The sequence below is a fragment of the Mesorhizobium sp. CA13 genome (genome assembly GCF_020165235.1).
GTDB lineage: Bacteria > Pseudomonadota > Alphaproteobacteria > Rhizobiales > Rhizobiaceae > Mesorhizobium.
In genome coordinates this window covers 1-57,671 of sequence record NZ_JAIUHS010000016.1, presented here as the reverse complement: position 1 = coordinate 57,671, position 57,671 = coordinate 1, and the positions used below count along the sequence as shown (strand labels likewise).

The following is a 57,671-nucleotide window of genomic DNA, read 5'->3' as shown; positions in this document are numbered from 1 at the left end:
GACCTCGTCGGTGTCGCTGCTCTACCACGACTATGTCCATTTCCTCGCCGAAGCCTGGGAGAAGGCCGACAGCTTCGACCCGGACAAGACGGTCGAGGCGCTGCTGGCGCTCCACCACCAGGGCGTCGTCTCGGACGACCTGACGTTCAATCCGACTCACCAGGTCACCCATGCCACCGAGGTCTGCGCGGCGGCACCTGGTGGCGCCATCTCCTGTTCCATGCAGCAGCCGCCGGCTGAAGCGCCCAAGAGCTGACTTGCCAACCGTTGGCGGCGCGCAAGCGCCGTCGACCGCCCAGTTCGTTGAACGCCAGCTTCTAATCAAGGCAGGACCTGATCACCGGCCTCACATCGACAGTGGACGCCAGCCGTGGACATTTTCATACAGCAGATCCTCAACGGTCTCTCGATCGCCAGCGTGATCACGCTCATCGCCATCGGCGTGACGCTGATCTTCGGCCTGACCGGCATCATCAACTTCGCCCATGGCGAATTCCTGATGATCGGCGGCATCGTCACCTGGCTCGCCGTCAGCGCTGGCCTCGGCTTTCCGGTGGCGGTCGTGCTGGCGATCCTGGCGGTTGGAGCGATGGGCTACATCCTCGAGCGTGGCCTGTTCCGCTTCACTCTGGAGCGGCCGACCAACGGCTTCATCGTCTCGCTTGGCCTCATCGTCGTGCTGCAGCATGTCGTCGTGCTGCTGTGGAACCCCAATCAGAAGAGCATTCCGCGCCCGCTGACCACTGTGTGGGATGTTGGCGGCGTGCGCATTGCCTCCGTTCGCGTCATGGTGATCCTGATCGCTATTGCCGTGGTGGCCCTGAGCTTCAGGATGGTTACGGCAAGCCGTTACGGCCGGGCGCTGCGTGCCAGCGTCGAGGACCGCGATACCGCGGCCTTGATGGGCATTCCGGTGCGTCGCTACATTACCGGCGTGTTCGTGCTGGGCAGCGCGCTTGCCGGACTTGGCGGCGCGCTGCTGATCGCGCTGTTTCCGATCACGCCTTTCACCGGCGGCACGATGGTCATGAAGGGCTTCGCCGTCGCGTTGATTGGCGGTCTCGGCAACATCTATGGCGCCGTAGCCGCTGGTCTCATCCTCGGCGTCGTCGAAGGCTTCAGTGCCGGCTACGGCTTCTCGCAATGGACCGATGCCTATTCCTTTGCCCTGATGATCCTGGTCCTGATCGTTCGCCCACATGGTCTGTTCGGCGGCACCAGCGGACCCAGGATCGCATCATGACCGCAGAGCAGGAGCTTCACGCTGATCGCACGAATTCCACCTTCAAGTCCTTGCGCTCGCTGCTACCGGTTGTGGTTGTCCTCGCGCTGATCGCGCTCGTGCCCTTGTTCTCGCCCAGCAACCGCTTCCTGTCGCTGGCAATCTCTGCCGGGATCAACGTGATCGCGCTCTACGGGCTGTCCGTGCTGTTCGGTCAGACCGGCATCCTGTCGATGGGGCACGCAGCACTGGTCGGCGTTGGCGCCTATGCGGCGGCGATCCTGGCGCGCGATTTCGGCATCGGCTTCTGGCTGGCGCTGCCGGTGGCAGCGCTTGCCAGCGCAGTGTTTGCAGCGATCGTCGGCATTCCCTCGCTTCGGGTTGGCGGCCACCACTTCGTCATCATGACCTTCGCCTTCGGCCAGTTGCTTACAATCGTGCTCACCAATGGCGGCGACTACACAGGCGCTGCCACCGGGCTTGATCTGGTCGGGCATGTCACCCTGTTCGGGGCCGACATGGGTGACCTGACGCGCTACTATCTGATGGTGGTGGCGTTCGTCGCTGCCGCGGCAGTGGCGAGCTGGGCGATTATCAACTCGTCCTATGGCCGTACGTTGCGCGCGATCAGAGAGAACGAGAAACTTGCCGCCTCGCTCGGCATCAATGTCGGCCGGCACAAGATCGGCGCCTTCGTGGTCAGCGGCATCTTTGCCGGCATCTCCGGCGTGCTGCTCGCCTATTTTCTCGGCCACATCTCGCCTACGCAGTTCTCTTCCTTCCCGAGCATCTATCTGGCGCTCATGGTCATGATCGGCGGCGCCCGCCTGATCGAGGGACCGCTTGCCGGCGGCGTGCTGGTCGCCTTCCTGCCGGAAGTGCTCAATCTCGACCCGGTCCAATCGCGCATCGTCTATGGCGTCTGCCTGATTGCAGTCATCATGCTGCTGCCCGATGGCCTGATCGGCGGCATCGTGCGGGCGCTTCGCGGGGTCTTCGCGGCCAAGCCGGGACAGGAAACCCAAGAGCGCCATGCACGGCCATCGGAGGCGCGCCGATGAGCCCTGTGCTGGCGATCAGCGGCCTCAGCAAGCAGTTCGGCGGCGTCACCGCGCTGGCGGGCGTCGATCTGACCATTGAAGAAAGCGAAATCCTCGGCGTCGTCGGTCCGAACGGCTCCGGCAAGACGACGCTGTTCAACGTGGTGACCGGCGTCCACAGGGCGAGCGGCGGCAAGGTGCTGTTCCACGGACAGGACATCACCGGCCTGGCGCCGCACGCCGTGTCGCGGGCCGGCATTGGCTATACCTTCCAGCAGGCAATGGCGTTTGCCGGCCTTGGCGTGCTGGAGAACGTCCAGATCGCCGGCGAGCATGCGAGGGCGGCTGGCACAACCAGTCCGTGGCCGGCACCGCAGGCACTGCTCGACTTCGTCGGATTGAGCGCGCTAGCAGATGAAAAGGCCGGCGTGTTGCCGTTCGGGAGCTTGCGCCTTCTTGGCCTCGCGCTCGCACTCGCCACGCGGCCGTCGCTGCTGCTGCTCGACGAGCCGGCTGCCGGCCTGAACGATCGCGAAACCACGGCGCTGGTGGGGCTTGTCCGCCAGCTGCCCGGCCATGGCATCACTGTCTGCGTCATCGACCATGACATGAAGCTGATGAAGATGTTGTGCCGACGGCTTGCCGTGCTCGATTTCGGCTCCAAGATCGCAGACGGACCGACCGAGGCGGTGCTTGCCGATCCCAAGGTGCTGGAAGTTTACCTGGGGGGCGATCTGTGAGCCTGCTCGCTGTTTCCGAAGTCGTCACCGGCTACGGGCCGACGGTCGTCAATCGCAGCGTCTCACTGACGTTGACCGAGGGCGAGATCGTCACCATCCTCGGGCCCAACGGTGCAGGCAAGTCGACGCTGCTCAAGGCGATCGCCGGGCTGGTCCGGCCGCGCGCCGGCACCATCTCCTTCGATGGCGCGGAGGTGACCGGGCTAGCCGCAGATGTCATGGCCCGACGCGGTGTCGTCCTGGTGCCGGAAGGGCGAAAGATCTTCGTCGACATGACAGTCGAGGAGAACCTTCGGCTCGGCGCCTATTCGCGCCGTGACGGTGTCGCCGTCGAAGCCGATTTCGAAACCATGCTGGGCTTCTTCCCGATCCTCGCTACCAAGCGGCGCGACAAGGGCGGTTCGCTCAGTGGTGGCCAGCAACAGATGCTGGCGATAGCGCGCGGGCTGATGACGAGGCCGCGCGTGCTGTTGCTCGATGAGCCGTCGCTTGGCCTGTCACCGTTGCTGGTCAAGGAGATCAAGGCGATCATTCTCAGCATCGGCGAGCGATTCGGGGCTTCGGTGCTGCTGGTCGAGCAGAATGCCGGCCTCGCCCTCGCCGTCGCCTCGCGCGGCTATCTCATGCAGAACGGCCGCATCGTCGTCTCGGGGCCGATCGCGGAATTGCGCGACATGTCGCTGATGCGGGAACTCTATCTCGGTGGCATGGCGGAAGCGGTGGTATGAGCGAGCACTCAGTCATGGCTCGCGCCGTCACGCAGCTTTTCAAAGCGGGCGTAGCTCTTGGTCAGGTGGCTGCGCATGGCGCGGCGGGCGGCGTTGACGTCCTTGGCCTCGATGGCGGCGAGGATGGCGCGATGCTCATGCTGCATCCTGGCCAGATATGTCTCCCGTTCGGGAATGGTCATCTGGTCGAGGCGGGTCCACTGGCGCGGGATCATGGCGCTGCCGAACGCGTCGAACAGCCGGGTGAAATTGGCGTTCTGCGTCGCCGCGAGAATGGCGCGGTGAAACGCGAAATCCTCTTCCGACCCAGACCCTCCGGCACGCACCGCCACCTCCAGCGCGTCAAGCCCCGAGCTCATTTGCTCGAGCGCACTGTCGCTTCGCCGTTTCGCCGCGAGGCCGGTCGCCTCGACTTCGATACCCATGCGCAATTCCAGCACGCGCAGCACCTCGTCGATCGATTCGAGATCGTCAGGCAGAATGGAAAAGGTCCGCGGCGGCGGGTCCTTGGCAACGAAAGCGCCGAGGCCCTGACGCGTGGTGATAAGGCCCCGGGCGCGCAACGCGGCAAGCGCTTCGCGTACCACGGTGCGGCTCACACCCGTGGCGGCGACGATCTCCTGTTCGGTTGGCAGTTGCTGGCCCGGCGCAAGATCACCGGATTCAATCTGCGCGATCAGCGTGTTTACCAGTCCGGTCCGCAGGTTCGGCGCCTGCGGTATGGCGTCGAAAAGCATGCTCTCATTATCGGCCATCGCGGCAAACAGCCCCTGTTCGATTCTTCGGTGAAGGATTGCATCGACGGGTGTTCGCCGCAAGGTGAGGAAATACGGCCCACAGGCGCGGGCCGTGGTTGGAGGATTGCATGAAAGAACGCATTGGTTTCATCGGACTGGGGAGCATGGGCTCGGGCATGGCCGCGAATTTGTTGCAAAAGGGCTGGCCCCTGACGGTCTGCGTCCATCGCAGCCGCGATGCCGCCGACCGGTTGATTGCTTCGGGTGCCGTCGAAGCGGCAAGTCCGCGCGATCTCGCCGCCGCCTGCGACATCGTCATTCTGTGCGTCACCGGCTCGCGAGAGGTCGAAATGCTGGTGAAAAAGCCGGATGGCTTGGCCGCTGCCGGCAAGCCGCTGCTGGTCATCGACTGCTCGACGTCCAACCCGTCGTCGACGACAGCACTTGCCGGCAAACTCGCCGCGCAAGGTGTGATGCTGATCGACGCGCCATTGGCGCGCACACCCAAGGAGGCGGCCGAAGCAAAGCTCGACGTCATGGTCGGAGGGTCGGCCGAGGCCGTTGCCCGGGCTCGGCCGGTGCTCGAGGCCTTTGCCGCGCGCATCGTGCACACCGGCCCGATCGGCAGCGGCCACACAATGAAGCTGCTCAACAATTTCGTCTCGATGGGTTACTCCGCCATCTATTCGGAAGCGCTGACGCTTGGCGTCAAGGCCGGACTGACGCCGCAGGTCTTCAACAGCGTCATCTCGGGCAGCCGCATGGATTGCGGCTTCTACCAGGCCTTCTTCGATTTCGTGCTGAACCGCAACGAGAACGCGCAGCGTTTTGCCATCGTCAATGCGCTCAAGGACATGACCTATCTGGCCTCTTTCGCCCAGGCGGCGGGCGTTGCCAACCCGATCGGCGCCTCAGTGCGCAATGGCTTCGCCACCGCTGTTGCAACCGGCCATGGCGAGAAATTCGTGCCGGCTTTGTCCGATATCATCGCCGGCCTGAACGGCGTCTCGCTGGTCGAACCGCCGGAGGCGTGAACCGGCCAGAGCGGTTCAGCGTTTGACGGAATCGCCGACCCGCTCTAACTGTTTGTGCTACGCACTCCGGACGGAAAACTGCACTTTCCTGGAATTGCTCAAGGCGCGGGCGGTGCGCAGCGTTATCCGGCGGCTTGCTTGCGGATAGCCTTCCTCAGTCTCTTGTGCCGCAAGGAAGGTGCTGGCTCTGCAACTGCCTCATCATGCAGTCCAACACGCAGGGCCGCACCTGCGAGATGATCGCGCATCGCCGTTTCTGCCGCCTGAACATCCCCGGCGCGGATAGCGGCCAGGATTCGCTCGTGCTCGCCGAGTGTGATGCGTGCCATGTCGTCGGATTTCTGCCGGTTGCCGGCGGCAAGAATGCTTTCGCGGACACGCTCGGAAACGAAAACCAGGAACTGGCCCATATAGGCGTTGCGCGTCGCCTCCGCGACGGTGCGGTGGAACTCGAGATCGCTGCGCAGCCAGGCGACACTGCCATAGGGCGCCGCGCGCATACCGGCGAGCGCATCGCCCATGGCGGTGAGATCGGCTTCGCTGCGGCGCTTCGCGGCAAGGGCGGCCGCCTGCACCTCGAGTATGCCGCGCAGTTCGAACAGGTTGCGGAACGAGTCGGCCCGCTGCAGGGCTTCGTAGTCGATGGTCAGCACCGTCGGGTTGTTGCTTTCCACCACGAAGGCGCCGCGCCCCTGTTGCGACCAGATGCGGCCTTCCGAGCGCAGCCGCGCGATCGCCTCACGCACGACGTTGCGGCTGACACCGAACGTGGTCGCCAGCGCCTGCTCGGTCGGCAGTTGATCGCCGGGCTTGAGGCGCCCCTGCGCGATCTCGCGCGAGATCGAACTCGCAACCAGGGTGGAGAGATGCGGACCGCGATTGACCTTGTCGAGTTTCAGCGTCATCGCTCACCTATAGACCATGATCGGCGTTGGCTGCCAGGATGCGGCCGTTGCTGAGAATGTGACGCGGATCAAACGCCTCCTTGATGCCCGCCGCCAGGTCGAGGGTCACCGGATCGATCCGCTCGAGGAACGCCTTTTGCTTGACCCTGCCGATGCCATGCTCGGCGCTGATCGAGCCGCCATAGCGGTCGACGACGGCAAAGATCACCGCCTCCGCCTCTTCGAACAAATGCTCCACCGCTTCGGGGGCCATGCCTTCCGGCGGCACGACATTGAGATGGATGTTGCCGTCGCCGACATGGCCGTAGGTCACGGCAAGCGCGTCCGGGCGCACTTCCTCCAGGGCTGCCAGTGCATCGGTGACGAAATCGGCGAGTTCCGAGATCGGCACCGAAACGTCGGTGCGCAGATAGCGGCCGCCGCGGCCCTGGCGCTCGACCATGATCTCGCGATAAAGCCACAACCGCTCTGCCTGCGCCCGCGTCGATGCCACGATGCCGTCTTCGACAATATCGGTAACGCCACCGAGAAAGCCCGTAAGCATGTCGGACAGGTCGATCAGCCCGCCGGAAGAAACCTCGATCAGCACATAGGCCGGGTACGCCTTGCTCAGCGGATCGGGAAAGTCCACGCCCTCGCGCATCGTGATTTCGATACCGCCGCGCAGGATCAGTTCGAAGGCAGTCAGAAGGTCGCTGCAGTCGCGCCGCGCCCGCGCATAGAGTGCCATCGCATCCTCGACCGATCGCAGTCCGACCAGCGCGGTTTCGATCTGCGTCGGCTTGGGGAAGAGTTTCAGCGCGGCTGCGGTGACGATGCCGAGCGTGCCTTCCGAGCCAATGAAGATCTGCTTGAGATCGTAACCGCGATTATCCTTGCGCAGCACCTTCAGCCCGTTCCAGATCCGGCCGTCGGCCAGAACCACTTCCAGGCCAAGCACCAGGTCGCGCGTCATGCCGTAGCGCAGCACGTTGAAGCCGCCGGCATTGGTGGCGACATTGCCGCCGATGCGGCAGCTTCCTTGTGCCCCGAAGGTGATCGGCAGCAAGCAATCGCTCTGCTCGGCGGCGCGCTTGGCGACCTCGAGAATGCAGCCGGCTTCGACCACCATGGCGAAGTCGATCGGGCTGATCGAGCGGATCCTGTTCATGCGCTCCAGTGAGATGACGATTTCACCGCCATCCGCTGCCACTGCCGCGCCGACAAGACCGGTCAAGCCGCCTTGCGGCACGACTGGAATGCGCTGCGCGTGGCAATGGCGCATGAGAGCCGACATCTCCTCGACCGAGGCCGGTCGTGCGACCGCCAGCGGGCGGCCGAAATGGTCACCCGACCAGTCGCGGCTGTAGCGCGCCAGATCCTGGCTTGCGGTCACCAGCCCGCCATTCGGCAGCACGCCGGCAAGTGCCGCGATCAGCGATTTGGAGATGGGTGGCACGACATTCATGAATTGACTCTGACCCTTCCGGGAAAACGACTGGACAATCACCATTCTTGTCGTGTTATCATACAACCCTGATTTAGAACATCAAGCGAGGCCGTGGTCCCGCCGACCGTTCGATGTGGATGATCAGGCCAGCGAACCACTGAATTCGGAGGACTTTTCCAATGAGCGACGCCCCGGGCTTTCGCTATATGCACACCATGATCAGGGTTCTCGACCTCGACAAGTCGATTGCCTTCTACACCGAGGTTCTCGGCATGACCTTGCTGCGCCGGGACGACTATCCCGGCGGCAAGTTCACCAACGCCTTTGTTGGCTATGGGCCGGAAGAGACCGAGGCCGTCGTCGAGCTGACGCTGAACTGGGGTCGCGAGGAGCCTTACGAAATCGGCACTGGCTTCGGCCATTTGGCGCTTGGCGTCAATGACATCTATGCCGTCTGCGCCGAGATCGAGAAGCGCGGTGCCAAGATCGCGCGCAAGCCCGGGCCGATGCAGCATGGCACCACCCATATCGCTTTCGTCGAGGACCCGGATGGCTACAAGATCGAACTGATCGGCCTCGATACCATGTAGTGACCTGATCGGGCGGGGTCGCATCGGGCTTGTGATGCGACCCCGTCCGGTCCGCGCTTGCTTGGGAGGCGGTGCGGATCGAGCTGTCACTTGATGACCGCGATCTTGCTGCGGTCGATGGTGATGGCGACGGCGGCGATGAGCACCGATCCGAACACCATGTTTTCCAGAAAGATGTTGACACCGATGAAAGTCATGCCGATGCGCACGATCGAGATGATCAGCGCGCCGACCGCCGTGCGGGCAACGCCGCCCAGCCCGCCGGTGATGGCGCTGCCGCCGACGATGACGGCGGCAATGGCCGGCAGCAGCAACTGGTTGGCCAGAACCGGCGAGCCGCTCGACAGTCTCGCTGCCAGCACCACGCCGGCGACCGCGGCCAGCATACCGGAGGCGGCGAAGGCGATGATCTTGGTGCGGTCGACATTGATGCCCGCCGCCCAGGCGGCCGGCTCGCCAGCACCGACGGCAATCGCCTGGCGGCCAAAGCGCGTGTAGCGCAGCGCGAGAAAGCTGGCGATGCCGATGACCGCCGAAATCAGAACGACCACCGGCAGTCCCCCGACCGTGGCGTTGATCCAGGCGGTGTTTTCGCGACCGCCTTCCTCGATGGTGATGGCACGGCCGTCGGAAACCCATAGCGCGATGCCGGTGACCACGCCACCGGTGGCCAGCGTCGCCACGAAAGACGGCACGCGCAGCTTGACATGGACGATGCCGCTCAGCGCTCCGAAGGCGAGACCGGACAGGATTGCCAACGGAAAGGCGGCGAGGCCGAGCGAGGGCAGCAACTGCGCCAGGATCACACTCGCCAGCGAAGCGACCGCCTGGATCGACAGGTCGATGCCACCGAGCAGGATGGCGAAGGTGACGCCCGTCGCCAGGATGAACAGCACGGCGGTGTTGGCGAACAGCAGGGACACGGTCTCGCCGGTGAGAAAGCCGGGCGCTGCGACCTCTATGATCAGCAGCAGGCCGACAAGCAGGACCAGCGGAATAGCACCTTGCGTCCACTTGCCGTCCAACAGCCTCTTGGGGGAAAAAGCTCTATTCATCGGCCTGCCTCACACCATCGCCCGCAAAAGTTCGACCTGGTTCGGCTTGTGTCCCGGGCTGGCGTCGAAACGTGCGGTGATCTCACCGTCGCGCATCACCAGCACCTGGTGCGACAGGCCGATGGTTTCCTCCAGCGTGTCGGAAATCAGCAGGATCGCCACGCCCTGCGCGGAGAGATCGCGGACCAGTTCGTAGACCTCCTCCTTGGCGCCGACGTCGAGGCCACGCGTTGGGTGGTCGAGCACGAGGATGCGCGAGCCCGCCGTCATCCAGCGCGCCAGCACCACTTTCTGCTGGTTGCCGCCGCTGAGCTTGCGGCAGGCGGCATCGGGACTAGGCGCCTTGATGCGCAGTCGCCTGATCCAGTCGGCGGCAAGCCGGCGCTCCTTGGCATAGTCGATGGCGCCATGGCGCATGACACTTGAGAGATCGGCGAGTGAAATATTTTCGGCGATCGACAGGAACATCACCAGCCCCTCAAGCCGCCGCTCGCGCGGCACATAGCCGATGCCCTTTCGCACGGCCGGTTCCGGCGAGCCGAAGCGCACGGAATCGCCGGCGATTTTCATTTCGCCGGCATCATGCTGGAGGAAACCCCCGATGGTGCGCGTGACTTCCTCGCGGCCGGAGCCGAAGACGCCGGCAATGCCGACGATCTCGCCGGCCCTGATCTTGAGATCGACGCCATGATAGGCGCCGCCCGCCCCCAACCCTTTTGCCTCGACCATGACCGTCTCGCGCGGCGCCTGCTGGCGGGCCTCGCGGTAATATTCGGCCTGCAGCCCGCGCCCGACCATGATCTCGTGCAGCTCCGGCACGGTGACGTCAGCCGCGCGATGCTCGGCGACGACCGCACCGTCCTTCATGGTGTACACGCGGTCGGAGATCGCCAGCACCTCGTCGAGGCGATGCGAGACGAAGACGAAGCTGGCGCGGGACTTGAGCGAACGCACGCGTGCGAACAGCACCTCGATGTCGGCGGCGTTGAGCACGGAGGTCGGCTCGTCGAGCAGGATGAGCAACGGTCGTTCGACCATCTCTTCCAGGGTCAACGCCTTGGCGAGTTCCACCATCTGGCGCGCGGCAAAGGTGAGCTCGGAGATGCGTTGGGTAACATCGATATCGATGCCGATCTTGCCGAGCTGGCGGCGCGCCGCCGCGTTCATGGCGCGCCATTTGACGATGCCAAGACGGGTGAAGCGGTCTTCCTCGCCGAGATAGATGTTTTCGGCTACCGTCAAATTGAGCACCAGCGATTGTTCCTGGAACACCATGCCGATGCCATGCCGTGCCGCCTCGCGCGGATTGCGCATGCGAAGCTGCTCGCCGTCGAGGGTGAGACTGCCGCCATCCGGCCGATAGCTGCCGGCGAGCACCCGCATCAGCGTCGACTTGCCGGCGCCGTTCTCGCCGATCAGCCCGACCACTTCGTTCGGCCGGACCTCGATGCTGACGTCACGCAACGCCTGGACGCCGGGAAAGTTCTTGATGATGCCCGATGCGCTCAGCATGGCGTTCACTTGACGATCTTGAGGCGGACGCGGTCGAGCGACAGCGCAACCGCGGCGATGATCATCAGGCCCTGCACAGTCTGCTGAATGTAGGGCGAAATGCCGAGCAGGATCATGCCATTGGCAAGCACGGTGACGATCAGAACGCCAATCAGCGTGTTGACGACGCCACCCTCGCCGCCGGTTAACGCCGTGCCGCCGACAACCACGGCGGTGACCGCGGCAAACAGCCTTCCATCGCCAATGACCGCATGCGACTGGCCGAGCTGGGCCGCGGCAAGGACGCCGGCGATGCCGAAGAAAAAACCGGCCAGCGCGAAGGCGGTGATGCGCACCCGTACCACGTTGACACCGGAGAGCTTGACGACGTCCTCGTCGCCGCCGATGGCCAGGATGTGGCGCCCGAGCTTGGTGTGATACTGGATGACAGCGGCAAGCAGGAACGCTCCGGTCGCGACCCACACCGCCAGCGGCAGGCCGAGGAAGCGGGTGAGTGCCAGGTCGCGGATCGAGGCGTCGTTGAGCCGGATCGCCGAGCCGCCGAGCATGTAAACCGACAGGCCAAGGCCGATGAACCACATGCCCAGTGTCGCCATGAACGAGGGGATGCGCAACATGGTCTGGACGAGACCGCTGATGAAACCCATGGCGGTACCGGCGGCGACCGCGGCCAGCACCGCCCACCAGCCATAGTCGTTGCCATTGCTGTCATTGGCGGCAAGCAGCACGACCACCATCGCCGCCACCGACAGCGTGCCTTCGACCGAAAGGTCGATGCTGCCCATGAGGATGATGAAGGTAAGCCCCATCGCCAGCGTCAGCGGCACGGCGGCCGAGTTGGCGAGACGCACCAGATTGCGCAATTCGATGAAATTGGGATTGGCAATGGCGATCAGCACGCACAGCACAATCAGCACCGCCAGCGGCGCCAGGCTGCGCCAGCGCCTGCCACCGAACACAGTGGCGATGCGGCCGGAGAGGAATGTCATAAGCGTCGTCCGCTCGATGTCCGAAACGGACTTCAGGGGTTCTGTATGGATTGTCAAGAAACCGCTTACCCTCTGCTTGTAACAGTCGCCGACCCACATAGGACGCACGACGCCTGTAAAAGGAAGCGGGCCGCCAGGGAGCAGCGGCCCGCAATCGCGGTCAGGTCCGGATGGCTCCAGTCACCCGACCCCACAGATCGTTCCAATCGATGTCCGGCTTGGCGTCGATATTGGTCTTGTAGTATTCCTCGACATTGTCGTGCGAGATCAGCACCGCCTTGCCGTAGAATTCGCGATGCTCCGGCGGTTCCTTGACCGGGTCGAACTTGCCGATCTTGGCATTGTAGCCGATGGCGAGTCCCATGCCGCCCTGCCAGAACGGATCCGAGGTGACGGTGCAGGCGAACTCGCCGGTGCGCACCGCGTCAACCGCCGTCTTGATGCCGTCCACGCCGACGATCGGCACCTTGCCGGCGAGGTTCTCGGCGCGCAACGCCTCGAGTGCGCCGGAGCCCATGTCGTCATTGGCGGCCCAGATGCCCTTGATGTCGTCGCCGAAGCGGGTGAGCAGATTTCCCATCAGGTCGAAGGCCTCGGTCGATTTCCAGTTGGCGACCTGGAAGTCGAGCAGCTTGATGTCCGGATTGGCGGCGAGTGCGGCGTCGAGTCCCTTCTTGCGCTCGATCGCCGCCGTAGTCGAGATCAGGCCGCCAAGTGCGACGATGCCGCCCTTGCCGCCGATGGTCTTGAATAGGATCTCGGCGATGGTCTTGCCGCTTTCGATGCCGTCAAACTCGATGTGGGAAACATAGTTCGGGTTGAAGTCCTTGGGATGCAGGTCCGCCGGCTTATTCCATTGCGTCACGACATAGGCGCCGGCCTTGGCGCAGGCTTCGACGATCGGGCGCGCATCGGGCGTATCGTTGGGGTCGGAATTGAGCACCATGTTGCCGCCGGTCTTGGCCAGCATCGCCTTGATGTCGGCTATCCCTTTCTCGCTGTTGCCTTCCGAAACCAGCGTGACGTGTTCAAGCCCGGCCCATTTGGCGTAAGCCTCGGCGCCGGTCTTCCATACGGCATGGTAAGGATTGGACAACGAACGGATCGACGTTACCAGCGTCGGCTTTGCCTCGGCCCGCAAGACCCTCGGCATGGCCAGCGCGGCCACTCCAGTTGCGGCGCCCATCATCAGCATCCGGCGGCTGACCGGGCCGGAAAGCGTAAAACTCTTCCTCATTATCGAACCTCCCGATTGAAATCTGCTTCCCGCCCGGCGGCTTGCGCGGGGAGCGCGACCTCCGATCGGGGGATTGCCAAGTTCCTCCACTTGTACGACAACCCTTCAACACGATAACCATACCCTTTCTCTTGACGCGGCACAAGCGACTTGCGATCGTGGTCCGCAGGAGAGCAGGGCAATGACGTCGCCCATGCAAGGGAGCGGGAATGCCGGATTACATCATTGTCGGCGGCGGCTCGGCCGGTTGCATTCTCGCCGCCAGGCTGAGCGAGGATCAGGACCTGTCCGTTGTCCTGCTGGAGGCCGGCCCGCCCGACACCGACCGCTACATCCATCTGCCCGTCGGCTTCTTCAAGATGACGGCAGGGCCGCTGATCTGGGGTTATGACACTGCCCCCGGCCAAGCGATCGATGGCCGCGTCATGATCTATCCGCAGGCGCGCGTTCTCGGTGGCGGCTCCTCGATCAACGCCCAGGTGTTCACCCGGGGTTGCCCGCAGGACTATGATGGATGGTCCACCGACGAAGGTTGCGTGGGCTGGAGCTACGCCGACGTGCTGCCGTATTTCCGCCGCTCCGAGGGCAACGACACCTTCGCCGATCCGCAACACGGCACCGAAGGTCCGCTCGGCGTCTCCAGCGGCACGCCGCATCCGCTGTCCCGCGTCTTCGTCAAGGCGGCGCAGCAGGCGGGTCTTCCCTTCAGGGCCGACTTCAATGCAGGCCAGCAGGAAGGCGTCGGCTTTTATCAGACGACGACGCGCAACGGGAAGCGCAGCAGCACGGCGGTCGCCTATCTTAAGCCCGCGCTGAGCCGCAAGAACCTGACGCTGCGCACCGACGCAACCGCCAGCCGCATCGTTGTCGAGAATGGCTGCGCCATCGGCGTCGAGATCATCACCAACGGCCGCACCGAATTGCTGCGCGCCGAGCGTGAGGTTATCGTCACCGCCGGTGCCATCGGCTCACCCAAGCTTTTGATGCTGTCCGGCATCGGCCCGGCGGCGCATCTCGGCAGGCATGGCATCAAGGTGATCCAAGACCTAGGCGGCGTCGGCCAGAACCTCCATGATCACATGGATGTCGATGTCGTCGCCGAACTCAACGGACCGTATGGCATCGACCGCTACAAGAAGAAGCGTTGGCAGGCGGTCGCGGGCCTCGAATACGCTCTGTTCGGCAAGGGCCCGGTGGCGTCCAACATTGTTGAAGCCGGCGGCTTCTGGTGGGGTGACCGGATGGAAAAAACGCCTGATATCCAGTTTCATTTCCTGCCCGGCGCTGGCGTCGAGGAGGGCATTGGCTCAGTTCCCAGCGGCAATGGCTGCACGCTGAATTCCTACCACGTGCGCCCCCGCTCGCGTGGCAGCGTCGCGCTGAGATCGGCGGATCCGCGCGATCCGCCTGTCATCGATCCCAATCCTTTCGCCGAACGCTACGATCTCGACCGCGCCATCGATGGCATCGAGATCAGCCGCGAGATCCTGTCTCAGCCCGCCTTTGCGAACTATATCAGCCGCGAGCACCTACCCGGCGCGGGAACGAGGGGACGCGCGGCGATCGAAGCCTTTGCCCGCGAGCATGGGCGCAGCGCCTATCATCCGGTCGGCTCTTGCAGAATGGGCGGCGATGCTGAGAGCGTCGTCGATCCCGAGCTTCGCGTGCGAGGGCTGCAGGGCCTGCGCATTTGCGACAGCTCGGTGATGCCGCGCATTGTGTCCTCAAACACCAACGCCGCCGTTATCATGATCGCCGAAAAGGCGGCCGATATGATCGCCGGGCGGGCCAACTGCCGGCCCAATGATCTTAACCGTCGGGGCACACCGGACGCTGCGCAAGATCGACGTGGGTATGGTCGACGATGAATTTGCCGCCTGACGGCGCTGCCTCCTTCGCACCAGTTCCGGACATTCACTTTTGTCGATGTTGGCTGAGCTCGGCGACAAGATGCTTGGACAGTCGCCGCAGAGGCAGGTGTTTTGTCAGAAACGCCAGCTTTGCCGTTTCCTCCAGTTCCTCGGCGGCAAAAACGGCATCACGAAAGCTGCGCCCCGATCCGGAAACAGCCGGATCGCCGGAACGTATCAAAGGTCAGCCAAAGGTCTCAAAAAGCTTCGCTTCCATAGCTGCGTTGTGGCCTCTGCTGCCAAGCCGCGGAAATTCGGCCAGGACGAGGTCCATTCAAAGTTGGTTGGACCGACCAGGTTGCCATGAGAGCTTCGAGTGGCGACGCATAGGACGCGCGCTAGCTAAGCTCCGCGAAGCTGAGCACTGGCCTCGGCGACCGAGGCGGTCCCGTTCACTAGTCCAGTTCGTGGATCGCTACAGTGGGGATGACCGACTTTGCAATCTCGCATAGGTGCTGATGATGGGTGAGGTAGATCACCTGGCCTACGCTGGCCATCTCGCCGAACAACCGGAAAACTTCTTCCGACCGGAGATGGTCAAAGGTCTCCATGATGTCGTCGGCGATGAAGGGAACAGCAGGCCTGAGCTTGGCAAACTCGTAATATCCGGCGAGCCGTAGAGCCAGGTAGAGCTGGAAACGCGCGCCTTTCGACAGAGCGTCTGCGACCTTCGATTGGCCATCCCGCTGCATTGCGATGAGGACCTCGCCGCCCTTCACCGGCTGGGTCGTCAAGCCTGTGTACTGACCGCGCGTGATCAGTGCGAAGGCGTCGGAGGCCTCGCGCATCATTCCAGAGCGATGGCGTTCGCGATAGACCCGAAGCGCGCTCGCCGCCGACATCACCCCAAGCTTCAATTCGATATGGCGGACGGCCTTGTCCTCGATTTCGAGAAGCACGGTGCGACGCTCGGCATCGATACGGGCAACTGCGCTGTCGCCGCCGATCGCATCGAGCTTGTCGGTCGCCCGCATGCGCCGGACGAGTTGCTGTTGCAGTGAGTCATGGAGGTCGGCGAGGCGCCGCTCGACCTCGGCCTTTTCAGCCGCAAGTCCATCGAGATCGAGGCCTTCCAGCAACGATTGCGCTTGGATGAGGCCGTCGACAGCGAGTTCACTCGTGAGGCGTTCTTCAAGCTCGGCAACGGCACTCTGCAGACCGTCTCGCTCGCGAAGCTGTTCATCGCGTTCCCCGACCTCTGGCAGAGTTCTCACACCAAAGGCATCGAGTACTTCCTGCTTTGTCGTCTCGTGTGCCGCGAACTCAACGCCCAGTGCCTCTCGAATGTCCTGCAATTTCTGAACGTCAAGGAGGAGACTTGCCCTCGCCTCACGGGCACGCTCGGCTTGCTCCAGACGCTCTGTCAACCTGACGCTCACTTGTTCTGGCACCTCGTCGCCCGCACGCTCGCCGGCCTGCGCACCAAGCCCGGCCACCTCTTCAGCAAATGCACTTCTGTCCGCCTCCATCTTGCGGATGCGGATACGCATGGCCTCACGATCCTGCAGCGCCTTTGACAGATCTGACAATTGATCGAGGACGCTGCCAAGCCCAGTCCCGGCAACGCCTTCTTCGAGCCAAGTGCCCTTCAGCGTTGCCTCAACCTCGGCCTGCCATGCACCCTCTCTCCTCTCGGCAATTTCAACAGCGAGCCGCCTGGCGGCCAGCTCCTCTTCCTTCGCCGCGACGTTCCTAAGCGCTTCCGCTCGTTCCGCGTCGACCTTCCCTTGCCTGTCGAGAAAGCGGTCGGCGGCGACCACCATGGCCTCCAGGGCCTCACCGGCTTCCGGCTGAATTCCAACGCTTTGAAGAGCCGAGGCCAATCCGAGATGAAGCCGCTCTCCTTCGGCGGTTGCGCGCTCAATCCGGGCACGCGCGAGCAGGATGTCGTCCCAAGCGACAAGCGCGTCGGCCCGCGCTGAAAGGCGCTCCTCGAGAAGTCCGATCAGCAGGTCGAGCGATTGCGCCTGGCTATCCTCAAGCAGGGGGCTGGCCGTTCGTTTGATTTCAGCGGACGCCATTTCTGCGCGCTGGGCTACCCCGGCGAGTTGGCAGCTTACGCGCTCCATTGCCGCTTCGGTCTCGGCCGCCCTTTGCTTGATTGCGCGCAGATCGGCGAACTCGCCCGCATGGGCCAGTCGAGCCGTACCGACATGATCGTCCTTAGCCAACGCTGCGGCAAACACGTCTGCGGTTTCGGTCGTGAGGTCCGCCCGGTGATTTCTCCAGGCCTCGTCTCTCTCACGTCTTATGGCTGCGGCTGTGTCATCGTCGGCGAGATCGGCCGAGGCGCCGACAGCAGCCAGCCGTGACGAAGTTGTTATCCGACTTTGTTCATACTCAGCCAGACGCTCGGAGAAGACCGCTTTGTCCCTTTGAAGGTCCGCGGCCAATGTCTTCCAGGCAGCAATCTGTGTCGGGGGCGGAACCGATATTTTCGAAAGTGCTTCCGCATCTCCCGACCACGGCTGGAGCCGCCGCATCGCATCCGCTAGTCTCGTTTGCCCCTCGTCAGCCGACGCGCGCGCCTCTCTTATTTCCCTTGGGTGACTGCTGGCCTTCGCCTCCGACACGGCGGCCATCAGCCTGGCTCTTGCGGGTTCGGGCACCGCCCTCTCCTCGCCAACGCGACTTCGCGCAGCGTTGAGCCTGTCAAACGTGGCAGCGGCTTCATCGCGGGCCATCCGCAAGCTCGTCGTGATGCCCGAGCGTTGCTCGACCATGTTGCGAAGCGTGCCGATCACAAAGGCAGGCAGGATGAGCCGGGACGGATCCTGTTCGGCCGATCTTCCGAGCGCGGCGAGACAATTCGCCACCACATGGTCAAGCATCTGGACTTCCATTTTGCGGGTCGGCAGATCCATGCCCGCGGACGCATGGCGCGCCTTGCGATCGACAAGTCCTCGCACCTGTTCGGAGATCGCTAGCACAGCGTCGTCGACAGCGATTGCTTCGATCTTTGCCTTCGCCCGATCGATCTCATCGCCATTGGCCTGGAGGCGAGTTCTCAGCCGAGCGTCATGATCGATCAATTCCGCGACGCTGCCGCTCCAAGTCCTGGGTGGAGACTCGATGTCAGGCAGCTCGGTCAGTCTGCTCGCCTTGCGTTTGATCTCTCCAAGCAGCGGCGCAGCGCGGGCATGGCGCTCGATTGTGGCGAGCCGCGCCGACAAAACCGAGCGTTCAGCGAGGCTGCGATCATACTTGTCCTGGGCTTCCACCCGTTCCGCCTCGAGCGCCTCGAATGTCGAGGCCAGAGTGTCGATCGTCTCCTTACGTAACTTGAGTTCGGCGAACCGCTTCTTCAGCAGCGCGATTTCGGTGGTCTGTGCCTGTTTTCGGTGGAGCCCATCTGCTTCCGTCTCCAGCGCGGCCAAGACATCGCTGGCATGACCAAGCCCGGCGCTGGCGGTGAAAAGGAGCTTGCCGAGATCACCACGCGATTCCAGGATGGCCTTGCCCCCTGCTTCCAGCGTTTCGTCATCCAGTGAGAACATGCTGCTGTAGGCTTCGCGGGACAAGCTGGCGAGGTGAGCCGAAATGGCAATTTCGCTCAGTGGGCGGCCTTCGGCGTTGTGCAGTGAGTTGCTGCGACTTTTGGTGCGTGAAACGGCCAGCGTCTCCCCCTCGAATTCGAGCAGCCCGCCAATGCGCATGGAGCTATAGTCGTGCAGGAAACTGTAGCGGCTGCGCTCTTCGATACCGAAGAGCAGATCAAGATACGCGGAAAGTGCCGTCGATTTGCCAGCCTCGTTCAAACCGAACACGATATGCAGATCGGGACCTGAAACCGGTCTCTCTCCGAAATCGATTGCCCTATCGGTAAACTTGCCGTAGCGGGTCAGATCAAGCCGCCGCAATCTCATCGCGTTGCGCCTGCCTTGAGCCGCGCAGTGACCAAGTCGACGCCGCGTGCAAGCACATCGTCGAGAAACTTCTCGAGCCCCAATTCATCTTTGCCGGCGAAGCTTCGCGCATCGGGCGGCAGGTCCGCGATCGTCTTCAACATGAATTCTCGCGCTTCGGATCGAAATGCTTCTGAACCCGCATTGGCGCGCATGGACTGTGCGAGTTCCAGAGTGGGATCGGCAACACTTGCCAAATCTCCGACACCGGGAGCCGAAAGAGCAAACTCTAGCTTCTCCACCCAGGTGTCGCCCACCTGTTCCGCTGCCTGTTCGGCTTCAGCGACCGCCAGGTCCCGGTCGCGCATCAGCGACCATGAAAGGACAGAAGTGCCGATCAAGCCGAGGCGGGCAACAAGGTAGCGCGATCTGGCAACCTGCCGGGATTGCTCCAGCCCTGATCGGATGCGGACGATGGCCTCGCTCCATTCCGACGCCCCAGTCAGATCGACGCTCACCCGCTCGAACTGCGCCACGCTGGTTAGCCTCTCCTCAATCTCGACGCAGCGATCGTCGCGAATGGTGACCAGCGTGACCGATTTCTCGCCCGCCTCATTGATGTCCCTCCCCTGAGGGATCCCTGGCATCACGAGCGTGCTCGCACCGGAATACACCTGGCGAACGTGAATGTGACCAAGCGCCCAATAATTGAAGCCGTGGCCCTGCAGATCGGCGACGCTGCAAGGTGCATAGACGTCATGGCCTGGCGAGCCCGCCAAGCTCGTGTGCATAATGCCGACGTTCGCCGCTCCCTCCCGCGGGGCGACATATTTGGATAGTAGGCCTTCGGGCGCCTTGGGGCTGACGAAACTAAGCCCATGGAACGCGACGTCTACCCCAGCGCCAGACTGGATTACGGATTGGCAGCGGCCGCCAAAAGTGGTCACCGTGTCCGGCAGTTCGAGTTGCTTCGTAATCCGCGACATGGCGTCATGATTGCCGCGGATCATGTAGACCCTGACGCCAGCTTGATGGAGACGCGCCATCTGGGTGGCCAGAAAGCGTGCCGTCTTCATCGAAGTCTGGTCGCCATCGTAAAGATCGCCGGCAATGACAAGGGCGTCGACACGCTCAGCCAGGCAAAGGTCCACTATTGCAGCGAACGACTGCCGGCTGGCATCGCCGACGAGCTCGGCAAGTTCAGAATTTCTGAGTGCTAGCGAGCGCAGTGGCGAATCGAGATGGACGTCGGCCGTATGAATAAATCGAAATGTCATCCGGGGCGCTCTCCAGGCCCGAATCGAAGCTCAGGCCAATTCTGTCGAAGTCCAAGTCGCCCAAACCGCATGCCAGCGACCAGATCAAAGCCTCGTTAGCAAAGTCCGACAGCGTTGGGCAACGGGAAGAGCCAGATACGATGGCCCACGATTCTCGGTCAGTCGTGCGCCTACCTGCCGATGCTCTCCTGGAATTTCTCAATCCTGGAAAGAATGCCGTCGAATGGAGGCGGGGTGTCGTCGAACATCATCGGCGCCATTGCCCGATAATCCGCTCTGAGATCCTTGATCCGAATTTCGCTGGGCATCAGCCGCAAAGTGCCTGGGCGTGCCGTATCGTAATTGGCCCCGCCCGAGCGAAAGAATGTCGCCTTGTGATTTGCCGCCGTCGCCAGCAGCTCGACATCAGCGGCAGCGGCTTTGCCCTTCGGTATCGCGCATCATGGCGAGGCTTTTGAAGCGACAATGCAGAAAAGCTGCCATTGTAAGCTCGTTAGGCAACATTGCGCAACGCGACGTGGTTCCGCAGCGCCTGCATGACACGGGCCTCGAACCCGCCAGCCTCACCGGTTGAAGCGACTAGCGCCTCCGCGCCCCAGCTTTTGGCTATGGCTCCATCAGCAAGAAAAACCGCTCGGCTACAGAGGCTCGGCACGGTCTCCATGACATGCGTGGAAACAATGATGGCGTGACGCTTGCTAGCGGCAAGCTCGATCAACAACGTCTTGACCTCCCATGCCGCCACCGGGTCCAGTCCGTTGAGAGATTCGTCGAAGATGAGCAGCGGCGGAGAGCCGAGCAAGGCGGCGGCGACCGCGATCTTCGAGCGTGTGCCAAGCGAATATTCTTCGATGGGCCGTTCGAGCCATTGTGTAAGGCCAAGCCGCGCCGTGAGGTCGCCGCCGGGCCAGTCACGGGATGCGCACGAACGCAGGGACGCGACCAGATCGAGATATTGCCATCCCGAGAGTGAAGCCGGTAGATCCCAAACATCGATGGCGAGCCCAAAACGAGCCTTGGCGCGTTCCGGCTCGCGAGCGAGATTGATGCCGTCGATGGCGACGGTTCCCATCTGCGGCCGAAGCTGTCCGGTTATGGCCTTGACCAAAGTGGACTTGCCCGAACCGTTCGCGCCCAGAAGGCCCAATATCTCTCCATGCGCCACCGCCAGATCGATACCGGCTATCACCGTTCGCCCGCCATAGCCCGCGCTCAGGCCGGACACAACAAGAAGGTCCTTGTCGGCAACAGCGCTGGTAGCCGTTTCATCCATGATAGTACCTCAAGCGTGCCCGATGCCACAGCCACAGCACGAGAGTGGCAAGGCCCAGCAGAACGGTACGGCCATATTCCAGGGATTCGTAGCTTGTGTAAGTGATCGCGGCCAAGAAGCTGAAGGCAGCAAGCAGCGGGGCGGTCATGAAATAGGCGGCGAAGACAGCATAGGTGCCGTTCAGGATTAGCAGCCAAAGGCCGCTTGCAAGGGGCATCGGCCACGAAGACGGGTCGGCCGCTAGGGCGGCACCGGCCGGCAGGAGGAAGAAGGTAATCGACAGCCGAAGCGGCAGCCACAACAGCCGCAGCCAAACGCAGCCGAAGCTGACCGGCGCGGTGCGCAGGACGGGCGAACCTAGCGGGCGATAGCGCAGCGTTAGCATGAACACGGCCACGCCGCCGACCAGACCGGCAACCGCTCCCGCAACTGCGTTGTGATGGACGAGGCTGAAGGCAGCCGGGATCAAGGCCGCGAGGCTCATCGCGGCACCTGCGCAGGCCAGGCGCCAAGACGACAAGACCGCACCGGCGGGCAGGTTCCATGCCCAGGCTCCAAGCCACGCCGGCTTGGCACGATCGAAACGGTCCAGCTTGAAAAGCTTTCGCCCACGGCGAATCCGGCGTGTCGCAACTATCACCGCATCCGCAAGGTGCAGGGAAGGCGCAGGCAGCAGCGTGTATGTGCCGATCACGAAGCCGACGGCAAACAGCGCACCGCCACCGAGCGCCCACGCCAAGGCGTTCGGCTTTGCGATCATGACGCAGGCTAGTCCCAGGAGGATGACGACAATCACCGTCAAGGGTGCGCCGATGCACGAGGTCGCAAATACCATCATGCGGCGACGGTCGGAGGTCGACACGGGCAGGGCTTTCATGAAGGGTGCATAGGCACGGGCCAGGCTGAGGCGGACGACGCCCGCTCCCACGGAAAGCCCCAGCAGGGTGGCCGAAACCGGCAGCCCGGCAAGCCACAGCCATGGCGATTGCCTCAGGGTGGCTGTGGCAGCGCGCAAGGCAACGGCGATGTCGGCGGTTGCGTAAGCGATGACCAGCGCCCCGCCAAAGCCGATCCACGCAAGATCATAGCGGCGCATGGAGCGCAGAGAGGCCAACACCTCCCGCCATAGCAAGATCAGGACAAGCCTGTCGTATTTCATGACCATCGTTCTCCAAGCCAGCCTTTTCACCCGACTGACTGACGGTCGGTTGAATAAGATCCGATCCCAGTAAAGCATTGTGGTCCCATGAAGGTAGAACCACAACTCAGGACGCCGGCCTTTCCCTGGTCCGCTTTAAAGCAGTCAGCAGATAATCCTGCATCACCCCCTGCAGGTTACCCGTGGCGTCACGGACTTTTTCCATCGCGGCTTGCACAGCCGGCTCGTCGAGCGGTGACGCCTTGACTGCCGCGGCCAAAGCAGCGCGGGCGGTGCGCAGATCGCGCAGCGCCGCAAAAGTGCGTGGGCGGTTCTCCCGCATTACGGCGCGAAATTCCCGCCTGACTTCCGGCGGATAGATGCTGGCGACGTTCTCGATAAGCATACCGGCGGCGGCACTGTTCCGAAGCCCGCGCGCGGCATAGCCGACCATGAAGACGTTGAGGGCGATGGAGAGGCCGAGCAGGACGAGAACCGCCGCCCAGAGCGACGATCGACGTGTCATAGCGCGCCCTCCGATCCGTCATCGGCGGAAAGGCCGATAAGGTCGTTCCCCAGCGGCGCTCCCGCTGCCAGCGCCAGAAGTTGCACATCGAACGGATCGCCCTGCGATGCCGCCATCTGATACCCTCCGGTCGCCAGAGCGACGAGAAGCAGGGCTCCGCACGCCGCCATAGCGGCGGGCTTCAGCAGGATGCCGGAAAGAAACAAGCCGAGGTGCGATCCGCGATCCGCGTTGATGCGTGCGAGGACCTGGCGGGCCACCTTGCCTTCGTCTGTCTCCAGAAGGGCCGCTTCCAGGACCAGCCAGTCCAGCTCGTCATCCTGACCGGGGTTCTTGATCGACATGTTCAGGGCCTGCTGCCGAAAGGGCGCCGGCCAGGCCGCAATGTCGTTTCCAAAACGACGCTTCAGCTCCTCGAAATCATCGCTGGTCATTGCATTTTCCCTTCGCGGCCTCATGGCCCGCCATGTGGTCTTTCATATGATCCCTCAGGCCGCGCCGGGCACGCACGAGCAATTGCTCGACCGAACCGGCGCTCGATCCCATGACCTCGGCAATGGCCGGCACGTCGAGGTCGCCCACGACACGCAAAAGCAAAGCCATGCGCTGCCGTTCCGGCAGGCGCGTCAGGCCGTCCCTTGCGATCGACAATTCCTGGCGGCCCGTAATCGCTGCGTCGACATCGGGCGTTTCCGACGCTGGATCGTTTTCGAGATCGTCGAGCCCAATGAAACTGCGAAAGGCGCGACGGCGACGCCGGTCGATGCAGCGATTTGCCGTGATCCTGTAAAGCCATGTCGAGGCGCTCGCCTTTTGCGAGTCGAAGCGGCCGGCATTCTTCCACACGCTCACGAACACGTCCTGCACCACATCCTCAGCATCACTAGCGTTTCCGAGGTAGCGGGCGGCAAAGACGCGCAGCCCACGACCGTGACGGGCAATGAGCTGCGCAAGCGCGCCCTGATCGCCCGCCGCGATCCGCGCCACAAGCTTGTCGTCCCCACGCCGCTCTCCATCCTGCACGACAATATTTATCCCGTTCGTCCCGGCTCAGCGGCGAAAGCGACGGAAACCGTACCACTTGCTGCCGCCCGGACCGGTAAAGGTTCCGACCGAACGCGTGCGGAACGGACCATGAGCGGACAGACTTTGGCCCGAAAATGTCTTGCCGTTGGCCGTCACGCCGGAATAGCTCCTGGAGCAGCGCGCGACAACGCCGTTCGCGCACGTCGAGGTGGATGTGTAGGTGCCGCCATTGACACCGGTGCGGGTGGTGGAGCCGGAAAAGATCCCGCCGCCTTCGTCGGTCAGGCCGCGGTTGATCTCGCCGCCATTGACGGTTTTTCGCGTCCATTCCTGGGCGCCCGCTGGGCCGGCGGCCGAAACGGCGAGGACCACGCCGAGCAAGAGCATAGAGAATTTGACAGAAGTCATCATATCCGGAATTCCTTCGTTCAGGGTGACGGCGGTCAGCCGTGGTGTCGGGCGAAGAGGTCGCGGATGAAGACGATCTCGTCGGGCGAAAGCTTTCCATCGCCATTCCTGTCGGCCAAATCGAAAAGCGGTGTGCTGGAGCGGAACTCATCAGCCGAAACCTTGCCGTCGCCATTGGTGTCTACACGTCGCATGGCATTGCCCAGTCTCGCCGCGGCTGCCTCCGCCCGGTCCATGATGGCGTCGCGGGCCACCTCGATCTCGTCCTTGTCGATGACGCCGTCGCCATTGCGGTCAAGCCTCGAGAACAGGCGCTGCCGGCCGGCAAGAATCTCGTCCTTCGAGATCACGCCGTCGCCATTGGTGTCGATACGCTGGAAGAGACGGCCGCTGGATAGGTCCTGGGCGTGGGCGGCGGAAAGCGGTGCAAGCCCTAGGCACAGCGATGTAAGGAAAACAGAAGTCCTCACGATGGTGATCCTTTTCGTTCGATGAGGAAGCCCCTTTTGGCGACCTTGCCTGCCGATACGCAGCGCCGGCCCTCCCTCCTACGCGGCGGGGAAAAATTTCCGTCGCGGCTCAAAGTCTCTGCGTCGCGCGTAGGAGCCGGGCGGCCGCTGCGTAGAGGCCCATGAAGGACGGCCCGCGGCGGGCCGCCTTCTTCGAAACGGAGAGCGGAGATGAAAAGGATTTCGATGGCCCTCGGCGCCTTGCTGATCACAATAGGCAGCGCGGCAGCGACGGATAGGGAGCGTGCACGCGAGCTCTTCCGCCAGATCGATACAAACGGCGACAGAAAGCTCGAATTCAACGAGATCGCGGCCGCACGGGCGAGACTGTTCGACCGCACGGACACTAATCACAACGGCGTTCTCGATCCCGGTGAGATCCAAGCGGCGATGGAACGGGCAAAGTCGACGCAGGACGGCGCGCAGCACGCACAACTGGCCGACATGCAGCAACGCAAGGGGGAAATGGACAGCAACGGCGACGGTAGGATCTCGCGCGGCGAGTTCGCCAGCTTCGTTCCCGATCGGCTGTTGAAGGCCGATGCCAATGGCGACCGGGCTCTGTCGCTGGGCGAACTGCGTTCGCTGCGCCGGCAATAGACACCGCCTCATTTTTTGAAAGGATCAGGATCATGATAAAAGTTTCGACAGCGATCGGCGCAGCGCTGCTTGCCATTTCGGCCACCATTAAGCAGGCCGGCGCGATGCCGCTTCAGCCTTTGCCGGAGGCCACCGTTCAGGCGAGTGGCACGACGGAAGTCTATTTTCGCAGGGGCTTCTATGCCGCCGGCGGTTTCTACTATTTCAACGGATACAGAGGATATGTCCGCTTCCGGCCGGGCTATCGCTATTATAACGGTTACTGGTTTCCAGTTGGCGCCTTCGCGGCGGGCATGCTGGCCGGCGCGAGCATTGCAAATCCGTTTCCGCCTGCGCCCCGACCAGACGCACGTCTAGCCGCCGCCCATGTCAGGTGGTGCTACGCCCACTACGTCTCCTACCGCGCCTGGGACAACACCTACCAGCCCTATGGCGGACCGCGCCGGCAGTGCTGGTCGCCCTACAGCTGATCTTGGCGTCAAAACGCCGGACAGCTACCTTTGTCGATATCATCCCTGTTCGGCACCTTTTTTGGTGACGGACGAGGCCATGCGTCATCGTGCGGCCTCGTCGTTCAAGGAGCGCAGATTTGTTACGCAATCGCCCGATGCCCGTCAGTGCGTTCATACCGGTATTGTCTTATCCTGATGTCGAAAAGGCCAGCCTTCGGCTTTGCGATGCATTCGGTTTCGAACGCCGGCTGCTGGTCGGCAGCCGGCGTTGCGACTTTCACATATTCGACGCCATGTATCTCAAAGGCAACTTCAAGGTTTCATTGTTCGTCGTAGAGATCACGGGGAAGTTGGGACGGGCCCCTGCCGACGAGGCCGGCGAGCCGTGGTAAATTCCAGCGGTCCTGGTCATTTAGGTTCTCGCAGCTTCCGAGCTTCCTTGACGAGCACGGCAAGATTGCCTCCGTGGGTTTGGATCAGTTCTTGTGCCTGTTGCTCTGTGAGCCCATTTACCGCAGCGAAATAGCCGAGCTGATCTGCATCGCTTGGCGAAATGCGATTTGGATGGCGCACATCGCTTTGGGCGCTGTCACGTTCGAAATTGAAAATATTCATACGGCGGCGCACGACGTCCTCGCATCAGTTTGTGGGTCCAGCCAGCCTGGCGACAGGGTTGCGCAAGGAATGAAGACGGGCCCGGTCCGCCGTCGGGGCTTGGGCCGCATCCCGGTTGTTTGCTGTAGACACATGGCTGGCCGCTCTCCGCACGAACGCGACCGAACTATGCCCAAGGGACATTGTTCCCGACGGCAATGTTACCGCGAGCGGTGGGAGGCCAAGCGGAACGAAACTCTCGCAATAGGTCCGCATGCTGGTGGAAAGGCAGTCAGGCAACTGCCGACAGGAGAGACACATCGAAGCTCGCCAAACCATAGCGCCAGCGATGGTTCGTCGCGGCAACGCGACTTTGGTAAAAAAGGGTCAGCCGCTCGCCGTCAATCATCACCGTCGAGTGGCCGTTTTCCCCAGGCCCGCCCGGATCGAGCACTGGACCAAGCGAGACGAAAGGTCCGGTAACGGCGCCCGCAATGGCGAAAAATACCCGCTGACGGCTACCCCGCGGTCCGTGCGGAAGGAAGCAAGTGGCGTTGAGGAGCACACGACCATCCGGAAGCTCCACCAGTTGAGCGCCTTCAATTCCCCATTCGTAGTCGGGATCTTCCCGCGTGTTGTGGTGGGGGATTTCGTTGTGATCCAGGATTTTGCCCAACCGCTTCCAGGGCCCGAACCATGAATCGGACTGGCTTCGAGCCAAATAGATATCCGGCTGCGGGACGCGGGTGAATTCCGGCATGCCGGAATAAACGATGTAGCGCTTACCGCCGATGAGAGCCGGATGCGGATCATAGATGCCGTCTTCATCCGTCCCCGGCAGGGACAGGATTGCCGGGTTGAGCACCACCCAGTTGAAACCGTCGTTGGACACTGCGTGTTCGCAACGGCCGCCAGATTTCATGAACTCGGTTTGGATGAACATGTGGAAGACGCCGTCTTCGTGCACGACACCCGGGGCCGCAACGCCCGAACCCTTGACCGGAAGCCCGATGGGCGCGTGCTCCGTCCACGGTCCATGCAGTTCAGGCGCGGTTGCGTGAAGGATCTTCCAGGTCTCGCTCGTTACCGTGCCGCTCGACCCGAACACATGCCAGAGCCGGCCGTCGTAAACCGGGCATGGATCCTTGAGATCGTCTACCGCCTGCGGGTGAAACAACGGGAACACATTCGTCTCAAAATCGATCTTCATCGTCTGTCCCAGCGATTGTCGGCCGTGAGAGCTCTCACGCTTCAGCCCGACGAAACAGTTCAAGCCGTCAGCTATTTTAGCTGCTCATTCAACCAAAATGCGGCGTCCGCGCGGCCGTCCCCAGAAAGCTGCCTGCAGCCATGGCCGCCCTCTTAGGCGCAGCCCACGCCCGTCTGGATATCGCTCGCTGCAGCTGGAACAAGTTATTCAGCGGAGTGTTAGACATGTCGCAGGAACAGCTTCCTGCAACTGGCGATTAACAAATGTTATACGCAGTCTAAACGGCGATGTCATCAAGGGAACTCTTTATATGGACGCAGCGATAAGAATACCGGCCCTCGTCGAAACCAGAAAAGAACAAGATTTACTGGTGTGTTTTTCCCATTTGCGGTGGAATTTCGTCCATCAGCGCCCACAGCACATTCTCACCCTTGCCTCGGGAGAGCACCAGATCGTCTACTTCGAGGAACCTATCTTCGAAGAATGCTCTCACTCATCCATTCGGTTTTGCGAAGCGGCGCCGGGCATCCGGATCGCGACCCCCTTGCTACCGATCGGCACCAGCCCCGCGAGGGCGGATGCGATCCAGCGCAGATATCTTGACCGGATCATCGCGTCGACACCGCACGCTCAGTTGACCGCCTGGTATTATACCCCGATGGCGTTGCGCTTCAGCGCGCATATTAATTTCGACGTGTGCGTGTATGACTGCATGGACGAGCTTTCGGCATTCAAGAATGCGCCGGCCCAACTCGCGCTAAGGGAACGGGCGCTCTTCGAGCGCGCCGATCTGGTCTTCACCGGCGGCCTAAGCCTGTTCGAAGCGAAGCGCTGCCAGCATCGGGCAATCTACCCTTTCCCCAGCAGCATCGACGTCAGCCATTTTCAAAAGGCGAGGAAGCCCGGCGAGGAGCCAGCGGATCAACTGGCCATCCCACACCCTCGGGTAGGCTTCTTCGGCGTCATCGACGAGCGCCTCGATATCGATCTCGTGGCGCAGGCTTCAAGGACGATGCCAGACGTGCATTTCGTAATGCTTGGTCCGGTCGTGAAAATCGATCCTGACCTCCTGCCGAGAGCCGAAAACCTGCATTGGCTCGGCAACAAAGCCTATATGGACCTGCCCGATTACCTCCGGCATTGGGACGTGGGCTGGATGCCCTTCGCGCTCAATGAAGCCACGCGTTTCATCAGTCCGACGAAAACTCCCGAGTTCCTCGCCGCGGGTCTGCCCGTGATCTCGACTGCAATCGTCGACGTCGTGCGGAGCTACGGCGCCGCAGGACTCGTGGATATTGCGGATGCCGACGATATCGAGCCCAAGCTACGCTCACTGCTGGCGCAGCCGCGCGACACGCGGCTGCCAGCGGTCGATGCCTATCTCGCCAACATGTCCTGGCAGCGAACCTGGGAAGCCATGGCCGCCCACATCAAGCAAGCCAGTGCAAGCAAGAAGGTCGTGCCCTTCCGCAGGAGCGCATGACATGTTCGACTGGCTGATCGTCGGAGCCGGCTTTGCCGGCAGTGTTCTCGCGGAAAGGATCGCCTCGCAAAGAGGCGAAAGCGTTCTCCTCATCGACCGTCGCAGCCACATCGGCGGCAACGCGTATGACTGCTACAACGAAGCGGGCATTCTCATCCATCGTTATGGACCACATATATTCCACACGAACGCGCAATCGATCGTTGACTATCTGTCGCAATTCACCGCCTGGCGGCCTTACGAGCACCGTGTGCTCGCTTTCGTGGACGGCAAGCTTCTGCCGATCCCGATCAACCTCGACACGATCAACCGCCTCTACGGTCTGGAGCTGAGTTCGGCAGAGCTGGAACAGTTCTTCGCCTCGCGTCGGGAAACCGTCGAGGAAGTCCACACCGCCGAGGATGTGGTTGTCAGCACGGTTGGCAGAGAACTCTATGAGAAATTCTTCCGCGGCTACACCAGAAAGCAGTGGGGGGTCGACCCCAGCCAGTTGAACAAGTCTGTCACGGCCCGCGTTCCGACCAGAACGAACCGCGACGATCGTTATTTCGGCGACAGCGTCCAGCAGATGCCGGCCGGCGGCTATACGCGCATGTTCGAACGAATGTTGGACAATCCCAACATCAAGATCATGCTGCAGACCGATTATCGCGATGTGCGAGAGCGGATTCCTTTCCGGCGGATGATCTACACCGGACCGATTGACGAGTTCTTTGACTGGAAGCTTGGCCGTCTGCCCTATCGCTCATTGCGCTTCGAGCATGTCACCCTCGACTGCGAGCAGTTTCAACCGGTCGCGGTGGTCAACTATCCGCAAACGGAAGCCTATACGCGCATCACCGAGTACAAGCATTTGACTGGCCAGAAGAATGTCCGGACCAGCCTCACCTACGAATACCCGACAGATATTGGTGACCCATACTACCCTGTGCCGCGTTCGGAAAATGAGGCCCTCTACAAACAATATGAGGCGCTTTCTGCAAATTGCCCGAACGTCTGGTTCGTTGGCCGTCTAGCCACGTATCGCTACTACAATATGGATCAGGTCGTAGGACAGGCTTTGGCCACTTTCGCGCGTATCCAAAAGGAGCTTCCGGCTACGCCCGATTTGCAGACGGCTATGGCGGCGCCCGCTTAGACGCCCCTCCCTCTATCCGAGACAGCAAGGTCGCGCGCGTCAAGAATGGAATAGCTTCTGCTGCCTCGCGAGTTCATCGGCTAGCGGACGGCGGATGCGGCGCGAGCCGTCCGCGTGGACAACGGAAAACAGGCCGACTTCGGCGTGGCGGGAATTGTCCCATCCGGGATAGGCGGTGATTGGGTAGAGGCAGATAGCCTCGATCGGGACTCCTTGGCTGATCGCGGTCCGAACTTCATCGCATACGTAGTGAAGCCATGCGGGGCCGGCGGAACCCTCGGCGCCGGTTTCTGCAATGTACATGGGCCTGGTGTAGCGTCGGGCGACCTCGACTAGCATCTCTGATAGAGCCCGGTATTCATGATGGCCCATCGGGATTGTCGGCCCATGCAGATACCATTGGTTGTGTGGATAAAAGTTAAGGCCAATCACATCGATCAGATCCTCGGCTCCTCCTAACTCAGGCGCGATACGGCCCAACAGCATGTCATACGCTTCGAATTGCCCTTGGCGGACCTTCTCCGCACGACTGACCTCCGTGCGGGTGCGGTCGCGCGGGGCGATGTGGATAAGCGGTTCAGCCCAGACGAATACGCACTCGGGGTCAGCCTCACGCATTGCACGGATACCCTGTACAGCTGCCTTGATTAGATGGCGCTTGAACCAGCCACTCTTTTTAGGTCCGGCTGGCGGAAAATAGCCGACTTCGACTGCCCATGCGAAGAACGATATTTCGTTGATGGGACAGACTACCGCAGCTTTCCCGGTCACTGCCCGGTGTAGTCGGATCGCTTCGGCTGCGAAAGACGCATAGCTCTGGATCATCTGTTCGCTGCCCTGGTCGAGGTGGTCGGGAGACCCATAGTGAAAGACATCCCAGATGACCTGAACGCCGGCGGCACTCGCGGCGTCCAGCATGGATTTCCAATTCGACCAATCGTAGACACCCGGCGCCGTTTCGATCAGATGCCACCGCAGTCCATCACGAATGGTTCTCAATCCCAAGTCTGAGCATCTACGGTAGTCGTCCTCAGCGTGAATGTCGTGGCTGGTTGCGCGGATAAGGTCCAGACGCCGGCCATCTTTGCGACGATGCGAAGAACATTCGAATCCCGCCATGAAGAAGCTGTCGAAATGGATTGGGAGAAAGTGATCACGCATCAAACTTTTCTTTACCCCTCTTGGCGTTTTTCTGTCCACGTCACCCGGGCACAATGCCCAGGAGGGCCGCGACGTCCGCAAGCAGATGGCCGCGGCAGCGCAGGTCCATCGCCTGCAGGTGCGCGAAGCTCGGCTCCCCGCAGCACGCAGCGGTAAGGCTTGTTGGTGCCGTCCGCGGCCAAGCCGCATTGGCTCAGCTTTTTGGGCGAAGCAGGCCTATGTGAGCGAGCTCGAGCGCAACGCGAAAGACGCCGTGCGCCGCCGGATGCTGCGGCCCAAAATTGATATTGAAATCCCTTCCGGCGCTCTCGGCCACGAACGTTAGCTTCCCCCACGACGGTGACGAACTCAGAACGGAGCAGGATGTTCCAAGCTTGCTTTTTGCGGGCCTGCGGGCGGTGCTGCGCGCCGCCGCGACGTGATGCGGCTTGCGGATTGGCCAGATCGGTCTTCGATTTTGTTCAAGCCTACTGTCGAGCAGCACGCGGCCTGCAACGCCGACAGCGCCCTTGGCAGCGGCTTCGCTACCGGGTCACCTTTGCCGCGCTCCTTTCAACAAATGAGATTTCCGCCTTCTTCTTGTTACCATAGCTTCTGGTGACAACAACGTCAGACGGAGTTGAAATGAAGCCGATCGATAAGTGGGCTGATGCCTACGAACCATCTGAATTCGCCGCCAAGCATGGTCTCACGCTCGATCAGGCAAAGGCAGTCATTAGCTCCAATGGGCCCTCCAGGCACAGCTGTGATATGGGGGCCAAGGCGTTTGTAAGAGCTCTCGAAACCAAGCGTGATAGACAGTCCGGTGCAGGAAAATAGAGGCGATCCGCAATCCTTGGCGCGCGAACTGCGCCTTCCAATATCATGGGCACGATACGCCCGAGGGGCCCCCCACGATGTTGGATCGGGCACCCCACCCTGCGAGCCGGTGTCGCGCCTTCGCAAACGCAATCCACAGCCGTTACGGATGATTCAGGCTTCGGTGAGCTTCTTGTTCCGGTCGCAAAGAGTTCCCATGGGCATTGCTCCTTGCCGTCCAACAGCCGTGGGCGCCCCACGCGCTTGCCTCGGCCGACTACATGGCAATTCGATTGCGCGGGCATAATACCGCCCAAAGGAACAATCGGTTCAGCCGGATGTTCGCCGAACCACTCAGGAGGATCGGATGGGAAACGGGAAAGTGGCGGTCGTCACCGGCGCCTCGAGCCGCATCGGCAAGAAGCTCGCGAAACTTTGTGCCGAGAACGGCTATGGCCTCGTCGTCGCCGCCGACGAGCCTGCAATAGAACTGGCGGCCGAGGCGCTCCGGTCGCATGACGTCTCGGTTGACGCAGTGGAGGCCAATCTTGCAAGCGAGGAGGGCGCCGACAAATTGATCGCCGAAATCGGAGACCGTGACATCGATCTTCTGCTCCTCAATGCAGGGCGCGGCCTGGGCCGGGGCTTTGTCGACCAGGGCTGGGGCGAGGCACGCCGCGTCATCGAATACCAACGTCACCGGCACGGCGCATCTCGCTCAACGACTCGGTTGCAAAATGATCCGGCGCGGTCACGGCAGGATCCTGTTTACCGGCTCTGTTGCCGGCTTCATGCCGGGCACCTTCCAGCCGGTCTACAACGGAACCAAGGCATTCATCGATTCTTTCGCCATCGCGCTGCGTCATGAGCTGAAGGACAGCGGCGTGAGTGTGACTGTGCTGATGCCGGGCGCCGCGCAGACGCGTTTTTTCGAACGCGCCGACATGATGGATACCGAGATCGGGGTGCAAGGGAAGGACAGTCCCGTCGATGTAGCCAGAGACGGCTACGACGCCACGATGGCGGCGAGGAACAGGTCGTCAGCGGTTGGACGAACAAGATGCAGGTCGCCGCCGCACATGTCACCCCGGCCGGCACGCTGGCCGAACAGCACCGCAAACTAGCCGAGCCGGGCTCGGCGAAAGATCGCTGAGGGCGCGGACGCGATCCGGGAACATTCAAGCCCAGCGCCAGTTCGGCCATATCCGCGAGTATCGAAACTCATAGAGAACCGCCCGATGAAAGCTCTGACTTGGCACGGTAAAGGCGACATTCGTTGCGAACAGGTCGCCGATCCCACGATCGAGGACGACCGCGACATCGTCATTAAGGTGACCTGCTGCGCCATATGCGGCTCGGACCTGCATCTGATGGACGGCTACATGCCGACGATGGAATCGGGCGACGTGCTGGGTCACGAGACCATGGGCGAAGTGGTGGAGGTTGGTCGCAACCACACAAAGTTCAACAAAGGCGATCGCGTCGTCGTTCCCTTCAACATCTCGTGCGGAGAATGCTGGTTCTGCCAGAACGGCCTGTTTTCGCTCTGCGACAGGTCCAACCCTAATGCCGAGCAGGCCGCCAAAATCATGGGCCAGTCGCCCGCGGGCCTGTTTGGCTATTCGCATCTGCTCGGCGGTTACTGGGGCGGACAGGCCGAGTATCTGCGCGTGCCCTTTGCCGATGTCGGCCCGATCAAGGTGCCTGACGGCATCGATGACGAGCAGGTGCTGTTCCTCTCCGACATCTTACCCACCGGCTACATGGCGGCCGAAAACGCCGGAATCCAGGAAGGCGACACCGTCGCCGTCTGGGGCTGCGGTCCAGTCGGTCAGTTCGCAATCCAGAGCGCTTGGATGCTCGGCGCTGGTCGCGTCATCGCCATCGACAAGGTGCCGGAGCGGCTCGCCATGGCACGCGACTACGGCAAGGCAGAGACGCTCGATTTCAGCAACTCCGATATCTTTGATGCGCTGATGGCCATGACGGACGGGCGCGGTCCGGACAGTTGCATCGACTGTGTCGGGACCGAGGCAGATGCCACGGCCACGGCCGATTCCATGCTCGATAAGGCTAAGACGACCGTCTATCTCGGCACCGACCGGCCACATGTGCTGCGCGAGGCGATCTATTGCTGCCGCAAGGGCGGCACCATCTCGGTGCCTGGCGTCTATATAGGCCTGGTCGACCACATCCCGTTCGGCGCGGCGATGAATAAGGGGCTGACGTTCCGCATGGGCCAGACCCACACGCAGCGCTACCTCGATCCGCTCCTTCAGAAAGTGCTGAATGGCGATATCGATCCGGCCTTCGTCATCACTCACCGCGCCGGTCTCGACGAAGGACCCGGCCTCTACAAGACATTCCGCGACAAGCAAGACGGCTGCATCAAGGTGGTGATGCGCCCGCATGGCTGATCGCGCGGACACTCAGGGGTCGGGCCTTGCAGAGGGTCCGGGGTTTTTAGCCGATCAGCAGAACAATGCGGCAATGATGCGCCAGGCATGTTCCTCATCGGTGTGCCGTATTCATCGATGTCCGGCGGCGATCACGAAACCAAAATTGCCGCGCTGAAAGGGCGCTGCGGACCACCGAAAGCCTAGCAAAAATAAGCTACATTCCTTGATAACCCGGCGCTTCTGCATTGGCTTGTTCTGGATTGGAATCCGTATAAAAGTTGTTGCGGGATGCAAATGCGAGTGGCCCGCGCTGGCTCGTCGCGATCGGGTCGGCGCGCATCTCGACGCATCTCGCCCTTACAGACGAGATTAGCGCCGCCGCCTCAACAAGAGGCATTCTTGTGCTCGCTAAATTGTCCTTGGACCGGAACAAACGGCTCTGGCGCTTGTTGAATGACACCCATTCAACAAGGAACCTATTGATGAAACACCGCCTTCTAATGACAGCGCTGTCTACCTGCGCGGTCCTGACATTTGCCGCGTCCTCCTACGCCGCCGATAAAGCTCAGGAGTTCGTCGACAAGGCCGCCGCCGGCGGCATGTTCGAGGTCGAGTCGAGCAAGATCGCACAAGGCAAGGCCCAGGATCAGGCAGTCAAAGACTTCGCCCAGAAGATGATCAACGATCATGGCGCGGCGAACGCCAAGCTCGAGACAATCGCCGGCGAGCAGAAGCTGAAGGTACCCGCCGAGACGGACGCCGCGCACAAGAGCGACCTCGACGCCCTGAACACCGGCAAGGACTCGTTCGACAAGTCTTACGTGCAGATGCAGCGCGACGCACATGTCGACGCTGTGAAGCTGTTCGAAGGCTACGCCAAGGACGGCGATAATGCTCAGCTCAAGACATTCGCGCAGGAGACATTGCCGACGCTCAAGATGCATCAGGAAATGATCGAAAAGATCGCATCCGGGACCAACGACAAGTCTTCCGGCACGAGTTCGACGACGCCCGCGGTGTCGACGAGCGACACCAATAACCCGGCGGCGCCCGTACCTGGCGCCAACAGCTTCACCGAAGCGCAGGCGAAATCGCGCATTCAGGATGCCGGCTTCTCCAATGTCAGCGCGCTGACGAAGGACGACAAAGGCATCTGGCGTGGCACTGCCGAGAAAGACGGAAAGCAAGTGACCGTAGCGCTTGATTTCCAAGGCAACGTGGTTGCCGGAGCTCAATAACCGAACTCAGAAATGGAGTGAAACAATGACCACAGTCACCGGACTTTTCGATGACTATCAGGACGCCTCCGACGCCGTGAGCGAATTGGAAGCGATTGGCGTGCCGCGAGACGACATCAGCATCGTGGCCAATAATTCCGACAATTGGTATCGGCAGGACGAGACTTCAGAAGCCGGTGAAGATGCCGCCACAGGTGCGGGCCTGGGAGCGGTCGTCGGCGGCGCGGGCGGGCTCCTCACCGGGCTCGGGATCATGGCCATACCTGGCGTCGGACCCGTGGTGGCGGCCGGCTGGCTCGCTGCGACAGCGGCCGGCGCGGTGGGTGGCGCCGTGGTCGGCGGAGCAGCCGGCGGGATCATCGGGGCACTTACAGAATCCGGCGTCTCGGAACGGGATGCACATGTTTATGCCGAGAGCGTTCGCCGCGGCGGCAGTCTGGTGACTGCCAAAGTCGACGATCGGCTGGCGGGCGAGGCTGAGCGCATTCTGCGCGGCGGGCGTTCGGTCAATCTCGATGAACGGCGTAGCAGTTACGAGGCTGCCGGATGGACTGGATTCGACGCCAGCGCAGAGCCTTTTGACGACATCGAGGCGGAACGCGATCGCGTTCGCCGAACCACACCGCTTTGAGAAATGCGGCCCCGCCGAAGTCTCGACGGGGCCTTTTCTTCTCCGGCGGCAGGAGCGAGGCACCTAAGCACCCTGTTTGGCTTCACTCTGGGACGATTTCGGCGACGCATCGACGGGTCGATGTGCGTTGGAAAATCGAGGATCGTTTGAGGTTCTGCAAGGCGCTGCGGAAACTGCTCGAGATTCCAAGTGCCGCTCCGTTCCGCCGCCCGCTGAGACCTGCTGCTGAGATCGGCCAATTCGGCTTCCATGGTCGCCAATTGCACGGCATCGATGCCGGGGAATTGTTGCCGCGGCCTTGAAGGATCGGCACGCAGGGATTGCGGCGTGAGAATTATGAAGTCCCGCGCGGTGTTGAGCTTCACCCTCCCAGCGCAATCATCCGCTTCGCGATCTCAACAGGAACGACCTGTCGAAGCAGACCGAAGATTTTGAGCAGGACGACGCAATCGCTTAGAAGGTCGAGGGCTGCCGGGCAGATTCCTCCGGGAAGCCGCCGGTTCATCAGGTCGAAGTCGTCCGGCTTTGCAGGCGCTGTCCTGTATTCGAATACTTACCCTCGACCCGATCCAACAGGGGCTCTGGCGCAACGGCCTTCAGCCGTCAGCAAGTCTCAAACCTCTATGGCCAGCAACTGCCGGAACGTCTCCACGACGACGTCCAAGCCGCTCGCGTGCTGCGGCAGCTTGGCGAATGAAAAAATCGGAGATCTTCATTTCGCTTTTTCAAGCTCTCTCGCCAGGCTCATGCAGTTGACGGTCGACGGCCGCTTCGCTTCGGTTGGGCCACAAAGCCTGCGCCCGGCGCTTACTGGCGGCCCAGTGCGGCCGTGTTAAGTGTTGCGCGATCTTTCCAAGACGGGGAGTCCCCACCGATGGTCTGGGCCACAGAAAAGCGAACTCTAATTAATCCCGGCCTCCGAGCAGGATTTTCGAACGGCCGATCCGGGCCGAAATGGGGACAGCGGCTTTTTGTGTCCAATAAGAAAGAGGTCGGCCGAGGCGACAGCTGCAGAACGTTCGGCTTGTTCCGTCAACTTGCTGCCAGAAAGACGTTTTCGACCTGCCAATCGGCGGAACCGACGGGGGAGATTGCCGTTCTCTCATGCCAATCAGGAGCGCTCAATGTTCAACCCATGGGTCGATCTCTCTCTTTCGATACTGGAAGCGCAGCAAGTGATGTGGCTTCGAGGTATGCGAATTGCTAGTGGCGGCAAAGCGGCTGAACGGGAAGCCAAGTTGATGATCAGTGAAAAAATCGAGGCTGCCGGCCGCGCAACCATGATGCTCGCCATGGGTGCGCCAGCAGACAAGCTAGCAAGTTACTATGGCGGCAAGATCAGGGCCAATAGAAAGCGGCTGTTGCGGTCGCCTGCTTGACCTAGCAGCTTGCGATCCGCCACAATGCAGTCGACCAGTTTGCTATCTGACCAGTGGCTTGCTCAGGCACCGCGACGTAGGTTCTCGCGCCACCAGACCTCCAGGGTTCGTTTTCAATATGAACGACGGGACCGAGGAGAACGGGGCGTTCGGTGAGACGGCGTTACCGAGCAACGCCGCTGGGCTGCGAGGCCCTGAACGAGGCCAGACTGAGGGTGCGTGAGCTTTTCAGGGAAATACTCCCGTTATCACATTCGGGAAAGTCGGCTGGGAATACGCACCGTTGAGTCAGAATGAAGCAGCTGAAGTCAGCGAGGCCGCATCTGAGGCGAAACCCACAACCGGCTCGCCCAGCGAGGTCTTCGGGGTCTTCCTCAAGCTCGGCCTGACTTCCTTCGGCGGCCCCATTGCGCATCTCGGCTATTTCCGCGACGAACTGGTGGTGCGGCGCAAGTGGATCGACGAGGCCGGCTACGCCGATGTCGTGGCGCTCTGTCAGTTTCTGCCTGGACCGGCTTCGAGCCAGGTTGGCTTCTCGCTAGGCCTCCTGCGCGGCAACGGTATTCTCGGCGGGCTTGCCGCTTGGTTCGCATTCACCATGCCGTCCGCGGTCATCCTGTTTGCCTTCGCGCTAGGCACGTCTGGCTTCGTGGAGCCGATTGCGGAGGGGTTCTTACATGGGCTCAAACTGGTAGCCGTTGCGGTCGTAGCGCAGGCGATTTGGGGCATGGCGAAAAATCTCACGCCGGACAAGGAACGCGCCGGCATCGCGATTGCGGCCACATTCGTCGTTGTCTTCATCGGCGGGTCATTCGGTCAGATTGGCGCGATCGTGCTCGGCGCCGTCGCCGGGCTCGGGCTCTGCCGTGGGGAAGTGCGCGCGCTAAGCGGTCATCTCAGCTTTCCGGTATCGCGCCGGGGTGGCGCGATTGCACTTATTATATTCGCGGCTCTCTTCGTGCTTCCGCCCCTTCTGGCGAACGCAACCGGTCATCAGGCCGTCGCTCTGTTCAATGCCTTGTACCGCTCGGGGGCTCTGGTGTTCGGCGGCGGGCACGTCGTTCTGCCGCTGCTGCAGACGCAGGTCGTGACGCCCGGGTGGGTGGCGGACGAAACCTTCCTCGCGGGCTATGGCCTGGCGCAGGCTGTTCCCGGACCACTCTTCACCTTTGCCGCCTATCTCGGTGCGGTCATGGCGCCGGCGCCCAATGGGCTTGTTGGTGCGGGCATAAGCGCCATCTTCCTTCCGGGTCTATTGCTCGTCTACGGCATGCTGCCTTTCTGGGACGCGTTGCGGCAGCGGTCGACGGCGCAGGCCGCCATGCGCGGCACGAATGCCGCCGTTGTCGGCATTCTCGGCGCCGCACTATATAGTCCGGTCTGGACGAGCGCGGTTCTGTCGCCGCGGGATTTCGCGCTCGCGCTTACCGGATTTCTGCTGCTCATCGTCTGGAAGGCACCGCCGTGGATCATTGTGCTGTTGCTGGCCGCGGGAGGGGCGCTGCTGCAATCCGTCCCAAGCTGACCCCCCAATGCGGCTTTAGCTACCTTTGAGACGTTGCGCTTTTGAGTAGCGCCAGCGATCGCGTTTGCTTGCATTCTGGCGTTCATGAAGCAACCGCGGGTGTTCGGCCTCATGCCGGTGACCAAAGGCCCGGCAAACTCGGGTCGGATGCGTCGGCGTTGGAAAGCGGAACGCCCTTGCGATCCAGCACGTTCAGTTTCCCAACCATCTGGTCTAGGCCCGGGCTGTAACCGGTCGCGGCGATAACGATGTCCGGATAGACGGAAGCCCCGCTATCTAGGATGACAGCCTCTCCAGCAAACTTCCTGATCTCTGGCAAAACAATGATATTGCCGTTTTTGATAGCCCGTACTGCCCCGTCGTCGGTGGCAATCGGAGGCCAGACGGGTGGCGCCGCCAGACGGAGTGGCACGCTATCCGGAGTTGCCTGCGCTCGCAACCAGCACTTTTTTCCCGTCGTAGTCCCCAGCCTTGCCAAAGTCGGCTGAGTGAACAATGCGTGCTGACGGTGCCGTCTACAGCCGACATGCGGAACTCGGATACATAGTCCGATTCAATACCGTGCCTGGGATTCGGTTCCATGCGCAGCATCCCGCGCCGGCGACCGTCGGCGCGCTAAGGAAGAACGGCGTATAAGCCGCAGTCCTGCGCGCGGCCGCAACAGCGGACCGTTGTCGCGCGCAGGACGGAGGAAATTCGCCCCCGCCGCGGGGCGGTGAACGGGACAGCCGTAGGAGCGTCAGCATAGCGCCGGCCGAGGACGGGACGCGGGACCGACTGTCCCCGTCCGCGGTGGTCCGCATATTTTTGCGTCGAAGCCGACCGGCGGAGATCGCGCACTTCCGGCTCTCGACAGTTCGGCCGCTGATCGCGATCGGAGTGTCCAAGCCAGAGCCGAGTTGGCTGCACGAAATCGATGAGGTCTTGCACCCCTTCACCCCTCAATTGCGTGGCAGCTTATGAATTTCCAGCCTGACAGGCCCTCCCCTGTCACAACTTGTGCAAAAGAGCGCTCGCTCGACCGAACTGAATAGAGCGCCTTTTCCATAGCGTTCAATGAGGCCGGCAGGCTTTACCGTTGCATAGTGGGAACAGGATCTGCACCAGGCCCGCAGCACATGCCACTCGCGAAGATCGCCGAGCGCCACATCCAGGGCAGCGTGAATGCTGCCATCGATGATGGCCTGCGGTGGGATTTTGACCTCGCCTGGTGTCAGGATTTTCTCCATCACATGCCGACTGTTGTAGTGGATCAGCAACATGCCCGGCCGGCGTCGGATGGCGGCCTGCCAGGCTGCTTGGCTGACCGTTGAATCGGGGGAACGCGAAATGGTTTCTGACAAAGCCTGCTCCTCGCGATCCCAGACCTCGATCCGAAAATTGTCTTCCGCCGTTTTCGCCATAGCTTCGCCGGCCAGCGCGATTGACGCCGAGCCATGGTCCTTTGCTGCTCCAGATTACGCTGAAATAAGGAACATATTCCTCTCTCGTCAAGGGCACGCTTGACTCTTTGTTCTCATTTTGTTCACATTTGCAGGAACTAGAGCCATAGGAGGCGAACCATGGAACTTCGCTTGAACATCGAGGACGCAACACCTCAGGAGCTCGCACGTGGCATCGCGGCAGCCGAAGCCGTGTTTGCACGCGCCGGCATTACGGCTTTGCAAGGTGCGGAAGGACTATTTGCGTTGGAAGGCTGGGATATCAAAGGCTTTCCAGAAGACGACAAGCCTACCGAGGACGAGGACCGAGCCGCCACAGTTTGGTTGGAAGCCGACGCGGCTGCGGCTGCTGCATGTTGTGCGGGCTGGCCGGAGCACAAAGTTCCGCACCATCAGGTCATGGAGCTGATCAACGTCCCCCGCACGAAGCTGCAAGCCGAGGCGATTCCAGACACCTGGCCGGAGCGGAAGCAACTCTATCCTGACGTCGTCAAGCGGCTGGAGATCACGACCGGCCCGGATCGCCAGATCGATTTCGATATTGCCTTCGTTCTCGGTTGGGTTCCCGAGCGGCCGACGCTGGATAGGGTTGAGCCGCTTTCGGAAGATGGTGACCGTATCCCCTTCTTCACCAGCGACCTTGCCCAGGTCGAAGAGATGGCTCGCAAGGCGCTCAAGGACTGGACGATCGAGATCGACCGAGATCCCTGTGATGCCCACGTTTTCGACCCGTCGGCCAGCGATGACGATGATGAATTGCGCATGGCGGCATGGCGTGACTTCGATGGCTCCTTGCATATGAAGAAGCCGCCGGCAAATCCTGCAATCGCGCTGACGCTCGCAATGATGCGCGGCCAGTCCATGCATTTCGACTAGTGGTCAAACGCGGTCGGGGCTCACCAACGCCATCGGTCTTCGACCGCGACTGGCCACACCAGGTTGCGTTGCCGGATGACCTCTGCACCGAGCGAAACTTCACCATGGTCGCGGAGTTCTGCCAGGAACGAGGGCTTCGACATCAGACGCGGCATGTGCAGGCAATATGGCCGAATGGCAAATATGAAACCTATCGGCTTCATTGCTTCAGCGATGCCGCATCTGCAGAGGCGTTTCTGATCACTTCCAAGGGCTGACGTTCGATCCGAGGCGAGATCGAGAGCATGGAAAGGTGCGGGGCGTCTGGCGCCGCACGGGCGAATACACGCCAGTTCTCGATCTCGGTCCGCTCAGCGTGCCGGAGTTATTGCGCAGTTAAGTCACGAGCTTTCGGGGCGAACTGTCTCCACCGAGAGCGATCCGGCTGGAAGCGGCCGCAGCAGTTCAGCCTCAGGCTTTGTCAGATTGATCCAGGCCGCCCAATTCTCCGGCTGAAGGACCACAACCTGCCGATTGTGATAGGGCGCGACATCCGGTCCGGGATCGATCGTCAGCATGGTGAAGGTGGGTGGCTTGTTGCCGACTGCCTCACGCCAAGCCCCGCGACAGCCATGAACGGCGAGCGGTTGAGCGTGAAGCGATGTTTCGCTTTCGGATATTTCGTGCCTGTGAACTCCAAGAACGCGGACGCCGGAATGAGGCAGCGTTTGCTGTTTCCGAATTGCCGGCCTTCGGAGCGGAAGTTGAACACAGGCCCGCCCTTTGGTCCGGTGGGTGGAAATCCGAACGTCATCGATGCCAGTTCGATCGTGTCACCAGCGGCACGCATTATTGGCGCCGGGTCATTTATGTGGACGTCATCCGCCTGGGGCAAATCAAGTTCGGTTTGGTGGCTCGGGATTCTGAGCGCCAGTGACGCCATCATCCGGCAATATTCAGCCCAGAGTACATGCTGTTCGTAATCGTTACACATGGAGACTCCGGGCCTGGGCGCCTGTTTACAGTAGGGCTATCGGCGCACGATCAAAACCGGATCGACGCTCACTGAACGTATCCCGCTCAGCGAATGTCCGCCTCCTTTGCGGCCTCAACGAAGGCTCTGCGGGCGTCGCGGATTTCTTTCAGGGCCCTAAAGCACGCCAAGGCAGGCTTTGCGGGCAGCGACATGCTTCTTCCCGGTTGTCGCCGGCCATCGGTTCAGCAAGATGTCCGCTGCCTGGGCTACTCGGTCCATGGTGTAGACGGTGTTCCTCGACCTGCCGAGCGCAACATGCACAGGCTTTTCAAATCGCTGGTCTTGCACGCAACTCTCCCGAACTCGAACGCGACTCAATTCGAGATGAAGCAATAGGTTCCCGGTTTAGTGCGAGCCGAAGAAGCTGTGACCTCTGCCTTCGGAGGGTCCGCCACGTCGGGAGTAACCGAGTGCCGATGAACACACGATTCTCACATCGTTTGTAAGCTGCGCCGGGAGGCGCCCGCTACAGCCGTGCGCCGCTGCAGTCGGTCGATGCTGGCGATGCTGGCGATGCTGGCGACATAATGCGTGGCTTGCTCGACCCACAAGGCTATGCGGGCGTTGAGAGTTTCTAGACAAGCAGAAAAGCGACAGTCGCCTTGCCCCCCACCACGCTCAACATGGATTTAAGGGTCTTACATTTAGTTAAACATATGAATGGCTATCCACGCATGTCGAGCCATGCTGCTCTCAGGCAGGGTGTGTGCCACGACCGCGCGTTAAGCATGTAACGAGGCGTGAGGACGGAGGCGCAAACGTTAGTCGACCTTGGGTGATGATCCCTTTACCTAGCCCGGATGCATCGCATCCCGATATCAGTTGCCATCGCGGCGTCGCTGCTATGCGGCCTCGCGGTAGCTTGGGCCGTCGCCTCTTCAGCTGGCGGGCGAGTCTCCCCTACGGGAAGTGCAGCTCAGATTCGCCCTGACCCACTGCTTGCGCAGCAATCTCTCCCGTGAGAAGTCCTAAGCCGCTAGCGCTACCACCGACCTGAAGTGGCAAATTTCCGTCTCTCGATCAGTCCATGCCACTTAGCTCCCGGCCAAGACCTGCAGCCTGTCGAGCGCCGCTGCCAGACCTTTTAGCGAAACAGGCAGGGTCAGCTCTTTTTGGTCAGCACTTTTGACCTTGATCTTCAGCGCCGTGCCCGCACGCAGGCTGGCGACGGCCTGAGCCTCGAAGCTGAGCGGCACCACGCAACCCGCGGGCACACACGTGGAGAATCGCAATGGTTCTCCTGCTTGTCCATCGTCAATCTGCAGCGACGCGCCTGAATCGAGCTGAAGTCCAAAAGGCAGGACCAAATTGCCAGAGACGACATCGCCCTCCCCCTTGCGCAATTCGACCGCCAATACGCGCTGTCCATTCTGCTGTGATTGCTGCTGCGAGACCACGCAGACGATTTTGGGGCTACCTTGACAGTTGAGATTCCAGTCCTGATACGCCTCCTGCAGTGATGAAGCACCGCCCGGCAGGGTGCTTTCCTGAGCGGATGCCGATGCGGTTAGTGATATCAACGCTGCCGCTGCATAGATTAGTTTGGGAATACGCAAGCCAGTGCCTTTCTTTAGAACGACAGCCCCGAAGGAGCTGTCACATGACGGCATGCCGAACCTCGGCTACCACTTCAGGCTGAAGCCGAGCTTGGCGCCGATTGAGTTGCTGTCGCTGAAGTCTTTCAGACTCGACTTCGCGAAGGCCTCGCCGGAGACGGCGTAGCGATCGTCGTCCCAGGAGAGCGATCCGCCGAGACCGAGGCCGCCCCACAGCGGCTGGTCGTGCTCGTGCAGCGCCGTGCCCGAGACATCGACATCGTTGCCGTCGAGGAAATCGTAGTAAAGATTGGCGATGCCGTAGAGATGCGAGCGGCTTGCCTTGCCCTGGGCGCCGGTCCAGGCGTCCTCAAAGTCGAGCGACAGTCCGGCGCGGCCGATCAAGGCCTCGCTGCGGCTCAGCGACACCGACGCGTCGAATGGATCGGTGAAACCGTCGAAGCGCACCGACGAATAGGAAAGCTGCGCCTGCGGCGTCAGCGTCCATCTGCCTTGCAGGGCGATCTTCTGGCCGGCCTCTACGCTCAGCGCATAGCCAAAGCCGTTGTTGCCCTTGGCAAGCTCGCTGCCCAGCGTGGCCGACTTGAGATCGCTGTCATACCAGGTCACCTGAGCCTGGCCGTCGGTGTAGAAGCCATTGTCGCCATACCAGGTCAGCGTGCCGCCGAAGCCATAGCCGGTGGCCTGGATGGAGCCGACGCCGTAGATCGACGAGATGTCGGAAGAGGCTGTCCCGTAATGGAAGGTGAGGCCGCCGAGCAAAATGCCGGTGGCGTCCTCGTAGATCAGCCCGTCGACTCCCGTCTCCAGCTTCCATGTCGTCACGTCATAGTCCGATACGGTCGTGGCGCTCTGAGGGCTCTGCTTTGCATGCGCCCCCTCGATGCGGGCCCAGATCGCGCTTTGCGTCGGCACGCTGCCGATCTCGTCGGCGCCCTGGGCGGCACCTGTCCAGGAGCGGTTGCCGACGCGCTGCTGCAGCGTGCCAACTTCGTTCAGGCTTTGCAGCACGCCGGGATAGGCTTCATAGATCGGCACGGCCGGCGAATAGAGCGGTCCCTGTGGACCGGTCGGGGTGGTCAACGCCGAGCGCAGATACCAGTCTCCGTCGACGGGCGTGCTGACGCCGTTCTGGTAAAGCCGGTAGGCATAGGCGCCACCGACCACCGCCTGATCGCCCTGGAAGACATAGTCGCCGGCAAGCGTGAAGGTGCCGGCCGACGTGCCGCCGACATCGACGATCTTGATGCCCTCGGCGGTCTGGGCCCCTGTCCCTCCGACATTGGCGACGGCAAGAATCCCGGTGCCCGATGTGTTGCCATTCACCACAAGCTTGTCCGTCGTCGAAGCATCGCCGTCGAGTGCGGCATTGAGGAAGATGGTTCCGCCATTGCCGGTGTAGTCGCCATTGACAGTTAGCGTCGTTCCCGGCGCCGTGCCCAACCGCACCGAGCCGGCATTGCCGAGCGAAGCGACGGCCTGGTTGAAGCCGCCGAGATCAAGCGTCGCGCCGGAAGCGACCGTGAAGGCCGAGGCCGAACTCAGCACACTCGCCGCGCCCGCTGCCAGCGTGCCCTGCTGAACCGAGGTCGGGCCTGCATAGGCGCTGGCGCCGTTCAGAAGAAGCGTTCCCGCCCCAGCCTTGGTCAAGGAACCAGCGCCGGTGAGGCCGCCATCGAAGGTCAGGCTTGTGGCGGCGTCCGTCGCGACGGTCCCCGAACCGGTCAAACTCACCGCTCGCGAGGTGGCGAAGCTTGCAGTTGTGTGCAGTGTGCCGCCGTTGAAGTCGAGCGCGCTCGCCGCGTCCCCCAGATTGGCGTCGGCCGAGACCTGCAGCGTGCCGCCATTGATTGCGGTGCCGCCCGTGTAGCTGTTGGTGCCGGTCAGCACCAAAGTGCCCAGGTCCGACTTTACCAGTTGCGCGTCACCGGAAAGAGCGGAGGCGATCGTCGCGGTCATCCCCGCGCCCGCCGCCGTGCCGTCACCGACGACGATGCTGCTGGACGGGCCGATGAGCTCGATCCCGTCGCCCTGGATGACATAGCCGTTGGTCATGAACTGCATGCCGGAGGCAGTCACCTGGCCCAGGCTGCCGTCCGCCGTCACCGTGCCCGCCTGGCCGGCAAAGATCGCGAAGGAGGAGTCGGCGAACGGTGCGTTGATCGTGCCGGTCTCGTTGGTCCAGTTGTCGTTGCCGGCCGAGGCCTGCCAGACGCCGTCGCCGCCATTGACCGCGCCATTGTTCTTCGGGCCGGCACTGCCGTCCCAATAGTTGAAGGTGAGCCCTTGCGTGTTGACCAGGTTCACCTGGTGATCGATCGAGGTCTGGATCGAATAGCCCGATGACGGGATCGCCCCGACCACGAGGCCGTTGTTGGTCAGCGTGCCATCATAGCTGAAGACGCGGTAGACGCCCGGCCCGAACGTGCCGCCGGCGCTGACGCTGACATTAAGCGTGCCGTCGAGCGCGAGATTGCCGCCGACCGTGGTCAGGTCGTTGAGTGCCCCGCCGGCGACACCCGCCTCGCCGAAGGCATAGTTGAGGGTCGAGCCGCTGGAGAGGTTGAGGTTGCCGCCGATCGCCAGCGTGCCTGGAGCGCCATCGGCCGAGCCGGGCGAGAGCGTCGCGCCGTCGGCGACGGTGACGTCGCCGCCGATGCTGCCCTTGCCGCCGATTGTCGCGCCGCTTGCGGCCGAAACCGCACCGGTGGCCGCGCCGTTGTCGCCATCGACATAGAGCCCGCCGGCTGTCACCGTGGTCGGCCCGGCATAGCTGTTGGTGCCGGTGAGCGAGAGCGCTCCGGCCCCAGTCTTGGTAAGGCCGCCGGCACCCGTGATCGGGCCCGACAGAGTGAGGTTCGCATCGGTCTGGAATGTGCCCGTACCCGAGGCCAGGGTGGCACTCCGCGCGGAGGTGAAGGCCGCGGTGGTCCTCAAGGTCGTGCCGTCGGCCAGGCTCAAGCCGCCGGCCGCGTCGCCCAGATTGGCGTCGGCCGCAACCTGCAGCGTGCCGCCATTGATGGCCGTGCCACCGCTGTAGCTGTTGGCTCCGTCAAGCACCAGCGTGCCAAGGTCGGTCTTCACCAATTGAGCCGCGCCGGTGAGGTTCGCGTAGAGGCCTGTTATGTAAGCAGCGCCGGCAAGGGTTCCATCGCCGACGCGGATGGTCGACTGCGGACCGACCAACTGGATCGCCTGCCCCTGGACCACATAGCCGCTGGTGGCGAACTGCATGCCTGCCGCCTGGACCTGGCCATTGGTGTTGTCGACGGTGACCAGGCCTGAGGTCCCGGCAAAGATGGCAAAGCTGCCATTGGAGAACGCGGCATTCAGGTTGCCGTCGGAACCGGTCCAGTTGTCGTCTCCGGCGGCCCGCCAGGTGCCGTCTCCGCCGTTCACGACATCATTGCTCTTCGGCCCGGCGTTGCCGTCCCAGAAATTGAGCGTCTGCCCGCTGATATCGACGAGGTTGACCTGGCCCGCGACCGAGGTCTGCACCACGTGGCTCGGCGATGTCGTGTCCAGCACGTTGTCGGTCAGCGTGCCGTCATAGCTGATGACCCGGTAGATGCCCGGCCCGAAATTGCCACCCGGCGCCTCCGTCACATTGATCGTGCCGTCGAGCGTCAGATCGCCGTGCACGACGGTAAGGTCGTTATAGGCGCCGCCGACCACGCCCGCCTGGCCGAACGAGTAGTCGAGGTTCGAACCATCCGCCAGGTCGAGGCCGCCCATGATGGTGAGCGTGCCGGGGGTAGCGCCGATGCCGCCGGGAGCCAGCCTGCCCCCGGCGTCGACGAAGACATCGCCGCCGCTAGTGCCATTGCCGCCAAGCGTGCCGAAATTGACGTTGGTCAATCCGGTAGCAGCGCTCTGGTCGCCATTGATGTAGAGCCCGCCGCCGCCGACAATCAGCGTGGTGCCGGCATAGCTGTTGTTGGCCGTGAGCACGGTGTTGCCGGTGCCGTCCTGGGTCACGCCGCCGTTGCCGGAGATCGTGCCGTTGAACGTATAGAGGTCGGAGCGGTTGAAGCTGAGCGTGCCGTTGTCGACAACGTCACCCAGGATGGAACCCGTCGTGCCGCCCGTGCCCAGCAACAGGATGCCGCCCGCAATAGTCGTCCCACCAGCATAGCTGTTGTCGGCGCCGAGGAACAGGGCGCCTGTGCCGGCCTTGGTGAGCGCGCCTGCGCCATCAACAGTTCCTTCCCACTGCAGGGCGCTGTCGGCCTGGAACGTTCCGCCGCCCGCCTGAAGCGTCGCGTTGCGGCCCGTCACGATGCTGGCCGCGCCCTGCTGGTAGAGCGCGCCGCCATCGAAGGTGATCTTGCCGGTCGCGTTGCCCAGATTGGCATCGGCCGTGATCTGGACCGTCCCGTCATTGATGAAAGTACCGCCCTGGTAGCTGTTGGTGCCGGCCAGGATGAGCGTGCCGGCGCCTTCCTTGGTCAGCGCGCCGGCGCCGCCGACCGTGCCGGTCAGCGTCAGATTCGTCAGATTGTCCGTGTCGAAAGCGCCGCCGCCGGCGCCGATCGTGACGCCGCGTGCCGAAGCGAAGCTAGCTGTGGTGTTGAGCGTGCCGCTGTCGAGCGAGAGGCCACCGGCCGCGGCGCCGAGATTGGCATCGGCGGAGACTTGGAGCGTCCCGCCATTGATCGCCGTGCCGCCGCTGTAGCTGTTGGTCCCCGCCAGCACCAGCGTGCCGAGATCGGTCTTCACCAATTGGCTGCTGCCCGTCAGATCGGAAGCGATGGTGGCGACATAGGCCGCGCCTGCCGCCGTGCCGTCGCCGACGCGGATGATCGACTGGAGACCTGCCTGCGCGGGATCGTCGACCAGCACGATGGAATTGCCTTGCACCGCATAGCTGTCAGTGGCGAACTGCATGCCCGTGGCCTGGACCTGGCCGCCAGTGTTGTCGACCGTCACCATGCCGGCAGCGCCCTGGAAAATCGCGAAGCTGGCATTGGCGAACGGCGCCGCGAAGAGGCCGGTCGCGTCCGTCCAGTTCTGGTCGCCCGTGGCGCGCCAGGTGCCGTCGCCGCCGTTGACAGCACCGTTCGAATGCGGACCCAGTTCGCCGTCCCAATAGCTCAAGGTCAACCCAGTCGAGTTGACGAGATTGACTTGCTTGTCCACCGCCGTCTGCACGAAATAGTTCGGGTCCGAGACGTTGAGCCCGTTGTCGGCGAGCGAACCTCCATAGTTGAAGATGCGGTAAACGCCGGGGCCGAACGTGCCGCCGGGGCTCTGCGTCACGTTGAGCGTGCCGTCGAGCGTCAGGTTGCCGCCGATATCGATCAGGTCGTTGAACGCGCCGCCGGGGATGTTCGCTTGGCCGAAATCGACGTTGAGGTTGGAATTGCCAAGCGCGAGATTGCCGTTGATCGTCAGCGCGCCGGGCACGCTGCCAGCGTCACCGGGGCTGAGCGTGCCGCCATCGGCGACCGTGACGCTGCCGCCGATCGTGCCGGTGCCGCCCAGCGTCGCGCCGCTGGCGACACTGGTCTGCCCGGTGGCACCAGCCTGATTGCCGTTGACGAGGAGCGTGCCGGCATTGACGTTGGTCGCCCCGGTGTAGCTGTTGGTACCGGTCAAAGTGGTGGTGCCGGTGCCGAGCTTGTTCACAGCGCCGGTGCCGGAGATTGCGCCGGCAAAGCTGTAGGCGCTGTTCAGATTGAAGGCGAGCGTGCCGTTGTTGACCACTGTTGGCGTGGTGAGAGAACCTGCCGTCGCGCCATTGCCGATCTGGAGCGTTCCCTGCGTTACTGTCGTGCCTGCGCTGTAGCTGTGATTGCCCGTCAGTGTGAGGGTGGCGGTGCCTTGCTTGTCCAGGCTCTCGAAACCGGCAATCTGGGCGCCGTCGAGCGTACGGTTAAGTGTGGTGCTCACCTGAAGTGAATCGGTGCCGGCACCGCCGTCCACCCCGACTCCTGCGATCGTCGCGAAACCGCTCAACAGCAAAGTGTCGCTGCCGCTGCCGAGGTTCAATGCGGCTGCGCCGGTGTTGAGCGAACCGGCGGTGAGATTGACAGTGTTCCCGCCTGCGCCCAGCGTACCGTTGCCGAGCAGCGTGCCGCCAGTGATGTTGATCGTGGCTCCGCCGGTTCCGCCGGCGAACAACGTCTGGGTGCCACCGGCTGCCTGGATAGTTCCACCGCCGACAATGAGCTTCGAGCCGGCGTTCATCGCGATCGTCGGCGTGGTTATGGCAGCGCCCCCTCCGTTGCTCTGCAGTGTGCCAGCGTTAACCGTGATACCTCCGGTGCTCGTCAGCCCACCGTTCACCTGCAGCGTGCCGGCGTTAACGTTGGTGGTGCCGCCGATGGTGTTGCCGGCCGAGGTCAGCACCGTGGTGCCGGTGCCGATCTGCGCGATATTGCCAAGGCCGCTCAGCGTTCCCGTGAAATTGAAGGGGTCGCTTCGATTGAAGGAGAGCGTGGAAGTTGCATTGGCGACGATGACGTTGCCGGCGCCGGCGTTACCGGTGGTGCCGCCATTGCCGATCATCAGGTTCCGTTGTTGACAACGGTGTTGCCGGTGAAGGTGTTGTTGCCCGTCAACGCCCAGGTGCCGCTGTCGTTCTTGGCCAGCGTCGTGGTACCACCGGGCCCGTCGACAATGGTGCCGCCCATGGTGTTGAGGCCGGTATTGGTGCCGCCAAGCGCCAGTGTGCGATTGCCAGAGCCGGTATAAGCGGCCGAGCCCGTATTGCTGAAGACGATTGCACCCGAACCCGAGGATTCGATGAAGCTGGTGCCGGTCGAGAGCGTGAACAGGCGGTCGGTGGTGTCGCCGGTGCCTGTGTAGCGCAGCGTCGAGCCGCTGCCGATCACAAGGTTGGACGCATCCTTGGCCGACATGCCGATAGAGCTTGCCTGGCCGCCATCGGCGAGCTTGTCGACGGCGAGCACCCCACCGCTGATTGTGGTAACGCCGGTATAGGTGCTGCTGGCATTGGTCAGAACCCAGGTACCGGTGCCGGTCTTGGTGAGCGCCGTCTTGCCAGTGCCGTTGTCCGTGATTTGCGCCGCGAGGCTGTTGTTGCCGGTGTTGGTGCCACCCAAGGTCAGGGTGCGAGCGGTGTCCGTACCCAGAAGGGTGATCGCCGCCGTGCTGGTGAAGTTGATCGCGCCAGTGCCCGAGGCGTCGAGGCCACCGCCAGCGGTATCGAGGGTGAACTGACGGTTCGTGCTGCCACCGGTACCGACATAGCCCAATGTGCCGCCATTGAACACGAGATTGCTGGCGGCTGCGCTCGACGCGCCGATCGAGCTGTTGACGCCACCATTGACGAGGCAATCCACCACCAGCGAGCCGCCACTGATGGTCGTAGTGCCCCCATAGCTGTTGTTGCAGCCGGCAAGCCCCTGCCCACCGGCGGCAGTCTTGACAAAGTTGCCGGTGCCGCTGATTGCGCCGCTGAAAGAGAGTCCACCACCGCCATTGATCGTCAGTGTGGCCGTTCCCAAGGTAACGTTGCCGGCTCCGGTCAGGCCAGCCATCGTGTTGCTCAGATCGTTCAGGTCCAGCGTCGCGCCTGCATTTACTGTCGTGCCGCCGGTACCAAAGGCGGTTGTCGAGCCGGCCCGCAACGTGCCGGTGCTTACGATAGTGCCGCCAGTGTAGGTATTGTTGCCGGAGAGCACGAGCGTGCCGGGACCATCTTTCCGCAAGATGCCCCCACCAGTTGCCTGGCCTGTGAATGTCAACGTCGTCGCTGCATTCGCCACGCCGATGGCGCCGATATTGGCCAGCAGCTGGAAGCCGCGGTCGGTTGTTACGTTGCCGCCGGTATAGTTCAGGGCGCCCTGGTTGAAAACAAGATTGGTCGAAGCGCTGCTGGAGGCACCGATGTCGCTCAGCTGGCCCCCATTGGCCAGGCAGCCGACATTCAGGGTGCTGTTGCCCTGCAGGATCGTGGAACCAGCGTAGGTGTTGCCGCAACCACTGAATGTCTGCGCGCCGGAGCCAAGGGTAACTCCGCCGGCAGCAGCACCACTGATCACGCCACTGAACGTGCCGCTGCCGTTGATCGTGAGCCTTGCTGTACCGAGGGTCACGTTGCCTGAGCCGCCGAGCGCCCCGACAGAGTTGCTGTTGTTGGCAAGATCGAGAGTCGCTCCGCCAGCAACGGTCATCGCCCCTGTGCCGAAGGCGCTGGTAGAGCCCGCCCGCAAGATGCCCGTGCTTACCGTCGTGCCGCCGGAATAATCGTTGGTGCCCGACAGCACCAGCGTGCCAGGACCTGTCTTGGTCAGACTGCCTGGCCCGGTCGCGACGCCGCCCAGCGTCAGGGTCGTGGCGGCATTGCTCACGCCGATGCCGCCTGCCGAAGCGAGCGTGAAGCCGCGGTTGCTTGTCGCGATGGCGCCGAGGTAGTCCAGCTTACCGCCGTTCTGCAGGACGAGGCTCGAGGACGCATTGCTGGAGGCACCAATGGAGCTGTTGACGCCGCCATTGGCGAGCGTGGTGACGGCGAGCGTACCGCCATTGACCATGGTGTTGCCGGTATAGCTGTTGTTGCTGCCGGAAAGCGTCAGCGTGCCCGCCCCATCCTTGATGAAGTTGGCGCCGTCCGGGCTGACCACCTGCCCCGAAAAGGTCAGGCTGGCGGCGGCATTGGTGACGGAGATCGTGTCCGAGGTGATGGCCCCGGAGCGGGCGATGGTGAAGCCGCGATCGGTGGACGCAGTTCCGCCGGTATATTCCAGGATTGCGCCCTGGATCGCCAGGTTGGACGCATTGGTCGATGCTGCGCCGATAGCGCTGGCCTGCCCCGCATCGGCGACCGAATTGATGGAGAGCGTGCCTTGCGCCACTGTGGTGGCGCCGGTGTAGGTGTTGCCGCCGGACAGCACCACCTTGCCCGTGCCGGCCTTGGTGAAGCCGATGGCGCCCGTGTTGTCGACGATCGTCGAGGCGATGGTGAAAGTGCCGGTACCGTTCTGCTGGACGCCGAGCACACCGCCACCCAGCGTGCCGGTCATCGAACCGCCGGTGATGGTCTGGTTGGCTGCTCCCACGGAGGGAGCGACGATGATGGTGCCGTCGACACCGAGCGTCTGACCAATGGCGACGTTGACTGTGGAGTTCCCCGCTGCGGTGAATTGCAGGCCGCCGATCTGTACGGTGCTGCCCACCGTGCCAAAATAGGGCGTGTTGGCGGCGCCACCGGCATCGCTGATGATCTCGTTGGCGAGCCAGGTCGAGGCATTGTCCTTGTTGACGTAATCGGCCGTGGTGAAGGCAACGATGTTGCCGCCCTGAACCTTGGCGTAGTCGGTGCCGTTGACGGTGGCCCAGCCGCCCAAAGCGCCGTTCGAATTGCTGGTCGTGATCGCGCCTGTCGTCGGCAACACGAAGTTGGCAAGGCCCCCGGTGCGGCTGATCGTGCCGAGATTGATCGTGGTGGTGCCGCCAGAGCCGGAAGTGGCGCTGACGGTGTTGTTGCCCGTCGTGATGGTCAGGCCACCAAAGCTTTGGACGTTGGTCTCGCCAACTGCACCTTTCACGGTCAGCGTACCGCCGTTCATGACCAGGGCGGATGAAGCGGAGATGATGCCGCTGGTCGGCCCGCCGGCGGGCGAGAAGTCGAGCGCCAGAGTGCCGCCCCCAAGGGTCGTCGTGCCAGTGTAGGTACTGGTGCCGGTGAGCGTCAGAGTGCCAGCGCCGAGCTTGGTCAGGCTTCCACCGGCGCCTGTAATGCTCCCGCCATAAGTATTGCTGACGCCTGTACCGAGATTGAGCGCAAGATTCGCGCTACCGAGCGCCAACGTGCCGCCCGTGCCGGCAATCGACGTCGTCGACATGTTGAACCCGTTGAGATCCAGCGTGCCCCCTGTGGTTGTGATGCCAGTCGTCGTGCCGAACGCCGATGCGCTGCCGGCGCGCAAAGTGCCTCCATTGACGGTGACGGTGCCAGTGCGGGTATTCGCCCCGGTCAGCGCCCAGGTGGCATTGCCGCTGCTGATCAAATTGCCGCTGCCGGAAATAACGCCGGACATCGCATTGTCGGCGCCAGTGAAGGTGCCCCCAAGGGTCAGGTTGCCCGTCAGCGACGTGGCGCCGCTCAGAGTCAGCGCTCCCGTGCCGTCGTTACGGATGGCGCTCGTGCCGCCCAGGGTCAATGTGCGATTACTGCTCGCGCCGGCGCCCGTGTAGCTAACAGTCCCGCCACTGATCGTGATGGCCGTGCCTGCGCCGAGCGAACTGGTCGCGCCGCTATTTGCGAGCACGCCAGCCCTGACGACACCGCCTTCGATGGACGCAGCTCCAGTAAACGTATTGGCATTGCCGAGCGTGATCGCTCCTGAACCGCTGGCAATGAACCTGAATGTGTTGGCGGCCGCGCTGCTGATGACGCCGAGCGCCTGCAAATCGGCGGTGGTGGCACCCAATGCGACAGTGGTTCCGCCCGTGACCGAAATATTGCCGGTCAGCGTCAGCGTGCCGGTACCGGCATTCTGGAGGAAGGCGGTCGGCGCTCCGCCTCCGGTGGTGATCTGCCAGTTGCGGTTCGACGTGTTCCCAGTCCCGGTGTAGTTGAGGGCGGACACTCCTGTGTTGGCCTGAAGGCTGATAGTGTCCCCGGCCCCCAACGCGCTAGCCTGACCGATATTGCGCACCGATGTGAAAGACGCCGCTGCGGCGTTGTTGACGACAAAACTCACCGGCCCAGCAAAGTCATTCGTATCGTCACTCATGCTGATCGAACCGGTGCTACCCACGGCCGCGATCGTAAGTCCACCGACACCAGTGTAATGAGCAGAGCCTGCCCCGGCTCCCTGCACATTCGCCTGACCGGAAAGACTCACTGTCCGTCCGAGAAGCGATCCGCTGGCGCTCAAAGTCGTTCCGGCAGCCATATTTACGACGTTGGTTGCGTTGCCAAGCGCCGCGTTCGAGCCGACGAAGAGTATCCCGCCATTGACGTTCACTGCACCGGTGAAACTGTTTGTGCCGGTCAGGCCCAAGGTGCCGGCGTTGACGGTTACACTGCCCGAGAAAGTGTTGACGCCAGACAGGGTCAACGTGCCCGCACCCGCCTTCGTCAGGCCCGCCGAGCCGGCGATGACCGAATTGATGGTAGCGCTGCCGGCTGCGGTGATTGTCGGCGTGGCGCCACCGAGCGTCAATGTGCTGCCGGTAATGTTGTAACCGTTGACGTTGAAAGTAAGGCTGCCCGCGGTTATTGGTGCGCCGAGCGTGACCGTGCCAGCTGTGCCCTGGAAAATAGCGTTATCCGGGGTGGCACTGTTCCAGGTCGTGAATGGGCCGGCTACATCGTTGCCGGTCGTGTTCCAGGAGGACGTGCTCGTGTCCCATGTTCCTGTTCCACCAATTCCGATGCCGCTGTTGTTCGCGTCCCAGTATAGGTCGGCGGCCCCTGCCCCTCCTGTACCCAGCCCGAACATCAGTGCAACAGGCAGAAGCGCCGCCCGCAAGGCTCGGACCGACGACCGGGCCAACTCGCCAACATGCGAGGCATAGCTCGCCGCCTCGCCCTTCCACTTCGTCATGCGGCCGCCGCGCAGCAAGCGAGATCGCCCATCGCTCGCCTCGGACTTTGATCCGAGCCTCAGTCGCAGCGGCGTCGAATTGCCAAGCGTCTCGTTCATTTAGTCCCCCCGGCGCCAAACTGGCGGGCTCGCGCCTGACGGCACGATTATGGCGCCTGCATTCGAGTTCCATGTGACAGTCTGGAACGGAACCAGCCACCCGACCGGCGATCCAGGTTGATGCCGCAGGCAGCCTTGCGATGAAGCTTGCTCTTGCGGGAAACGGCGACGCGCAGATGGCCGGCCAACTGCCAGCCGGTTTGCGTCCTCAAATCGGAACACGAGTGATCTACAACAGGCTCTTGCATTATTCGGCATACCGAAAGCAATAAGCCGCAGCGCGCTCAACCGAGCCGCGCCGGAGTTGATCCAAATCGTCACTCCCCGTTGCTGGCCTGGTGTGCCCCAGCATCGCCCTCTCCCGAACCGCCCGCTCCTCCGCCACAATGCAGCCCTCTCATCCAAAGGCTGGCGCGGCACTTCAAGGCAGCCGAATCTGCGCTTGAATCAATTCAACAAAGAACATCACACATCAGTCAACTTATAAAGTAATTAATTTCATCGGTTTGGATTTAAAGAACTTAATATAAGCAACCTCGAATATAAGGACTTTATTAAGCAAGCGCGATTGGACCTAGGCTCATTTGAATGACGCGACGTCCATGACCAGCCACTGCAACAAGCAACGCTCGCTCAAGGATTGCCTGCGCCCACGTGGCGGAATAACTTTGTTGGGTTGGTCCGATGAACCGCGCCTAGCGTGCGGGCTGCCACAACAATCCAACGACGAGAAGTGCATGACCGCCACCACCAAACCAGCATCCCTGTCGGACGCTGGGCAGGGGACAGCAAGAACATCTGGTGGACTGCGGGGTCGGGGGTGGATTCGGAAACAGCGGATCGACGACGCTCGAAAGCTCAGGGAACAGATTGCCGAACTTGAACGGGCGTTGATCGCCACCGCAGATGTGGCGAAGCCGCGAAGGCCTTCCGAGATCGGTTTTCAAATTCAGGCGCACAGGTCGCGGCTTCAGCGGCTGGAGCACTGCATCTCTGCCCTGGAGAGAGGTTTTTTGCTGGGGCCGCCGGGGACACCGGGGTTGTTACCCGCGCCAGCGCTGTCCCTCGACGCTAGCAATGTGGAGACCGATCTCCACCAGACAATGCTCGACTACGCTGCTTTGCGAACCCGGCGTCGACACGCAAGTTCCCCTGCTCAGGCCAGCCACCAGCGGGCCCGCCTTTTTACATTGACTTTTCCACCCATCTGCCTTGCTCCCGAAACTCCAGCGAATTGGAGAATCTTAAATTCGATTCCTTGCCCTCAAGACGATCCACCCGGACCAGCAATTCGACCGCATCTCGGCTGCGAGTTCGTGAGGGCCATGGGCATCATCGTTCACCAGGTGATGCCGAGCTTCAGCTTGCCGGAATAGCTCTTCACGTTGCCGGAGAACTCGCCCTGGAAGGCGGCCGCGGCAAA

At 62.3% G+C, this 57,671-nt stretch carries 44 protein-coding genes and 5 pseudogenes (1 of these 49 running past the window's edge); 21 read left to right on the top strand and 28 right to left on the bottom strand.

From position 1 onward, the window contains the following. From LB566_RS26980 to LB566_RS26960, 5 genes are all read left to right on the top strand, one after another. Positions 1-256, top strand: the 3' end of a protein-coding gene (locus tag LB566_RS26980) for an ABC transporter substrate-binding protein (RefSeq protein ID WP_224628949.1). 959 nt of this gene lie to the left of the window's left edge; the window shows 256 of its 1,215 coding nt (coding positions 960-1,215); its start codon lies off the left edge, out of view; it ends in the stop codon at positions 254-256. 114 nt (positions 257-370) lie between these two features. Next, positions 371-1,243 (top strand): branched-chain amino acid ABC transporter permease, encoded by an 873-nt coding sequence (locus LB566_RS26975; protein ID WP_140552591.1) that lies wholly within the window; start codon positions 371-373, stop codon positions 1,241-1,243. After that, positions 1,240-2,283: a branched-chain amino acid ABC transporter permease gene (locus tag LB566_RS26970; protein WP_140552592.1), complete on the top strand. Its 1,044-nt coding sequence runs from the start codon at positions 1,240-1,242 to the stop codon at positions 2,281-2,283. Before LB566_RS26975 ends, LB566_RS26970 begins: the two co-directional genes overlap by 4 nt. Further along, positions 2,280-3,002 (top strand): ABC transporter ATP-binding protein, encoded by a 723-nt coding sequence (locus tag LB566_RS26965; protein WP_224628944.1) that lies wholly within the window; start codon positions 2,280-2,282, stop codon positions 3,000-3,002. Before LB566_RS26970 ends, LB566_RS26965 begins: the two co-directional genes overlap by 4 nt. After that, on the top strand, positions 2,999-3,730 hold the full coding sequence (locus LB566_RS26960) for an ABC transporter ATP-binding protein (RefSeq protein WP_224628942.1): 732 nt from the start codon (positions 2,999-3,001) through the stop codon (positions 3,728-3,730). The genes LB566_RS26965 and LB566_RS26960 overlap by 4 nt, the downstream gene beginning before the upstream one ends. A gap of 8 nt (positions 3,731-3,738) precedes the next feature. On the opposite strand, the gene LB566_RS26955 is transcribed toward LB566_RS26960, so the two are convergent. Further along, a complete protein-coding gene (locus tag LB566_RS26955; protein ID WP_224628940.1) occupies positions 3,739-4,485 on the bottom strand; it encodes a FadR/GntR family transcriptional regulator in 747 nt (248 codons plus the stop codon). A gap of 110 nt (positions 4,486-4,595) precedes the next feature. On the opposite strand from LB566_RS26955, the gene LB566_RS26950 reads away from it, so the two are divergent. Next, positions 4,596-5,501: an NAD(P)-dependent oxidoreductase gene (locus LB566_RS26950; RefSeq protein WP_224628938.1), complete on the top strand. Its 906-nt coding sequence runs from the start codon at positions 4,596-4,598 to the stop codon at positions 5,499-5,501. Positions 5,502-5,623: 122 nt separating this feature from the next. Here LB566_RS26950 and LB566_RS26945 read toward each other — a convergent pair whose 3' ends face one another. Both LB566_RS26945 and LB566_RS26940 read right to left on the bottom strand, forming a co-directional pair. After that, complete coding sequence (locus LB566_RS26945; RefSeq protein WP_140552597.1) at positions 5,624-6,406, bottom strand: FadR/GntR family transcriptional regulator; 783 nt, start codon at positions 6,404-6,406, stop codon at positions 5,624-5,626. A 7-nt stretch (positions 6,407-6,413) separates the two neighbouring features. Next, on the bottom strand, positions 6,414-7,853 hold the full coding sequence (locus LB566_RS26940; RefSeq protein ID WP_224628936.1) for an FAD-binding oxidoreductase: 1,440 nt from the start codon (positions 7,851-7,853) through the stop codon (positions 6,414-6,416). A 161-nt stretch (positions 7,854-8,014) separates the two neighbouring features. On the opposite strand from LB566_RS26940, the gene gloA reads away from it, so the two are divergent. Continuing rightward, complete coding sequence (gene gloA / locus LB566_RS26935) at positions 8,015-8,425, top strand: lactoylglutathione lyase (RefSeq protein WP_140552599.1); 411 nt, start codon at positions 8,015-8,017, stop codon at positions 8,423-8,425. An 86-nt stretch (positions 8,426-8,511) separates the two neighbouring features. Here the strand turns inward: gloA and LB566_RS26930 are convergent, their stop codons facing one another. From LB566_RS26930 to LB566_RS26915, 4 genes are all read right to left on the bottom strand, one after another. Next, complete coding sequence (locus LB566_RS26930; RefSeq protein WP_140552600.1) at positions 8,512-9,480, bottom strand: ABC transporter permease; 969 nt, start codon at positions 9,478-9,480, stop codon at positions 8,512-8,514. Between the two features lie 9 nt (positions 9,481-9,489). Then, complete coding sequence (locus tag LB566_RS26925) at positions 9,490-10,992, bottom strand: sugar ABC transporter ATP-binding protein (protein ID WP_140552639.1); 1,503 nt, start codon at positions 10,990-10,992, stop codon at positions 9,490-9,492. Between the two features lie 5 nt (positions 10,993-10,997). Next, the gene (locus LB566_RS26920; RefSeq protein WP_140552601.1) at positions 10,998-11,981 is read right to left on the bottom strand and encodes an ABC transporter permease; all 984 of its coding nucleotides are present in this window, start codon (positions 11,979-11,981) and stop codon (positions 10,998-11,000) included. Between the two features lie 160 nt (positions 11,982-12,141). Next, positions 12,142-13,218 carry a sugar ABC transporter substrate-binding protein gene (locus LB566_RS26915; protein ID WP_140552602.1) on the bottom strand — a complete coding sequence of 359 codons (1,077 nt, stop codon included), beginning with the start codon at positions 13,216-13,218 and terminating at the stop codon, positions 12,142-12,144. A 209-nt stretch (positions 13,219-13,427) separates the two neighbouring features. Between LB566_RS26915 and LB566_RS26910 the strand changes: the two genes are divergently transcribed. Further along, positions 13,428-15,086: a GMC family oxidoreductase gene (locus tag LB566_RS26910; RefSeq protein ID WP_224628934.1), complete on the top strand. Its 1,659-nt coding sequence runs from the start codon at positions 13,428-13,430 to the stop codon at positions 15,084-15,086. 437 nt (positions 15,087-15,523) lie between these two features. Here LB566_RS26910 and LB566_RS26905 read toward each other — a convergent pair whose 3' ends face one another. The 9 genes from LB566_RS26905 to LB566_RS26860 form a co-directional block, all read right to left on the bottom strand. Then, positions 15,524-18,994: an ATP-binding protein gene (locus LB566_RS26905; protein WP_140552604.1), complete on the bottom strand. Its 3,471-nt coding sequence runs from the start codon at positions 18,992-18,994 to the stop codon at positions 15,524-15,526. Beyond that, the gene (locus LB566_RS26900) at positions 18,991-20,250 is read right to left on the bottom strand and encodes an exonuclease SbcCD subunit D (RefSeq protein ID WP_140552605.1); all 1,260 of its coding nucleotides are present in this window, start codon (positions 20,248-20,250) and stop codon (positions 18,991-18,993) included. Before LB566_RS26900 ends, LB566_RS26905 begins: the two co-directional genes overlap by 4 nt. Positions 20,251-20,743: 493 nt before the next feature. Next, complete coding sequence (locus LB566_RS26890) at positions 20,744-21,523, bottom strand: ABC transporter ATP-binding protein (RefSeq protein WP_140552606.1); 780 nt, start codon at positions 21,521-21,523, stop codon at positions 20,744-20,746. Continuing rightward, on the bottom strand, positions 21,516-22,682 hold the full coding sequence (locus tag LB566_RS26885) for a hypothetical protein (RefSeq protein WP_224628932.1): 1,167 nt from the start codon (positions 22,680-22,682) through the stop codon (positions 21,516-21,518). Before LB566_RS26885 ends, LB566_RS26890 begins: the two co-directional genes overlap by 8 nt. 106 nt (positions 22,683-22,788) lie before the next feature. Continuing rightward, complete coding sequence (locus LB566_RS26880) at positions 22,789-23,187, bottom strand: periplasmic heavy metal sensor (RefSeq protein ID WP_140552607.1); 399 nt, start codon at positions 23,185-23,187, stop codon at positions 22,789-22,791. Continuing rightward, positions 23,184-23,621: a hypothetical protein gene (locus tag LB566_RS26875; protein ID WP_140552608.1), complete on the bottom strand. Its 438-nt coding sequence runs from the start codon at positions 23,619-23,621 to the stop codon at positions 23,184-23,186. The genes LB566_RS26880 and LB566_RS26875 overlap by 4 nt, the downstream gene beginning before the upstream one ends. Next, positions 23,608-24,210, bottom strand: coding sequence for an RNA polymerase sigma factor (locus tag LB566_RS26870; RefSeq protein WP_224628929.1), 603 nt, complete (start codon positions 24,208-24,210; stop codon positions 23,608-23,610). Before LB566_RS26870 ends, LB566_RS26875 begins: the two co-directional genes overlap by 14 nt. Positions 24,211-24,237: 27 nt before the next feature. Further along, a complete protein-coding gene (locus tag LB566_RS26865; RefSeq protein ID WP_224628928.1) occupies positions 24,238-24,624 on the bottom strand; it encodes a hypothetical protein in 387 nt (128 codons plus the stop codon). A gap of 32 nt (positions 24,625-24,656) precedes the next feature. Next, complete coding sequence (locus tag LB566_RS26860; RefSeq protein WP_224628926.1) at positions 24,657-25,091, bottom strand: EF-hand domain-containing protein; 435 nt, start codon at positions 25,089-25,091, stop codon at positions 24,657-24,659. Between the two features lie 210 nt (positions 25,092-25,301). Here LB566_RS26860 and LB566_RS26855 point away from each other — a divergent pair, with 210 nt between their 5' ends. From LB566_RS26855 to LB566_RS26845, 3 genes are all read left to right on the top strand, one after another. Further along, on the top strand, positions 25,302-25,730 hold the full coding sequence (locus LB566_RS26855) for an EF-hand domain-containing protein (protein WP_140552611.1): 429 nt from the start codon (positions 25,302-25,304) through the stop codon (positions 25,728-25,730). 32 nt (positions 25,731-25,762) lie between these two features. Continuing rightward, positions 25,763-26,200 carry a BA14K family protein gene (locus LB566_RS26850; RefSeq protein ID WP_140552612.1) on the top strand — a complete coding sequence of 146 codons (438 nt, stop codon included), beginning with the start codon at positions 25,763-25,765 and terminating at the stop codon, positions 26,198-26,200. Positions 26,201-26,319: 119 nt separating this feature from the next. Then, positions 26,320-26,574: a hypothetical protein gene (locus LB566_RS26845; RefSeq protein ID WP_224628923.1), complete on the top strand. Its 255-nt coding sequence runs from the start codon at positions 26,320-26,322 to the stop codon at positions 26,572-26,574. A gap of 16 nt (positions 26,575-26,590) precedes the next feature. Here LB566_RS26845 and LB566_RS26840 read toward each other — a convergent pair whose 3' ends face one another. Together LB566_RS26840 and LB566_RS26835 are read right to left on the bottom strand one after the other, a co-directional pair. Next, entirely contained in the window at positions 26,591-26,797 is a 207-nt protein-coding gene (locus LB566_RS26840) for a DUF3606 domain-containing protein (protein WP_140552613.1), read from the bottom strand. 271 nt (positions 26,798-27,068) lie between these two features. Beyond that, on the bottom strand, positions 27,069-27,986 hold the full coding sequence (locus LB566_RS26835) for a hypothetical protein (protein WP_140552614.1): 918 nt from the start codon (positions 27,984-27,986) through the stop codon (positions 27,069-27,071). 310 nt (positions 27,987-28,296) lie between these two features. On the opposite strand from LB566_RS26835, the gene LB566_RS26830 reads away from it, so the two are divergent. Both LB566_RS26830 and glf read left to right on the top strand, forming a co-directional pair. Further along, positions 28,297-29,469, top strand: coding sequence for a glycosyltransferase (locus tag LB566_RS26830; RefSeq protein WP_140552615.1), 1,173 nt, complete (start codon positions 28,297-28,299; stop codon positions 29,467-29,469). Between the two features lies 1 nt (position 29,470). Beyond that, a complete protein-coding gene (glf, locus tag LB566_RS26825) occupies positions 29,471-30,607 on the top strand; it encodes a UDP-galactopyranose mutase (protein WP_140552616.1) in 1,137 nt (378 codons plus the stop codon). A 39-nt stretch (positions 30,608-30,646) separates the two neighbouring features. Here the strand turns inward: glf and LB566_RS26820 are convergent, their stop codons facing one another. Both LB566_RS26820 and LB566_RS26815 read right to left on the bottom strand, forming a co-directional pair. Beyond that, positions 30,647-31,768, bottom strand: coding sequence for a beta-glucosidase (locus LB566_RS26820; RefSeq protein WP_140552617.1), 1,122 nt, complete (start codon positions 31,766-31,768; stop codon positions 30,647-30,649). Positions 31,769-31,808: 40 nt separating this feature from the next. After that, positions 31,809-31,950 (bottom strand): annotated as a pseudogene (locus LB566_RS26815) (NADH-quinone oxidoreductase subunit D); the annotation flags it as partial. Between the two features lie 983 nt (positions 31,951-32,933). Here LB566_RS26815 and LB566_RS26810 point away from each other — a divergent pair. The 6 genes and pseudogenes from LB566_RS26810 to chrA all read left to right on the top strand — a co-directional run bounded on the left by LB566_RS26810 (position 32,934) and on the right by chrA (position 39,738). Beyond that, a pseudogene (locus LB566_RS26810) lies at positions 32,934-33,719 on the top strand (SDR family NAD(P)-dependent oxidoreductase). Positions 33,720-33,804: 85 nt separating this feature from the next. Further along, positions 33,805-34,983, top strand: coding sequence for a zinc-dependent alcohol dehydrogenase (locus LB566_RS26805; protein ID WP_224628921.1), 1,179 nt, complete (start codon positions 33,805-33,807; stop codon positions 34,981-34,983). A gap of 464 nt (positions 34,984-35,447) precedes the next feature. Beyond that, on the top strand, positions 35,448-36,203 hold the full coding sequence (locus LB566_RS26800; RefSeq protein ID WP_224629014.1) for a DUF4142 domain-containing protein: 756 nt from the start codon (positions 35,448-35,450) through the stop codon (positions 36,201-36,203). Positions 36,204-36,228: 25 nt separating this feature from the next. Beyond that, entirely contained in the window at positions 36,229-36,834 is a 606-nt protein-coding gene (locus LB566_RS26795) for a general stress protein (protein ID WP_140552621.1), read from the top strand. Between the two features lie 1,124 nt (positions 36,835-37,958). Next, on the top strand, positions 37,959-38,213 hold the full coding sequence (locus tag LB566_RS26790; RefSeq protein ID WP_140552623.1) for a hypothetical protein: 255 nt from the start codon (positions 37,959-37,961) through the stop codon (positions 38,211-38,213). A gap of 283 nt (positions 38,214-38,496) precedes the next feature. After that, positions 38,497-39,738: a chromate efflux transporter gene (gene chrA / locus LB566_RS26785; protein WP_224628919.1), complete on the top strand. Its 1,242-nt coding sequence runs from the start codon at positions 38,497-38,499 to the stop codon at positions 39,736-39,738. A gap of 109 nt (positions 39,739-39,847) precedes the next feature. On the opposite strand, the gene LB566_RS26780 is transcribed toward chrA, so the two are convergent. Continuing rightward, positions 39,848-40,150 carry a hypothetical protein gene (locus tag LB566_RS26780; protein WP_318012878.1) on the bottom strand — a complete coding sequence of 101 codons (303 nt, stop codon included), beginning with the start codon at positions 40,148-40,150 and terminating at the stop codon, positions 39,848-39,850. 529 nt (positions 40,151-40,679) lie between these two features. Next, positions 40,680-41,141, bottom strand: coding sequence for a hypothetical protein (locus LB566_RS26775; protein ID WP_224628918.1), 462 nt, complete (start codon positions 41,139-41,141; stop codon positions 40,680-40,682). 159 nt (positions 41,142-41,300) lie between these two features. On the opposite strand from LB566_RS26775, the gene LB566_RS26770 reads away from it, so the two are divergent. Next, positions 41,301-42,056, top strand: a complete 756-nt coding sequence (locus LB566_RS26770; protein ID WP_140552625.1) for a hypothetical protein — start codon at positions 41,301-41,303, stop codon at positions 42,054-42,056. Between the two features lie 455 nt (positions 42,057-42,511). Here LB566_RS26770 and LB566_RS26765 read toward each other — a convergent pair. The 6 genes and pseudogenes from LB566_RS26765 to LB566_RS30605 form a co-directional block, all read right to left on the bottom strand. Beyond that, positions 42,512-42,978, bottom strand: a pseudogene (locus LB566_RS26765) (SOS response-associated peptidase family protein); the annotation flags it as partial. 207 nt (positions 42,979-43,185) lie between these two features. Further along, the gene (locus LB566_RS26760; RefSeq protein WP_246676217.1) at positions 43,186-43,290 is read right to left on the bottom strand and encodes a DUF982 domain-containing protein; all 105 of its coding nucleotides are present in this window, start codon (positions 43,288-43,290) and stop codon (positions 43,186-43,188) included. A gap of 815 nt (positions 43,291-44,105) precedes the next feature. Then, on the bottom strand, positions 44,106-44,627 hold the full coding sequence (locus LB566_RS26755) for an invasion associated locus B family protein (RefSeq protein ID WP_224628915.1): 522 nt from the start codon (positions 44,625-44,627) through the stop codon (positions 44,106-44,108). A 66-nt stretch (positions 44,628-44,693) separates the two neighbouring features. Then, positions 44,694-51,137, bottom strand: coding sequence for an autotransporter outer membrane beta-barrel domain-containing protein (locus tag LB566_RS26750; protein WP_224628913.1), 6,444 nt, complete (start codon positions 51,135-51,137; stop codon positions 44,694-44,696). Then, positions 51,137-52,528: pseudogene (locus LB566_RS30610) on the bottom strand (beta strand repeat-containing protein); the annotation flags it as partial. The pseudogene LB566_RS30610 and the gene LB566_RS26750, both read right to left, overlap by 1 nt. Before the next feature lie 279 nt (positions 52,529-52,807). Continuing rightward, positions 52,808-56,044: pseudogene (locus tag LB566_RS30605) on the bottom strand (beta strand repeat-containing protein); the annotation flags it as partial. A 941-nt stretch (positions 56,045-56,985) separates the two neighbouring features. Here LB566_RS30605 and LB566_RS26740 point away from each other — a divergent pair. Then, a complete protein-coding gene (locus LB566_RS26740) occupies positions 56,986-57,624 on the top strand; it encodes a hypothetical protein (protein WP_224628900.1) in 639 nt (212 codons plus the stop codon). The last annotated feature ends 47 nt before the right edge of the window (positions 57,625-57,671 follow it).

Coding starts and splice junctions, on each gene's coding strand:
- LB566_RS26770 (WP_140552625.1), top strand. CDS start 41,301: ATGGAACTTCGCTTGAACATCGAGGACGCAACACCTCAGGAGCTCGCA.
- glf (WP_140552616.1), top strand. CDS start 29,471: ATGTTCGACTGGCTGATCGTCGGAGCCGGCTTTGCCGGCAGTGTTCTC.
- LB566_RS26925 (WP_140552639.1), bottom strand. CDS start 10,992: ATGCTGAGCGCATCGGGCATCATCAAGAACTTTCCCGGCGTCCAGGCG.
- LB566_RS26880 (WP_140552607.1), bottom strand. CDS start 23,187: ATGACACGTCGATCGTCGCTCTGGGCGGCGGTTCTCGTCCTGCTCGGC.
- LB566_RS26840 (WP_140552613.1), bottom strand. CDS start 26,797: ATGAATATTTTCAATTTCGAACGTGACAGCGCCCAAAGCGATGTGCGC.
- LB566_RS26920 (WP_140552601.1), bottom strand. CDS start 11,981: ATGACATTCCTCTCCGGCCGCATCGCCACTGTGTTCGGTGGCAGGCGC.
- LB566_RS26850 (WP_140552612.1), top strand. CDS start 25,763: ATGATAAAAGTTTCGACAGCGATCGGCGCAGCGCTGCTTGCCATTTCG.
- LB566_RS26875 (WP_140552608.1), bottom strand. CDS start 23,621: ATGACCAGCGATGATTTCGAGGAGCTGAAGCGTCGTTTTGGAAACGAC.
- LB566_RS26950 (WP_224628938.1), top strand. CDS start 4,596: ATGAAAGAACGCATTGGTTTCATCGGACTGGGGAGCATGGGCTCGGGC.
- LB566_RS26945 (WP_140552597.1), bottom strand. CDS start 6,406: ATGACGCTGAAACTCGACAAGGTCAATCGCGGTCCGCATCTCTCCACC.
- LB566_RS26775 (WP_224628918.1), bottom strand. CDS start 41,141: ATGGCGAAAACGGCGGAAGACAATTTTCGGATCGAGGTCTGGGATCGC.
- LB566_RS26740 (WP_224628900.1), top strand. CDS start 56,986: ATGACCGCCACCACCAAACCAGCATCCCTGTCGGACGCTGGGCAGGGG.
- LB566_RS26865 (WP_224628928.1), bottom strand. CDS start 24,624: ATGATGACTTCTGTCAAATTCTCTATGCTCTTGCTCGGCGTGGTCCTC.
- LB566_RS26905 (WP_140552604.1), bottom strand. CDS start 18,994: ATGAGATTGCGGCGGCTTGATCTGACCCGCTACGGCAAGTTTACCGAT.
- LB566_RS26750 (WP_224628913.1), bottom strand. CDS start 51,137: ATGATCGGCAATGGCGGCACCACCGGTAACGCCGGCGCCGGCAACGTC.
- LB566_RS26910 (WP_224628934.1), top strand. CDS start 13,428: ATGCCGGATTACATCATTGTCGGCGGCGGCTCGGCCGGTTGCATTCTC.
- LB566_RS26830 (WP_140552615.1), top strand. CDS start 28,297: ATGGACGCAGCGATAAGAATACCGGCCCTCGTCGAAACCAGAAAAGAA.
- LB566_RS26965 (WP_224628944.1), top strand. CDS start 2,280: ATGAGCCCTGTGCTGGCGATCAGCGGCCTCAGCAAGCAGTTCGGCGGC.
- LB566_RS26890 (WP_140552606.1), bottom strand. CDS start 21,523: ATGGATGAAACGGCTACCAGCGCTGTTGCCGACAAGGACCTTCTTGTT.
- LB566_RS26915 (WP_140552602.1), bottom strand. CDS start 13,218: ATGAGGAAGAGTTTTACGCTTTCCGGCCCGGTCAGCCGCCGGATGCTG.
- LB566_RS26955 (WP_224628940.1), bottom strand. CDS start 4,485: ATGGCCGATAATGAGAGCATGCTTTTCGACGCCATACCGCAGGCGCCG.
- LB566_RS26900 (WP_140552605.1), bottom strand. CDS start 20,250: ATGACATTTCGATTTATTCATACGGCCGACGTCCATCTCGATTCGCCA.
- gloA (WP_140552599.1), top strand. CDS start 8,015: ATGAGCGACGCCCCGGGCTTTCGCTATATGCACACCATGATCAGGGTT.
- LB566_RS26805 (WP_224628921.1), top strand. CDS start 33,805: ATGAAAGCTCTGACTTGGCACGGTAAAGGCGACATTCGTTGCGAACAG.
- LB566_RS26855 (WP_140552611.1), top strand. CDS start 25,302: ATGAAAAGGATTTCGATGGCCCTCGGCGCCTTGCTGATCACAATAGGC.
- LB566_RS26930 (WP_140552600.1), bottom strand. CDS start 9,480: ATGAATAGAGCTTTTTCCCCCAAGAGGCTGTTGGACGGCAAGTGGACG.
- LB566_RS26835 (WP_140552614.1), bottom strand. CDS start 27,986: ATGAAGATCGATTTTGAGACGAATGTGTTCCCGTTGTTTCACCCGCAG.
- LB566_RS26885 (WP_224628932.1), bottom strand. CDS start 22,682: ATGAAATACGACAGGCTTGTCCTGATCTTGCTATGGCGGGAGGTGTTG.
- LB566_RS26760 (WP_246676217.1), bottom strand. CDS start 43,290: ATGGACCGAGTAGCCCAGGCAGCGGACATCTTGCTGAACCGATGGCCG.
- LB566_RS26970 (WP_140552592.1), top strand. CDS start 1,240: ATGACCGCAGAGCAGGAGCTTCACGCTGATCGCACGAATTCCACCTTC.
- LB566_RS26820 (WP_140552617.1), bottom strand. CDS start 31,768: ATGCGTGATCACTTTCTCCCAATCCATTTCGACAGCTTCTTCATGGCG.
- LB566_RS26795 (WP_140552621.1), top strand. CDS start 36,229: ATGACCACAGTCACCGGACTTTTCGATGACTATCAGGACGCCTCCGAC.
- LB566_RS26790 (WP_140552623.1), top strand. CDS start 37,959: ATGTTCAACCCATGGGTCGATCTCTCTCTTTCGATACTGGAAGCGCAG.
- LB566_RS26800 (WP_224629014.1), top strand. CDS start 35,448: ATGAAACACCGCCTTCTAATGACAGCGCTGTCTACCTGCGCGGTCCTG.
- LB566_RS26940 (WP_224628936.1), bottom strand. CDS start 7,853: ATGAATGTCGTGCCACCCATCTCCAAATCGCTGATCGCGGCACTTGCC.